At 68.7% G+C, this 49,070-nt stretch carries 57 protein-coding genes; 41 read left to right on the forward strand and 16 right to left on the reverse strand.

The genetic code is table 11. The annotated features are described in order from the left end of the window. The 4 genes from VKN16_16510 to VKN16_16525 all read left to right on the forward strand — a co-directional run. On the forward strand, positions 1–342 hold a 342-nt coding region (locus tag VKN16_16510), incomplete at its 5' end, for an orotidine 5'-phosphate decarboxylase / HUMPS family protein (protein ID HME95810.1). Beyond that, positions 339–950: an orotate phosphoribosyltransferase gene (gene pyrE, locus VKN16_16515; GenBank protein ID HME95811.1), complete on the forward strand. Its 612-nt coding sequence runs from the start codon at positions 339–341 to the stop codon at positions 948–950. The genes VKN16_16510 and pyrE, both read left to right, overlap by 4 nt. After that, a complete protein-coding gene (gene hpt / locus VKN16_16520; protein ID HME95812.1) occupies positions 950–1,483 on the forward strand; it encodes a hypoxanthine phosphoribosyltransferase in 534 nt (177 codons plus the stop codon). The genes pyrE and hpt overlap by 1 nt, the downstream gene beginning before the upstream one ends. A 12-nt stretch (positions 1,484–1,495) precedes the next feature. Next, positions 1,496–2,128, forward strand: a complete 633-nt coding sequence (locus VKN16_16525) for a hypothetical protein (protein ID HME95813.1) — start codon at positions 1,496–1,498, stop codon at positions 2,126–2,128. Between the two features lie 12 nt (positions 2,129–2,140). Here VKN16_16525 and VKN16_16530 read toward each other — a convergent pair whose 3' ends face one another. From VKN16_16530 to VKN16_16540, 3 genes are all read right to left on the reverse strand, one after another. Beyond that, positions 2,141–2,956, reverse strand: a complete 816-nt coding sequence (locus VKN16_16530) for an ABC transporter permease (protein HME95814.1) — start codon at positions 2,954–2,956, stop codon at positions 2,141–2,143. A gap of 95 nt (positions 2,957–3,051) precedes the next feature. Further along, a complete protein-coding gene (locus VKN16_16535) occupies positions 3,052–3,822 on the reverse strand; it encodes an ABC transporter ATP-binding protein (GenBank protein ID HME95815.1) in 771 nt (256 codons plus the stop codon). A 25-nt stretch (positions 3,823–3,847) separates the two neighbouring features. After that, positions 3,848–4,939, reverse strand: a complete 1,092-nt coding sequence (locus VKN16_16540; GenBank protein HME95816.1) for an ABC transporter substrate-binding protein — start codon at positions 4,937–4,939, stop codon at positions 3,848–3,850. A gap of 163 nt (positions 4,940–5,102) precedes the next feature. On the opposite strand from VKN16_16540, the gene VKN16_16545 reads away from it, so the two are divergent. The 25 genes from VKN16_16545 to VKN16_16665 all read left to right on the forward strand — a co-directional run bounded on the left by VKN16_16545 (position 5,103) and on the right by VKN16_16665 (position 26,547). After that, positions 5,103–5,987 (forward strand): YicC/YloC family endoribonuclease, encoded by an 885-nt coding sequence (locus tag VKN16_16545; protein ID HME95817.1) that lies wholly within the window; start codon positions 5,103–5,105, stop codon positions 5,985–5,987. Positions 5,988–6,099: 112 nt separating this feature from the next. Beyond that, positions 6,100–6,711: a guanylate kinase gene (gene gmk / locus VKN16_16550; protein HME95818.1), complete on the forward strand. Its 612-nt coding sequence runs from the start codon at positions 6,100–6,102 to the stop codon at positions 6,709–6,711. Next, positions 6,711–6,923, forward strand: coding sequence for a DNA-directed RNA polymerase subunit omega (rpoZ, locus tag VKN16_16555; protein HME95819.1), 213 nt, complete (start codon positions 6,711–6,713; stop codon positions 6,921–6,923). Before gmk ends, rpoZ begins: the two co-directional genes overlap by 1 nt. A gap of 7 nt (positions 6,924–6,930) precedes the next feature. Further along, positions 6,931–8,172 carry a bifunctional phosphopantothenoylcysteine decarboxylase/phosphopantothenate--cysteine ligase CoaBC gene (coaBC, locus tag VKN16_16560; GenBank protein HME95820.1) on the forward strand — a complete coding sequence of 414 codons (1,242 nt, stop codon included), beginning with the start codon at positions 6,931–6,933 and terminating at the stop codon, positions 8,170–8,172. Continuing rightward, a complete protein-coding gene (locus tag VKN16_16565; protein ID HME95821.1) occupies positions 8,169–8,867 on the forward strand; it encodes a uracil-DNA glycosylase in 699 nt (232 codons plus the stop codon). Before coaBC ends, VKN16_16565 begins: the two co-directional genes overlap by 4 nt. 18 nt (positions 8,868–8,885) lie before the next feature. Then, complete coding sequence (locus VKN16_16570; GenBank protein ID HME95822.1) at positions 8,886–10,652, forward strand: hypothetical protein; 1,767 nt, start codon at positions 8,886–8,888, stop codon at positions 10,650–10,652. A 21-nt stretch (positions 10,653–10,673) separates the two neighbouring features. Further along, on the forward strand, positions 10,674–11,195 hold the full coding sequence (gene def / locus VKN16_16575; protein ID HME95823.1) for a peptide deformylase: 522 nt from the start codon (positions 10,674–10,676) through the stop codon (positions 11,193–11,195). Between the two features lie 19 nt (positions 11,196–11,214). Next, on the forward strand, positions 11,215–12,159 hold the full coding sequence (fmt, locus tag VKN16_16580) for a methionyl-tRNA formyltransferase (GenBank protein ID HME95824.1): 945 nt from the start codon (positions 11,215–11,217) through the stop codon (positions 12,157–12,159). Further along, positions 12,156–13,532, forward strand: a complete 1,377-nt coding sequence (rsmB, locus tag VKN16_16585; protein HME95825.1) for a 16S rRNA (cytosine(967)-C(5))-methyltransferase RsmB — start codon at positions 12,156–12,158, stop codon at positions 13,530–13,532. Before fmt ends, rsmB begins: the two co-directional genes overlap by 4 nt. Before the next feature lie 9 nt (positions 13,533–13,541). After that, positions 13,542–14,201, forward strand: a complete 660-nt coding sequence (gene rpe / locus VKN16_16590; GenBank protein ID HME95826.1) for a ribulose-phosphate 3-epimerase — start codon at positions 13,542–13,544, stop codon at positions 14,199–14,201. 63 nt (positions 14,202–14,264) lie between these two features. Continuing rightward, entirely contained in the window at positions 14,265–15,608 is a 1,344-nt protein-coding gene (gene ffh, locus VKN16_16595; protein HME95827.1) for a signal recognition particle protein, read from the forward strand. 46 nt (positions 15,609–15,654) lie between these two features. Then, the gene (rpsP, locus tag VKN16_16600) at positions 15,655–15,906 is read left to right on the forward strand and encodes a 30S ribosomal protein S16 (protein HME95828.1); all 252 of its coding nucleotides are present in this window, start codon (positions 15,655–15,657) and stop codon (positions 15,904–15,906) included. Between the two features lie 5 nt (positions 15,907–15,911). After that, positions 15,912–16,433 carry a ribosome maturation factor RimM gene (rimM, locus tag VKN16_16605; protein HME95829.1) on the forward strand — a complete coding sequence of 174 codons (522 nt, stop codon included), beginning with the start codon at positions 15,912–15,914 and terminating at the stop codon, positions 16,431–16,433. Beyond that, positions 16,430–17,182, forward strand: coding sequence for a tRNA (guanosine(37)-N1)-methyltransferase TrmD (trmD, locus tag VKN16_16610; protein HME95830.1), 753 nt, complete (start codon positions 16,430–16,432; stop codon positions 17,180–17,182). The genes rimM and trmD overlap by 4 nt, the downstream gene beginning before the upstream one ends. Positions 17,183–17,207: 25 nt before the next feature. After that, positions 17,208–17,591, forward strand: a complete 384-nt coding sequence (rplS, locus tag VKN16_16615; GenBank protein HME95831.1) for a 50S ribosomal protein L19 — start codon at positions 17,208–17,210, stop codon at positions 17,589–17,591. Between the two features lie 14 nt (positions 17,592–17,605). After that, positions 17,606–18,262 (forward strand): ribonuclease HII, encoded by a 657-nt coding sequence (locus VKN16_16620; GenBank protein HME95832.1) that lies wholly within the window; start codon positions 17,606–17,608, stop codon positions 18,260–18,262. A 33-nt stretch (positions 18,263–18,295) separates the two neighbouring features. Beyond that, positions 18,296–18,676, forward strand: coding sequence for a YraN family protein (locus VKN16_16625; GenBank protein HME95833.1), 381 nt, complete (start codon positions 18,296–18,298; stop codon positions 18,674–18,676). A 118-nt stretch (positions 18,677–18,794) separates the two neighbouring features. After that, a complete protein-coding gene (locus VKN16_16630) occupies positions 18,795–19,445 on the forward strand; it encodes an isochorismatase family cysteine hydrolase (protein ID HME95834.1) in 651 nt (216 codons plus the stop codon). A 31-nt stretch (positions 19,446–19,476) separates the two neighbouring features. Then, entirely contained in the window at positions 19,477–20,406 is a 930-nt protein-coding gene (locus tag VKN16_16635) for a dihydrodipicolinate synthase family protein (protein ID HME95835.1), read from the forward strand. 121 nt (positions 20,407–20,527) lie between these two features. After that, on the forward strand, positions 20,528–21,838 hold the full coding sequence (locus VKN16_16640) for an aminotransferase class III-fold pyridoxal phosphate-dependent enzyme (protein HME95836.1): 1,311 nt from the start codon (positions 20,528–20,530) through the stop codon (positions 21,836–21,838). A 38-nt stretch (positions 21,839–21,876) separates the two neighbouring features. Then, entirely contained in the window at positions 21,877–23,166 is a 1,290-nt protein-coding gene (locus tag VKN16_16645) for an ABC transporter substrate-binding protein (protein ID HME95837.1), read from the forward strand. Further along, complete coding sequence (locus VKN16_16650; protein ID HME95838.1) at positions 23,166–23,981, forward strand: ABC transporter ATP-binding protein; 816 nt, start codon at positions 23,166–23,168, stop codon at positions 23,979–23,981. The genes VKN16_16645 and VKN16_16650 overlap by 1 nt, the downstream gene beginning before the upstream one ends. Continuing rightward, positions 23,978–24,718 (forward strand): ABC transporter ATP-binding protein, encoded by a 741-nt coding sequence (locus VKN16_16655; GenBank protein HME95839.1) that lies wholly within the window; start codon positions 23,978–23,980, stop codon positions 24,716–24,718. The genes VKN16_16650 and VKN16_16655 overlap by 4 nt, the downstream gene beginning before the upstream one ends. Positions 24,719–24,721: 3 nt before the next feature. Beyond that, positions 24,722–25,594 carry a branched-chain amino acid ABC transporter permease gene (locus VKN16_16660; GenBank protein HME95840.1) on the forward strand — a complete coding sequence of 291 codons (873 nt, stop codon included), beginning with the start codon at positions 24,722–24,724 and terminating at the stop codon, positions 25,592–25,594. Continuing rightward, positions 25,591–26,547: a branched-chain amino acid ABC transporter permease gene (locus VKN16_16665; GenBank protein HME95841.1), complete on the forward strand. Its 957-nt coding sequence runs from the start codon at positions 25,591–25,593 to the stop codon at positions 26,545–26,547. The genes VKN16_16660 and VKN16_16665 overlap by 4 nt, the downstream gene beginning before the upstream one ends. Positions 26,548–26,550: 3 nt before the next feature. Here VKN16_16665 and dut read toward each other — a convergent pair whose 3' ends face one another. Further along, complete coding sequence (gene dut / locus VKN16_16670; GenBank protein HME95842.1) at positions 26,551–26,985, reverse strand: dUTP diphosphatase; 435 nt, start codon at positions 26,983–26,985, stop codon at positions 26,551–26,553. Positions 26,986–27,188: 203 nt separating this feature from the next. Here dut and VKN16_16675 point away from each other — a divergent pair, with 203 nt between their 5' ends. Then, positions 27,189–27,383 carry a hypothetical protein gene (locus VKN16_16675; GenBank protein HME95843.1) on the forward strand — a complete coding sequence of 65 codons (195 nt, stop codon included), beginning with the start codon at positions 27,189–27,191 and terminating at the stop codon, positions 27,381–27,383. A 9-nt stretch (positions 27,384–27,392) separates the two neighbouring features. Next, positions 27,393–28,310 (forward strand): hypothetical protein, encoded by a 918-nt coding sequence (locus VKN16_16680; protein ID HME95844.1) that lies wholly within the window; start codon positions 27,393–27,395, stop codon positions 28,308–28,310. On the opposite strand, the gene VKN16_16685 is transcribed toward VKN16_16680, so the two are convergent. Beyond that, complete coding sequence (locus VKN16_16685) at positions 28,267–28,638, reverse strand: response regulator (protein ID HME95845.1); 372 nt, start codon at positions 28,636–28,638, stop codon at positions 28,267–28,269. The two genes, VKN16_16680 and VKN16_16685, sit on opposite strands and share 44 nt — an antisense overlap. A gap of 119 nt (positions 28,639–28,757) precedes the next feature. Here VKN16_16685 and VKN16_16690 point away from each other — a divergent pair, with 119 nt between their 5' ends. Next, entirely contained in the window at positions 28,758–30,278 is a 1,521-nt protein-coding gene (locus tag VKN16_16690; GenBank protein ID HME95846.1) for a YifB family Mg chelatase-like AAA ATPase, read from the forward strand. An 8-nt stretch (positions 30,279–30,286) separates the two neighbouring features. Here VKN16_16690 and VKN16_16695 read toward each other — a convergent pair whose 3' ends face one another. The 3 genes from VKN16_16695 to VKN16_16705 are packed head-to-tail and all read right to left on the reverse strand — an operon-like array spanning position 30,287 to position 31,913. Continuing rightward, a complete protein-coding gene (locus VKN16_16695; GenBank protein HME95847.1) occupies positions 30,287–30,901 on the reverse strand; it encodes a hypothetical protein in 615 nt (204 codons plus the stop codon). A gap of 11 nt (positions 30,902–30,912) precedes the next feature. Next, entirely contained in the window at positions 30,913–31,218 is a 306-nt protein-coding gene (locus tag VKN16_16700; protein ID HME95848.1) for an NIPSNAP family protein, read from the reverse strand. After that, positions 31,215–31,913, reverse strand: coding sequence for a metalloregulator ArsR/SmtB family transcription factor (locus tag VKN16_16705; GenBank protein ID HME95849.1), 699 nt, complete (start codon positions 31,911–31,913; stop codon positions 31,215–31,217). The genes VKN16_16700 and VKN16_16705 overlap by 4 nt, the downstream gene beginning before the upstream one ends. A 161-nt stretch (positions 31,914–32,074) precedes the next feature. Here VKN16_16705 and VKN16_16710 point away from each other — a divergent pair, with 161 nt between their 5' ends. Together VKN16_16710 and VKN16_16715 are read left to right on the forward strand one after the other, a co-directional pair. Next, complete coding sequence (locus tag VKN16_16710; protein HME95850.1) at positions 32,075–32,656, forward strand: hydrolase; 582 nt, start codon at positions 32,075–32,077, stop codon at positions 32,654–32,656. Further along, complete coding sequence (locus VKN16_16715) at positions 32,656–33,087, forward strand: hypothetical protein (protein ID HME95851.1); 432 nt, start codon at positions 32,656–32,658, stop codon at positions 33,085–33,087. The genes VKN16_16710 and VKN16_16715 overlap by 1 nt, the downstream gene beginning before the upstream one ends. Before the next feature lies 1 nt (position 33,088). On the opposite strand, the gene VKN16_16720 is transcribed toward VKN16_16715, so the two are convergent. The 8 genes from VKN16_16720 to VKN16_16755 form a co-directional block, all read right to left on the reverse strand. Next, positions 33,089–33,631 (reverse strand): hypothetical protein, encoded by a 543-nt coding sequence (locus VKN16_16720; GenBank protein ID HME95852.1) that lies wholly within the window; start codon positions 33,629–33,631, stop codon positions 33,089–33,091. Positions 33,632–33,691: 60 nt separating this feature from the next. Then, positions 33,692–34,375: a lytic transglycosylase domain-containing protein gene (locus VKN16_16725; protein HME95853.1), complete on the reverse strand. Its 684-nt coding sequence runs from the start codon at positions 34,373–34,375 to the stop codon at positions 33,692–33,694. Positions 34,376–34,482: 107 nt separating this feature from the next. Continuing rightward, on the reverse strand, positions 34,483–36,912 hold the full coding sequence (lon, locus tag VKN16_16730; GenBank protein ID HME95854.1) for an endopeptidase La: 2,430 nt from the start codon (positions 36,910–36,912) through the stop codon (positions 34,483–34,485). A 20-nt stretch (positions 36,913–36,932) separates the two neighbouring features. Beyond that, positions 36,933–37,292 carry a MerR family transcriptional regulator gene (locus VKN16_16735; protein HME95855.1) on the reverse strand — a complete coding sequence of 120 codons (360 nt, stop codon included), beginning with the start codon at positions 37,290–37,292 and terminating at the stop codon, positions 36,933–36,935. 23 nt (positions 37,293–37,315) lie between these two features. Continuing rightward, complete coding sequence (locus VKN16_16740) at positions 37,316–38,314, reverse strand: J domain-containing protein (GenBank protein ID HME95856.1); 999 nt, start codon at positions 38,312–38,314, stop codon at positions 37,316–37,318. A 59-nt stretch (positions 38,315–38,373) separates the two neighbouring features. Further along, the gene (gene dnaK / locus VKN16_16745; GenBank protein ID HME95857.1) at positions 38,374–40,302 is read right to left on the reverse strand and encodes a molecular chaperone DnaK; all 1,929 of its coding nucleotides are present in this window, start codon (positions 40,300–40,302) and stop codon (positions 38,374–38,376) included. A 102-nt stretch (positions 40,303–40,404) separates the two neighbouring features. Then, entirely contained in the window at positions 40,405–40,857 is a 453-nt protein-coding gene (locus tag VKN16_16750) for an Hsp20/alpha crystallin family protein (GenBank protein HME95858.1), read from the reverse strand. 181 nt (positions 40,858–41,038) lie between these two features. Then, a complete protein-coding gene (locus VKN16_16755; protein ID HME95859.1) occupies positions 41,039–41,422 on the reverse strand; it encodes a DUF1844 domain-containing protein in 384 nt (127 codons plus the stop codon). Positions 41,423–41,526: 104 nt separating this feature from the next. On the opposite strand from VKN16_16755, the gene mazG reads away from it, so the two are divergent. The 7 genes from mazG to VKN16_16790 form a co-directional block, all read left to right on the forward strand. Next, positions 41,527–42,330 carry a nucleoside triphosphate pyrophosphohydrolase gene (mazG, locus tag VKN16_16760; protein ID HME95860.1) on the forward strand — a complete coding sequence of 268 codons (804 nt, stop codon included), beginning with the start codon at positions 41,527–41,529 and terminating at the stop codon, positions 42,328–42,330. Then, complete coding sequence (locus VKN16_16765) at positions 42,327–42,863, forward strand: macro domain-containing protein (GenBank protein HME95861.1); 537 nt, start codon at positions 42,327–42,329, stop codon at positions 42,861–42,863. The genes mazG and VKN16_16765 overlap by 4 nt, the downstream gene beginning before the upstream one ends. A 278-nt stretch (positions 42,864–43,141) precedes the next feature. Beyond that, positions 43,142–44,272 (forward strand): type IV pilus twitching motility protein PilT, encoded by a 1,131-nt coding sequence (locus VKN16_16770; protein ID HME95862.1) that lies wholly within the window; start codon positions 43,142–43,144, stop codon positions 44,270–44,272. Positions 44,273–44,293: 21 nt separating this feature from the next. Further along, complete coding sequence (locus VKN16_16775; GenBank protein HME95863.1) at positions 44,294–45,493, forward strand: type II secretion system F family protein; 1,200 nt, start codon at positions 44,294–44,296, stop codon at positions 45,491–45,493. Positions 45,494–45,506: 13 nt separating this feature from the next. Continuing rightward, the gene (locus VKN16_16780) at positions 45,507–47,150 is read left to right on the forward strand and encodes an ATP-binding protein (protein HME95864.1); all 1,644 of its coding nucleotides are present in this window, start codon (positions 45,507–45,509) and stop codon (positions 47,148–47,150) included. Between the two features lie 79 nt (positions 47,151–47,229). Then, positions 47,230–48,627, forward strand: coding sequence for a sigma-54 dependent transcriptional regulator (locus VKN16_16785; protein ID HME95865.1), 1,398 nt, complete (start codon positions 47,230–47,232; stop codon positions 48,625–48,627). Positions 48,628–48,929: 302 nt separating this feature from the next. Continuing rightward, on the forward strand, positions 48,930–49,070 hold a 141-nt coding region (locus VKN16_16790; protein HME95866.1), incomplete at its 3' end, for a prepilin-type N-terminal cleavage/methylation domain-containing protein.

The following is a 49,070-nucleotide window of genomic DNA, read 5'->3' on the forward strand; positions in this document are numbered from 1 at the left end:
AGCCTGGACCGGGGCGCCCTGAGCCGCGAGCTGTCGGTGGCCGCCTCCGTCGAGGGCCACGTGCTGCACCTGGCCCGCATGGCCGCGGAGTCGGGGCTCGACGGCTGCGTGGCCTCGCCCAACGAGATCGCGGCTCTGCGCACCGACCGCGGGGCCAACTGGGTGATCGTGACGCCCGGGGTGAGGCCGGCGGGCAGCGACTCCGGCGATCAATCGCGCATCGCGACGCCGCGCGCGGCGGTCCAGTCGGGAGCCCGCTACCTGGTGGTCGGCCGGCCCATCACCGCGGCGTCCGATCCGGCGCGCGCCGCCGAGGCGGTGCTCGCGGAGATGGGCTCGTGATCGCGGCCGCCCACGCCACCCTCATCCGCAGCCTCTACGACATCGGAGCGATTCGCTTCGGCGAGTTCACGCTGAAGTCCGGTATCGTCTCGCCGTTCTACATCGACCTGCGCGTGGTCATCTCCTTCCCGGAAGTGCTCGAACAGGTCGGCGCGCTCATGGCCATGGAGGTGCGCCGCTGCGGCGGGGAGCGCGTGGGTGGCATCCCCTACGCGGGCCTGCCGCTGGCGGTGGCGGCCAGCCTGGCCGGCCGGGTGCCGCTGGTCTATCCGCGGCGCGAGGAGAAGGGCTACGGCACCCGCAAGCGGATCGAGGGACAGTTCAAGCCGGGCGAGCGAGTGGTGCTCATCGACGACATCATCACCGACGGGGCGAGCAAGCTCGAGGCGATCCAGCCGATGGAGGAGGCCGGGCTGGTCGTGAAGGACCTGGTCATCCTCATCGACCGCGAGCAGGGCGGCCGCGAGCTGCTGGCCGCGCGCGGCTACGCGCTCCACTCGGTGCTCACCATCTCGCAGTGCTTCGACGAGGGAGAAGCCACCGGGCTGGCGCCAGCCCATCTGGTGCGTCAGTCCCGGGAGTTCCTCAAGGCCACCCGGTTCGCGTGATGCCCACGCCGCACGGCGGCCCGGGCGAAGTCCTGATCGAGCGGGAGGCGCTCCAGGCCGAGGTGGCCCGGCTCGCCGCGAAGATCTCCGCCGACTACGAGGACAAGCCCCTGCACCTCATCGGCGTGCTCAAGGGCTCGGCGGTCTTTCTCTCCGATCTCATGCGGGCCCTCACGATACCGGTGACGGTGGACTTCATCTCGGTCGTGCCCTACGGCCCCGGCCCGGTCTCGGCGTCGGGCGTGGTGCGCATCCGCAAGGACCTGGACGAGCCGATCGAGGGGCGCGACATCGTGGTGGTGGAGGGGATCTGCGCGAGCGGGCGGACGCTCGCCTACCTGCTGCGGAACTTCCGTACCCGGAACCCCGCGTCGATCCGGGTGTGCACGCTGCTGGCCAAGCAGTGCGGGCGCGCGCAGGACCTGACCCTCGACTACGTGGGGCTCGAGATCCCGGACGTGTTCGTGGTGGGCTACGGGCTCGATCGCGAGGAGCGGTACCGGAACCTGCCCTACGTGGCCCGCCTCGCGTAGTATGCTGACTTCGTGAGGCCTTCACTCCTCCATCGGATCACCGCGCTCACGATGCTCTCCCTGCTCCTGAGCGCGGGGGGCTGTGCGACCGGAACCGGCGAGTCTCGCACCGTCCAGCTCGCCGAGCGGCCGACGTGGGAGCCCAACGACGCGTGGACCTACGCGGGACGCCGAGCCGGCGGCCCCTACACGATCACCCGGAAGGTGCTGCGCGAGGGCCTCTTCGAGGGGTACCCGGCCTACGAGGTCGAGGCGGGCGCCGCCCACTACTGGTTCACGAAGCGTCTGGGATATCTGGCCCGGCTGAACGGCGACAAGGTGGTGAGGCGCGCGATCCCGCCCGAGGACTTCCAGTGGCCGCTGCAGGTCGGCAAGCAGTGGTCGTCCACCTTCACCTGGACCGACGGCGGCGAGCCGGAGCGGCGGACCATCACCACCGGCATCTGGGCGGTGGAGGGCTACGAGGACGTCAAGACGCCGGCGGGCACCTTCAAGGCCTTCAAGATCTCGCGGCGCGAGGTGCAGAGCGGGGCGTGGCAGGAATTCTGGTACAGCCCGGTGGTGAAGAGCTGGGTCAAGATCCGGGCAGGCGGCGGCCCCGACGGCGACTTCGAGGAGGAGCTGAGCGCCTACTCCACCCACTGACCGCGTCCGCGGTCAGCGCTTCTGGTATTCCGGCCGCCACCGCAGCAGCCGCGCCTCCACCTGGCGGATCCCGAGGGCCATCACGATCCCGATGGCGCCCAGCACGATCAGGGCCACCATCATGTCGGCCGCGTTGAGCGTCCCGAGCGACTGGATGATCAGATAGCCGAGGCCGCCTCCGGACTCGCCTCCGATGAACTCTCCCACCACGACTCCGATCAGCGCGAACGAGATCGAAGGCGTCAGCGAGGCGAAGGTCCAGGCGAGCGCGGACGGCACGATCACGGTGGTCATGATCTGCCGCTCGGAGGCGCCCAGGAAGCGCGCGGAGTGGATCAGGTCCGCGTCCACGCCGCGCGCGCCCTGGAAGGTGTTGAAGAACACGATGAAGAACACGATGCTCCAGGCCAGCACGATCTTGGCGAGCAGGCCGAAGCCGAAGATCATGGTGATGAGCGGCACCAGGGCGATGCGGGGCAGCGAGTTGAAGGCCACGATGTAGGGCTCGAGGATCCGGGCGAGCCGATCGCTGCGCCCGAGCACGAGGCCGGCCACGAAGCCGGTGGAGACGCCGACGAGGAAGCCCCAGATCGTCGACTGCACGGTGGACAGTGCCATCTGCCAGATGCCGAGGCGCACCTTCGGTGACATGAGGTACACGAAGCGCTCCGCGATCGCGGACGGCCGGCTGATGAAGAAGGGGTCGATCCAGTAGAGACCGGGCATCTTCGAGACCGCCTTGATGCCGGTCAGCCACTGCCACGCCGCGAGCACCGCGACCAGGATCAGCACCTGCCAGGCCAGGATGCGCAGGCGGTCCGTGGTCATGCTGGCGGACAGCCGTTCACTTCTTCAGGCCTGCGGGGGCCCAGACATGGCCCCCGCACTCCCCCGGCCGGCGGACAGCCCGTTGCGGGTGGCCGTCATGGCGTGGGCGCCCGGAATTCTTCGCCGAGGGCGTGCCAGATCTCGCTGTACTCGCGGGAGTACTCGTCGGTCTCGCGGAGATGGATGACGTCGCGCGGGCGCGGCAGCTTCACGTCGTAGATCTGCTTGATGCGCCCGGGCCGGCGCGTCATGACCACGACGCGGTCGGCCAGGGTGATGGCCTCCGAGAGGTCGTGGGTGACGAAGATCACGGTCTGCTGCTTGGCCTGCCAGAGGCTCAGCAGCTCGGCGTGCAGATTCAGCTTGGTATGGGTGTCGAGGGCGCCGAACGGCTCGTCCATCAGGAGGATCTCCGGGTCGATGACCAGCGAGCGCATGAGGGCCACCCGCTGCCGCATGCCTCCGGACAGCGTCGCCGGATAGGCGTCCTCGAAGCCCTGGAGCCCGGCGAGCGCGATGGCTTCGCGCACGCGCGCAACCCGCTGAGCGGCCGGCACGTTGCGATACTCCAGCCCGAGCGCGATGTTGCGCTCGACGGTGCGCCACGGGAAGACGGTGTCCTTCTGGAAGACGTAGCCGACCGTCGCCGGCGGCGCTCCGAGCACCGGTTGCCCGTCCACGAGGATCTCTCCGGCGCTGGGCGCGATGAGGCCGCCGATCATGTTGAGCACGGTGGACTTGCCGCAGCCCGAAGGGCCCACGATGGCCACGAACTCGCGCTCGCGCACGTCGAGGGACACCGCGGAGACGGCCGGGACCTCTCGAGCACCCTGGCGGAAGGTCTTCGAGAGGTCCCGGACGGAGATGCGAACGCGCGACGGCACCGCCGACTTACTTGAACTTGGCCTGCGCCTTCTTGACGAAGCTCATGTCGACGGCCTGCTTGTAGGGAATCGGCTTGTCCAGCGCGGTGGGCACCCAGACCTTCATGCCGCGGTCGTAGTCCTTCTCCTCGACGATGAAGTCCCAGTCGAAGATGGTCCGGTAGTAGCGCACCGATTCCAGCACCACCTCGCGCTTGAAGGTCTCCATGTACGGCTTCCACAGGAGATCGGTGACCTCGTCGTCCTTGGCCCGGTGGATCCACTGCTGGGCGCGGTAGCAGGCGTTGACGTAGGCCTGCACGAGGTCGGGCGACTTCTCGACGGTCTCCTTCAGCACGTAGCCCACCGTGACCGGGATCGGCCCGCCGAAGACGCGGTTCCACGCCTTCTCGTCCCGGATGTCGTACAGCGGCTTGCCGAAGCCTTCCTCGACCGCGGCGGACTGCCACTCCGGCACCGCCATGATCGCGTCGAACTTGCCGGCCTTCAGGCCGCCCAGCATGGTCGTGGACGCGCCCCCGCCTACCCACTCGACGTGATCGTTGACCGGCTTGCCGTCGGCGCCCGTGATGTTCTGCAGCACGTAGACCCCGTAGACGTACGTCCCGGAGCCGATCGCGGTCGCGGCCACCACCGCCTTGCGTCCCACGAGCTTGGAGTCGGCGAGCGCCTCCACCGTACGAACCCCGCGTTCCCACAGCTCCTTGCGGACGACGATGTTGGCGTAGGAGCAGCGCGTGTCGGTGGCGAAGATCATCAGGGCGTCCTTGCCCTTCTCGGTGATCTTCAACGGATGGTTCGAGTCGCCGAGCGCGAACTGCACCTGGCCCGCCGCGAGCGCCTGCACGACCTTGGCCCCACCACCCGGCACCACGAAGTCGGGAGTCTTGACGCCCTCCTCCTCGAAGAACTTCTTCTGGGCGGCCACCAGGTGCTGGCCATAGACGAAGGTCGATACGCTATGGGACGCGGTCATGGTCTTGAGGCCCTGCGCGCGAGCCATCCGGGCCCACGGGACGACGGCGAGACCGCCGGAGAGCCCGGCGGTGGTGAGGAACTCCCGCCGGGTCCAGCGTCCGGTTCGTGGCTCCGATGCCATGCGGGCATGCTACATGCCGCCGGCCCGGACTGTCAACGCTTGATTGGCCCAAAGACATTGACAGATAAGGTTTTTTGGTCTATCGTCCGCGGGTGATGGTCGTCGCTGCGCTCCCCTTCACGGTCCGGCGGATGCTCCCGCCGAGGCTCCCCACGAGGCCCTGATGATCCGCAGCATGACCGGGTACGGACGGGCAGAAGCCGGCGGGGGCCGGACGATCCTCACGGTCGAGTGCAAGTCGGTCAACCACCGGCACCTCGACATCTCGATCAAGCTGCCCCGGGTGCTCGGCGTCTTCGAGGCCGACGCCCGCCGGCTGATCCAGGCCGCCCTGCAACGCGGACGCGTCGACGTCAGCGTCACGCTGACCGCAGCCGAAGGCACGGTGCTGAACCCGCTCACCGTGAACCTGGCGCAGGCCAGGGAATACGCCGATGCCGCCCGTCAGCTCGCCGAGACGCTGGATCTGCCGGACGGGCCGACGCTCGGCTGGGTGATGGGGCAATCCGGTGTGCTCACCCGCGAGGAGCAGACCCCGCTCGCGTCCGAGGAGACCTGGCCGCTCCTCGAGAAGGCGCTGAGCGCCGCGCTCGCGGAGCTGCTCGAGCGCCGGCAGACTGAAGGCGCCGCCCTGGCGCAAGAGCTGGCCGGGCTCGGATCGGTGCTCGAATCCCATCTCGAGACGGTGGCGCAGCGGGCGCCGGCCGCGGTGGAGCGCCGGGCCACGCGGCTGCGGGAGCGCATGCAGGCGATGCTGGCCGGCGCCGACGTCGATCCGGCGCGGCTGGCCACCGAGGTCGCGGTGTGGGCCGACAAGACCGACGTCAGCGAGGAGCAGGCGCGACTGCGCGCGCACCTCGCCCAGCTCGGGACGCTGCTGGCCGGCGACGAGGCGGTCGGCCGCACCCTCGAGTTCCTGATCCAGGAGATCCACCGCGAGGTCAACACCATCGGATCCAAGGCCGACGACCTCGAGATCTCCCAGGCGGTCATCGCGGCCAAGTCCGCCCTCGAGAAGATGCGCGAGCAGATCGCGAATGTCGAGTAGGGTGAGCCGCCGACGCTTGGTGAGCCGCAGCCGAAGGCATGTTTGGTGAGCCGCAGCCGAAGGCGAGGCGAACGGATATGAAGTGTAGTAAGGGCAGTCAGCGATGCAGCTGATCAAGCGACGCGGAACGCTCGTCGTGGTGTCCGCTCCCTCCGGGGCGGGCAAGACCACGCTGTGCCACGAGGTGCGCTCGCTCGTGCCCGATCTCTACTACTCGGTCTCCTACACCACCCGCCCGCCGCGCCACGGCGAGACCAACGGGGCCGATTTCTTCTTCGTCACCGAGGGGGTCTTCATCGCGATGCGCGGCCGCGACGAATTCGCGGAGTGGGCCGAGGTGCACGGTCACTACTACGGCACCCCCGCGAAGGCGCTGGAGGCCGCGCTGGGCCGGGGCCTCGACGTGCTGCTCGACATCGACACCCACGGAGCGCGACAGCTCCGGCAGCGTTATCCGGAGGCGGTCTCGGTGTTCATCATGGCGCCGTCGATGGCCGAGCTGGAGGCCCGGCTGCGCGAGCGCAACAGCAACTCTCCCGGCGACATCGCGCGCCGGCTCAGCCGGGCCAAGGAGGAGATCGCGGCCTGGCGCCAGTACGATTACCTCATCATCAACCGTGACGTGAAAGACGCGGTGGACCAGCTCGCCACGATCATCCAGGCCGAGCGCTGCCGCACGAGCCGATTGACCCTACGCTTCCCCGACATGGAGGTGCCGGCGTGATGTCGTTCCCATCGCTCGAGAAGTCCCTCGACAACGTCTCCAACCGTTACATGCTCGTCGTCCTGGCCGCCAAGCGCGCCCGTCAGCTGAACCGGGGCGCCAAGGCCCAGGTCGACACGCGGCACAAGAAGCCCACCAGCACCGCGCTCGAAGAGATCGCCGAAGCCCGCGTCGGCTACCGCGTCAAGGAAGAGGACACCCCCAAGCTCTAGAACGGTCATGCCCCTACGCGACGCCCACCTGATCCTCGGCGTCACCGGCAGCATCGCCGCGTTCAAGGCGGTGTACCTGCTGCGCGAGCTGACTCGCGCCGGCGCCCAGGTGACGGTGGTCACTACCGCCCACGCGGAGCGATTCGTGGGGGCGCTCACCTTCCGCACGCTCTCGGGCCGGCCGGTGCTCTCCGATCTGTTCGATCCGCAGAGCCCCGACGCGGTCGAGCACGTGGCCCTCGCCGAGCGTGCGCACGCCCTGGTGGTCGCGCCCGCGACCGCGAACGTCCTCGCCAAGGCGGCGCACGGCATCGCCGACGATTTCCTCACCACCCTGCTGCTCGCGGCCCGCTGTCCGGTGCTGATCGCGCCCGCGATGGACGGGGGCATGTGGGACCACGCGGCGGTGACCGCGAACGTGGCCACGCTCCGCGCGCGGGGCGTGAGCGTGCTGGAGCCGGATGCGGGCGAGCTCGCCTCGGGGCTCTCCGGGCGAGGCCGGCTCCCCGAGGTCGAGACCATCATCGAGGCGCTCGAGCGCCTCCTGTCCCCTCGCCGCGACCTGGTGGGCGAGCGCGTGCTCGTCACCTCGGGGCCGACGCGGGAGCCGATCGATCCGGTGCGGTACATCTCGAACCGGTCGTCGGGCAAGATGGGCCAGGCGGTGGCGACGGCCGCCCTCCGGCGCGGGGCCGAGGTGATCCTGATCTCGGGTCCCACCACCCTCACCCCTCCGGCCGGCGCGACCTACGTCCCGGTGCAGACCGCCGAGGACATGCGCGAGGCCGCGTTGCAGCATCTGGGACGCTCCACCATCGTGATCAAGGCGGCGGCGGTCGCCGACTACCGGGTCAAGCGACCCAGCGCGACCAAGATCAAGTCGAGGAAGGACGAGGATCTCACCCTCGAGCTGGCGCCCAATCCCGACATCCTGCGCGAGCTGGCCTCGCGCAAGGGGCAGGCCTTCCTGGTCGGCTTCGCGGCCGAGACCAACGACGTGCGCGCCAACGCGGCGGCCAAGCTCGCGGCCAAGGGCGTCGATCTCCTGGTGGCCAACGACGTGAGCGTCAAGGGCATCGGGTTCGACGCCGAGGACAACCAGGTCACGCTGCTCGACCGCTGGGGCGGCGTCACGGATCTGCCCCGCATGAGCAAGCTCGAGGTGGCTGACGCCATCCTCGACCGTGTGCTCGGCCTGCGGGCGGGCCAGCGGAGCGAGACCCGCGCCGCGCCGCGCGCCGGGGGATGAGCGACCCGCGCGAGGTCGTCGCGGACGCCCTGCACGGGCTGGCCGACACCCTCCGGCATCACCGCGATCTCGGCCTGCGCGACCTGCCCCTCTCCTCGATCCCCTTCCCGGATCCCGCCGACGCCCTCCGCGAGCAGGAGCGCGCGCGACAGGGCTGCACGCTCTGCAAGCTTTGCAAGAGCCGCACGAACATCGCGTTCGGCTCGGGCGCCGCGCGCGCTCGCCTGATGGTGGTGGGCGAGGGCCCCGGCGAGGAGGAGGACAAGCAGGGTGTGCCCTTCGTGGGGCGCGCGGGCCAGCTGCTGACCCGGATGCTCGCCTCGGTGGGCTTCGATCGCGAGCGTGACTGCTACATCGCCAACGTGGTCAAGTGCCGGCCCGAGCGCAATCGCAATCCGGAGCCGGACGAGGTGGCGGCGTGCACCCCGTTCCTGATCGCGCAGATCGACACGATCCGTCCCCACGTGATCCTGGCCCTCGGCAACTTCGCGGCCCAGACCCTCATCGGCACGAAGGAGGGCATCACCCGTCTGCGCGGGAAGACCTACTCGTACCGGAGCAGCGTGCTCGTTCCGACCTTCCACCCGGCGTTCCTCCTGCGCAATCCCGGCCAGGAGTTCAAGCGCATGGCCTGGGATGACCTCAAGCTGGCGCGGCGAGAGTACGATCGGCTCGCCGGCTCCGAGGCTCGCTAGATCGAGCGGTCGGCCCGGGTGATCGCCGACATCATCTTCGACATCCCGCTCGACCGTCCCTTCTCGTACCTGGTGCCCGACGGGCTGGCCCTGAGCCGGGGGCAGCGCGTGAGCGCCCCGCTTCACGGACGCAGTCGGATGGGCGTCGTGGTCGCACTGAGGCACGGAGATGCGACCCGACTGAAGCCCGTGCAGCGAGCGGTCGAGCCGGTTCCCATCGCTTCGGACGCCGCGCTCGACCTCGGCCGCTGGGCAGCCGACGAGAGCCTCTCCTCCTGGGGCTCGACCGTGCTCTCGCTGCTGCCGCCGCCCCCCCGCTCCGGAGCGGCCGAGACGGTCTCGCCCCCCGCCGAGTCCTCCCCGGGTGAGGCGCGGCCTCGCGAGCTGTGGATGGACCATCGACGCGAAGGACGCCTGGCGGCAAGCCTGGAGCGCGGGTCCGACGTCGCGCTGGTGATCGCGCCCGATCGCGACGCGGTGGCCCGCTGGGCGCAGCGGCTCGACGCGGCCCGGCTCGACAGCGGCGTCGGCCTCGCGGAGCGGCGCCGGGCGTGGTTCGCCGCGTCCCGTGGCCGCAGCCGGGTGGTGGTCGGCACACGCTCGGCCCTCCTCGCCCCGCTCCCGCCTCCGGCCACCCTGGCCTTGATCGACGAGCACGATCCGGCGCACAAGCCGCCCGGAGCACCGCGACTGCACTCGCGCGACCTGCTGGTCCGCCGGGCCGCCCTGGACGGCAGCCGGCTGCTCCTGCTCTCCGCGACCCCGTCGGTGGAGACATGGTGGCGCGCGCAGAACAAGGAGACCGTCCAGGCCGAGGCGGAGCCGGGCCCCTGGCCGGAGGTCATCACCGCGGACACTCGTGGCATCCTGAGGAATCATCCGCTGACCCTGCCGCTCACGCGCGGCATCGAGGAGAGCGCCCGGCAGGGCCGGCGCGCCGCTCTCATCGTGAGCCGGCGCACCGCCGCGCTGGCCTGCGACGAGTGCGGAGTGATCCTCCGCTGCCCCGACTGCGGGGTGCCGCGGGCGCTCTCGCGGGATCGGCGGGAGCTACGGTGCCCGCTCTGTGCCCGAGTCGACGCGCCGCCCGATCGATGCCCGGGCTGCGGCGGGCGCCGGCTCTCGCCGTTCGGCTGGGACGCCGAGCGCGTGCAGACCTCGGTGGTGCGCCGCTTCCCGCGCCTCACCATCTCGCGCGAGAACCGGGAAGCCCAGGTGGTGATCGGCACCTCCGCGCTGCTGCGGACCCTGCCCGCGCGCTCGGTCGGCTGCGTCGGCTTCATCGCGCTCGACACCCTGTTGCGCGTCCCCGACTTCCGGGCCGGCGAGCGCGCGTGGCAGCTGTTGTGGGAGGCCGCGGAGGCGGTCGCGCCGGGCGGCCGGCTGGTGGTGCAGACGCAGCATCCCGATCACTACGCGGTCCGCAGCGCCCGCGCGCAGGATCGAGCCGCGTTCTACGCCGAGGAGCTGCGGTTCCGGTCCGAGCTGGGCTACCCGCCGTTCCGTCGGATCTGCGAGATCTCGATGAGATCCCGCGAGGAGGGCACGTCGCGCGCGCTGGCCGCCGACTGTGCCGCGGCCCTGCGGGGCATCCCCGGGCTCACGGTGTATCCGCCCGCCTCGGTGAGCCCGCCCGGAGCGCGTCTCCGCCGGGTGCGCTTCGTGATCAAGGGCCCGGCCGAGCTGCCCCGTCTGCTGGCGTCGGCGCTGGCGCCCTTCCTCGGCCGGCGACGGGGCTCGGTCGGTATGGTAGAAGTAGAGATGGATCCGCAGGGAAACGGCTGATTCCGAGAGGAGACGAGCGTCGTGGCATTGCTGACGGTGAGACTGTACGGCGACCCGGTCCTGCGGCAGGTGGCGGCGCCGGTGACCGAGATCACCCCCGCGATCAAGCGGAACATCGCCGACATGACCGAGACCATGTGGCACCAGGTCGGCATCGGCCTGGCCGCCCCTCAGGTCGGCCTGTCCTATCGCATCCTCGTGATGGACGACGGCAAGGGCGGCGCCCAGGCGCTGCTGAATCCGGTCATCGAGAGCCGCACCGGGACGGTGCGGGAGGAGGAGGGCTGCCTTTCGCTGCCCGGCATCTTCGCCGAGGTCGAGCGCGCCAGGACCATCCGGGTCTCGGCGATGGGCGTCGACGGCCAGCCGATCTCGTTCGAGGCGGGCGGGCTCACGTCGCGCGTCGTGCAGCACGAGCTGGATCACCTGGACGGCGTGCTCTTCATCGACCGGCTGCCGCCGGTGACGCGCGACCGCATCAAGAAGAAGATCCAGAAAGAGGGCTTCCCCAAGGAGACCGGGCACCACGCATTCGCCCTCTAGCGGACCGGAACTGCGCGTCCTGTTCTACGGCACCCCCGCGTTCGCCCTTCCGACGCTCGAAGGCCTGCTGGCGCGCCACCATGTCGTCGCGGTCATCACCCAGCCCGACAAGCCGGCCGGGCGCGGCCGCGCCCTCGCCACGTCGGTGGTGAAACGCCGGGCGCTGGAGGCGTCGCTGCCGGTGCTGCAGCCGCCGCGTCTGCGCGATGCGGGATGGCCCGAGCGCCTCGCCGAGTATCGGCCCGACGTGGGGGTGGTCGCCGCCTTCGGCCAGATCCTGCCCAGGGCCGTGCTCGACGTGCCGCCGCACGGCTCGATCAACGTGCACGGGTCGATCCTGCCGCGCTACCGCGGCGCCGCGCCGATCGCGTGGGCCATCATGCGCGGTGAGACCGAGACCGGGATCACCACCTTCCAGATGGACGCCGGGATGGATACCGGGGACATGCTCCTGCGCGAGGCCACGGCCATCGCGCCCGACGAGACCGCGGGCGAGCTGTCGGCGCGGCTGGCCGAGATCGGCGCGCGTCTCCTGCTGGAGACGCTGGAGCGCCTGGGCTCCCTTCCCCGCATCCCGCAGGATCCGGCCCGGGCCACGCTGGCGCCGCGCCTCAAGAAGGAGGACGGCTGGCTGCGCCCCACCGAGCCCGCCCGCGACCTCGTCAACCGCGTGCGCGGGTGCAACCCGTGGCCGGGCGCGGCCCTGACGACACCGGCCGGCCGCCTCCTGATCTGGCGCGCCCAGGCCCTTCCATCCGAGGCCGCTGAAGCCCCCGGCACGCTGATTCCCCTCTCCCCTCCGGGGAGCGGGCAGGGTGAGGGGCCAATGGCCATCACCACCGGCGCCGGCCTCCTCTTCCCCCTCGAAGTCCAGCCGGAGAACCGCAAGGCCATGCCCTGGGCCGACTTCCTTCGCGGCGCCCGACTTCGACCCGGCGCGCGGGTGAGCGAGCCGACACGATGAGCCCGGTGCTCAAGGCGGGTCCGGTCTCGCAGGCGCGCTACGAGGCCCTGCACATCCTGGTACGGGTGGAGCGCGATCGGGCCTTCGCCGACATCGCCCTCGAGCACGCGCTGGAGCGAGCGCGGCTGGACGCCCGCGACGCGGCGCTCTGCACCGAGATCGTCTACGGTACGCTGCGATGGCGCCGGCATCTGGACTGGCGGCTCACGCCGCATCTCAATCGACCGCTCGCCAAGCTCGATCCTTGGGTGCGCGCGCTGCTGCGCCTGACCGCCTACCAGCTCGTGTACCTCGACCGCGTCCCGCGCTGGGCCGCGGTGGACGAGGCGGTCAGCGTGGCGCGGCTGAAGTCGCGTGTGCCGGGACCGGCCGAGTTCGTGAACGCGGTGCTCCGCTCGCTGACCCGCGCGCCCCAGCCGCCACGGCTCCCCGCCGATCCGATCGAGGCCGCCGCGATCCGCTGGTCGTTCCCGGACTGGATGGCCGCGCGGTGGATGAGGCGTTACGGCGCGGCGGAGGCCGAGCGGCTCATGGCCGCGCTCGACGAGCGTCCGCCGGTGACCATCCGGGCGAACACACTCCGCATCTCGCGCGACGAACTGGCGCGCCGGCTGCGCGACGAGGAGCTCGCGGAGACGGATCCCACCACGCTGGCGCCCGAGGGGCTCACGGTGCGGCGTGGCGCGGTCGGCCGGTGGGCCGCGTTCACCGCCGGCTGGTGCTCGATCCAGGACGAGGCGTCGATGCTCATCGCCCGGCTGCTCGACCCGCAGCCCGGCGAGCTGGTCGCCGACGTGTGCGCGGCGCCCGGCACCAAGACGACCCACCTGGCCCAGCTCATGGGCAACCGGGGGAAGATCATCGCGATGGACCCGAACGCGGCGCGGCTCCGGCTGCTGACGCAGGCCGCGACCCGGCTGGGCGTGAGTATCGTGGAGGCGCACGTGGGCGGCGTGGCGTCGGTCTCCGGGCGCTGGAAGGATCGCTGCGATCGGGTGCTGGTGGATGCGCCGTGCTCGAATCTCGGCGTGGTGCGCCGCAATCCGGACGTGAAGTGGAAGCGCGAGGAAACCGAGCTGGGCCGCCTGGCCGAGAAGCAGCACGGGATCCTGGAGACGGCGGCGGGGCTCGTGAAGCCGGGCGGGCGCCTGGTCTACGCCACGTGCTCGCTCGAGCCCGAGGAGAACGACGATCTGGTGCGGGCCTTCCTCGATCGGCATCCGGCCTTCCGCGTGGACGCGCCGGCGGGCTTCCCGGTGACTCCGGGCGCGGACGGCATGATCCGGTGCCTGCCCCACGTCCACGGCACCGACGGCTTCACCGCGGTCCGCCTGATCCGGGCGGGCTTTGCAGCCCCCGCGGCTTTCGGGTAAGGTCACACCATGAAGATCGCCCCCAGCATCCTGTCGGCCGATTTCGCGGCGCTGGGCGAGGCGATCGCCCGGGTCGAGTCCGCCGGCGCCGACCTGCTCCACGTGGACGTGATGGACGGCCACTTCGTGCCCAACCTCACGATCGGCCCCCCGGTCATCGAGTCGATCCGCAAGCGCACGCGGCTGCCGCTGGACGTCCACCTCATGATCGAGGAGCCCGAGCGCTGGGTGGAGACCTACGTGGGCGCCGGCGCGGACTACGTCACCGTCCATGCCGAGGCCAGCACGCACCTGCAGCGCGCCCTCAGCGCCATCCGGGAGGCCGGCGCCAGATCCGGGGTGGCCCTGAACCCTTCGACGCCCCCCGAGGTGCTGCAGTACGTGCTGGAGGACCTGGACCTGGTCCTCGTGATGTCGGTCAATCCCGGCTTCGGCGGGCAGTCATTCATTCCGACGGCCTACGAGAAGATCCGGCGGCTCCGGGAGATGATCGCCAATCGGGACGTCCTGGTCTCGGTGGATGGCGGGGTCAAGATCGATAACGCAGCGCGTCTCGGTCGAGCGGGGGCGCAGGTCCTGGTGGCCGGGTCGTCCGTCTTCGGGACCGCGGACCCGGGGGCGGCGGTGGCCGCCCTCCGGAGTGCCTCGGAAGTAGCGGTATCAGCTTGACTTTTCCGTTCCGCGTCAGTATCCTCTAGCGTTCCCAAGCACATACCACCAGGTGGCAACACGATGCTCGACAGCCTGACCAGTCGTCTGACCGGAATCCTCGACCGGCTCCGTGGGTTTGGCCGGTTGACGGAGGAGAACATCCAGGAGGCCCTGCGCGAGGTGCGCATGGCGTTGCTGGAGGCCGACGTCAACTTCAAGGTCGTGAAGGGGTTCGTCGAGCGCGTGCGGGTGAAGGCGGTGGGGCAAGACGTGCTGCAGTCGTTGACGCCGGGCCAGCAGGTCGTGAAGGTGGTGCGCGACGAGCTGATGGAGCTCCTGGGCGGCTCCGGACATCGACTCGCGATGGCGCCGCATCCGCCCACGGTGGTGATGCTGGTCGGACTGCAGGGCTCGGGCAAGACCACCAGCGCGGCGAAGCTCGCCCGTCACTTCCAGAAGCAGGGACAGCACCCGATCCTGGCCTCGGCCGACGTGTACCGGCCCGCCGCGATCGATCAGCTGAAGACGCTCGGAGCCCAGCTCACCATTCCCGTGCTGGGCGAGGCGAGCCGCAAGCCGGTGGACATCTGCACCGAGGCCCGCGACGACGCGGCCCGGCGCGGTCTCTCTCCGCTCATCCTCGACACCGCGGGGCGGCTGCACATCGACGAGGACATGCTCGAGGAGCTGCGGGCCATCAAGCGCGCGGTGAGCCCTCACCACGTGCTGCTCGTCGTCGACGCGATGACCGGGCAGGACGCGGTCACGGTGGCGGAAAAGTTCAACGCGGCCATCGGTATCGACGCGGTCATCCTGACCAAGATGGACGGCGACGCGCGCGGCGGGGCCGCCCTGTCGGTGCGCGAGGTGACCGGACGGCCCATCGCGTTCGTCGGCGTGGGCGAGAAGACCGACGCGCTGGAGCCGTTCCATCCGGACCGGCTCGCGCAGCGCATCCTGGGCATGGGCGACGTGCTCTCGCTCGTCGAGAAGGCCCAGGCCACCGTCGACGCCCAGCAGGCCGAGGAGCTCGCCCGCAAGATCCGCGACGACGCGTTCACCCTGGAGGACTTCGCGACCCAGCTCAAGCAGCTGCGGTCCATGGGTCCGCTCGGGCAGATCCTCGACATGGTGCCCTTCTTCAAGGGCGCGCGCGGCCTTCCCAAGGACATGGAGGGCGGGGAGGAGGAGCTGCACCGGTACGAGGCGATCATCGCCTCGATGACCCCGCACGAGCGGAGGGAGCCCGCGGTCATCAACGGCAGCCGCCGCTCTCGGATCGCCCGCGGCAGCGGCACCAGCGTGTCGGACGTGAACCGGCTGCTCAAGCAGTACGCGCAGCTCAAGAAGATGATGAAGGGGCTCAAGCAGATGGAGGGGCGCATGGGCAAGCTCAAGGGCGCCCTGCCCTTCCTGCCGCGCTGAGCCCCGTTCCACGGCAGCGCAGCACAACCCAGAGAGAGGTGACCTCGTGGCAGTCCACATCAGGCTGAGACGGACGGGAACGACGCGGAAGCCGGCGTACCGGGTGGTGGTGGCGGACTCGCGCGCCGCGCGCGACGGCAAGTTCATCGAGGTGATCGGGCACTACAACCCGCTCACGAATCCACCCACCGTGAAGATCGAGGTGGAGCGGGCGCAGGAGTGGATCAAGAAGGGCGCCCAGCCGAGCAACACCGTGAAGCACCTCCTCGCCCGGGCGGGAGCCGCCGCGAAGGCGTAGATCGCATGGCGGAGGCGCCTCTCGTCGCGGTGGGTGAGGTCCTGCGGCCCTACGGGCTGCACGGCGAGGTCAAGGTGCGTCCGCTCACCGATCGGCCGTGGGAGCGCTTCGAGGGATTGAAGCGTTGCGTGCTGTGGGAGCCGGATCGCGACCTGCGTGAGGACTGCCGCATCGCCTCGTCTCGCTTCGACGGGACGACCGCGTTCGTGCGCATGCAGGGCGTGGACTCCCCGGAGGCGGCGCGGCGCTTCCAGGGGCGCCTGCTCGCGGTGCGACGGGACGAGGCGCTGCCCCTCGACGAGGGGCAGTTCTATCCCTGGCAGCTCGAAGGGGCGGCGGTCGAGACGCGCGACGGTCGGCCGGTCGGACGATTCGTCCGCGTGGAGAGCGGCGCGCAGGACCTGTGGGTGGTCGAGGACGGGGAGCGCCAGTGGCTCATCCCGGCGGTGCCCTCGATCGTGGTGGAGGTGAGCGTGGCGGATCGCCACATCGTCATCGATCCGCCGGAAGGGCTGCTCGACCTGTGAGGATCGACATCATCACCCTGTTCCCCGGAATGCTCGAGGCGCCGCTCGCCGAATCCATCGTGGGCCGGGCGCGGGTCCGCGGGCTGGTGGACATCCGCGTCCACGACCTGCGCGCGCACGCAACGGGGCGGCACCGGGTCACCGACGAGCCACCCTTCGGGGGCGGCGGCGGCATGATCCTCAAGCCGGAGCCGCTCGCCGCCGCCGTCGAGGCCCTGAAGCCCGAAGGCGCCGACGCGCGGGTCATCCTGCTGGGGCCGGCCGGGCGGCGGTTCAGCCAGGACGTGGCGAGAGAGCTGGCCCGTCGGTCCCACCTCATCCTGCTCTGCGGGCGGTACGAAGGCGTGGACGAGCGGGTGAGCGGGACGGTGGCCCAGGAGGAGCTGTCGATCGGGGACTACGTCCTCACCGGCGGGGAGCCTGCCGCGCTGGTGGTCACGGACGCGGTGACGCGCCTGTTGCCCGGCGCGCTGGGGGACGGGAAGGCGCCCGCGCGCGACTCGTTCGCGCGGGGCCTGCTCGAGCATCCCCAGTACACGCGGCCCGAGACGTTTCGCGGCGTCGGCGTGCCGGCGGTGCTGCGCTCGGGCGATCACGCCCGCATCGCCCGCTGGCGACAGCTGATGTCGCTGTGGCGCACCTGGGAGCGGCGCCCCGATCTCCTGGAGACGGCGGATCTCACGCCGGAAGAACAGAAGTGGACGGACGGCTTCCGGCAAGGTCGGACACCGGCCGATTTCCTGGACTAACTTATCGAGCGAGGAGCGTCAGATCATGGAAGCGATCCGAATCGTCGAGGCGGGAGATCTCAAGAAGGACCGGGGCGGCTTCCGGCCCGGGGACACCGTCAAGGTGATGGTCAAGGTCGTCGAGGGCGAGAAGGAGCGGTTGCAGGCCTACGAGGGCGTGGTCATTCGCAAGCGCGGCGGTGGTACCGGGGCCTCGTTCACGGTGCGGCGCATCTCGTACGGCGTCGGGGTGGAGCGGACGTTCCCGCTGCACTCGCCGCGCATCGACAAGATCCAGGTGATGAAGCGAGCCGCGGTGCGCCGATCCAAGCTCTATTACCTCCGTGATCTGGTCGGCAAGGCGGCCCGTCTCAAGGAAAAGCGGGTCAGCGCGGTGCCGGCGTCGGGCGAGCAGTCGAGCCCGAGGTAGACCCGGGCGCGGGCGTGGCGGCGGGCGCGCCGTACCGCTTCGAGAGCGCCGCGTGGCGGCGGGGGGTGACGCGTCTCGCCGGCGTGGACGAGGCCGGACGGGGGCCGTTGGCGGGCCCGGTGGTCGCGGCGGCGGTGGTGCTGGCGCCGGGGACGCGGATCGCCGGGGTGGACGACTCGAAGCGCGTGCTGGCGGAGGAGCGGGAGCGGTTGTTCGAGATCATTCGAGCGAGCGCGCTGGCGGTGAGTGTGGCGGTCGTGGATCACCTGACGATCGACCGCATCAACATCCTGCAGGCCACGCGGCTGGCGATGGCGCAGGCGCTGGGCTCTCTCGCGATGGAGCCGGAGCTGGTGTTGACCGACTTCGTGGAGGTGCCGGGGCTGAGATGTCCGCAGCGGAACCTGGTGGACGGGGATCGGCGCTCGGCGTCGATCGCCGCGGCCTCGATCATGGCCAAGGTGACGCGAGACCGGATCATGGAAGCGGCGGATCGCGACTTCCCGGTCTACGGCTTCGCCCGGCACAAGGGGTACGCGACCCCGGAGCACCGGGACGCCCTGGAGCGCCACGGGCCGTGCTCGCTGCACCGCCAGACGTTCGCGGGAATCTGGAACCAGCTGTCGCTGTTCTCTCGGAGCGAGCTGCAATGGATCAACGCCGATTCATGATGTGCGATCTCGTGCTGGCCAAGGAGTAGCGCCGTGCCCACCGATACTCGGAAGATCACCGGAGAGAGAGGCGAGGAGGAAGCGGCCCGGTTCCTCACTCGGAGCGGATTCTCCATCCTGGACCGCAACGTCCGGACCCGCGCGGGGGAGATCGACCTCGTGGCGAAGGAGGGCAAGACGCTCGTCTTCGTCGAGGTCAAGACCCGTCGGGACATGGAAGGCGACCCGCCGCAGGCCGCGGTCAACACCCGCAAGCAGAACCGGCTCGGGAAGCTGGCCCACGGCTATCTCAAGCTCAAGCGCCTGCGGCAGGTCTCCTGCCGCTTCGACGTCGTCTCGGTGATCTTCAACGACGAGGGCGCGGTCAAAGCCATCCGCCACATCCCCAACGCGTTTTCCGTCTCCGCGTGGTAGGCAACCGTTAGAGTGCTGGCAGTGCTTGGCGAGGCGCAGCCAAAGGCGAGCCGAGCGGATATATAAAGCTTGAAGAAGTAAAGGATCGCAGCAGCACCGCGACGACAGCGAACACGCCATGACCCGCGACGACGCCTTCCGCACCGCCCTCCCCCTCGCCCCCGGCCGCACCGCGCTGCTCGTCGTCGACATGCAGCGCGCGTTCGTGGACCCGGGCCAGGCCATGGCGGTGCCTCCCGCCCGCGAGACGGTGCCGCGCATCCAGGAGCTGCTGGCCATCTTCCGCGAGAAGAGCTTGCCGGTGGTGTTCACCGAATTCACCTACTCGCCGGCGGCGCCGCTGCTCGTGGGCGAGCTGCATCCTGAGCACCATCCCGCTTCGCCGGGCGCCCCCGTCGGGTTCGGCCGCCCCTCGTCTTCGTGTCTGGCCGGCGAGGACAACGTCCACGTGATCGCCGAGCTGGCACCGCGCGCCGACGAGCTGGTGGTGACCAAGCACTACTACGACGGCTTCAACGGCACCGTGCTCGACGGGGCGCTGCGGGCCCGCGGCGTCACCACGCTGGTGGTGACCGGCACCATGACCGATATCTGCGTGCTCGCCACCGTCGTGGGCGGCTTCAACCGCGAGTACCGGATGGTGGTGGTCGAGGACGCGGTGGCCACGCTGTGGCCCGAGATCCAGCGCGCCACCCTGGACATCGTGCGTCGCGCCTACGCGCGGGTGGTCTCGGCCAAGGAAGTGGCTGACGAGATGGCGCACTGGTGACGGCCGCGTGCCGTGTGATACCGTCGACGCCATGAGCCAGGGCCTTCGCTTCCACGGATGCATGCCGGCCAACCTCCTGCCCTTCACCGCCGATCTGGCCGTCGACGAGCCCGCGTATCGCGCGCACCTGCGCTGGCTCGCGGACGCCCCCGGGGTGACCGGCATCGTGGCCAACGGCCACGCCGCGGAGGTGGCCTCGCTCGACCGCGAGGAGCGCAAGCGCACCCTCGCGATCGCGCTCGACGAGGTGGCCGGCAAGGTACCGGTGGTGACCGGTATCTACAGCGACGGTAGCCGGGAGGCGGCGGACCTCGCGCGCGACGCGCGGGCCGCGGGCGCGGCCGGTCTGCTCGTCTTCCCGCCCACCCTGTTCATGTGGGGCGCGCAGCTGAAGCCCGACATGGTGCTGCGTCACTTCCAGGTGATCGCCGACGCGGTGGACCTGCCGATCGTCGTCTTCGAGTACCCGCCGGCCTCCGGCATCGGCTACAGCCCGGAGACGCTCGCCGAGCTGTGCAAGATCCCGACGGTGGCTGCGGTGAAGGACTGGTCCAACGACATCGTCTCCTACGAGAAGAACCTCCGCGCCGTCCGCGCGACCGGGCGCCCGGTCGCGGTCATGTCGTCGTTCACCATGTCGCTGATGGCGAGCTTCCTGCTCGGCGCCGACGGCTGCATCTCGGGCATGGGCAGCGTGGTGGCCGACCGGCAGGCGAGCCTGCTCGCGGCGGTGCGGGCCGGCCGCTTCGAGGAGGCGCGGCAGATCAACGACCGGCTGGCTCCCCTGGTGAGCGTGTTCTACGCCCCGCCGTTCGTGGACATGCACAACCGCATGAAGGAAGCGCTCGCGCTCCTCGGGCGCATCCCGGCCGCCCACGTGCGGCCCCCGCTGACGCCCGTTTCCGACGACGAGCGACACCGCATCCGTCTGGCCCTGCGCGCCTCCGGCCTCTCCGCGTAACTCGACGTTGCCGCCGTGCTGCCCGCCGCGTCGCGGGCGGACGACCGAGTAAGCGCACCCTTGCGGCGCAGGGGGTCTTTCATGTATAAAACCGGGAATCTCCCCATCCCAGCGAGGTCGAATGGCAGGTCCGGTCGGCCGTAGCCCCGACGAAGAAGCGCTGCTGCAGAAGGCGATGCGGGTCCTGCCCGGCGGTGTCCTGGGCGGCTACTACGCTCCGCAGGAGCTGGCCTTCGTGGTCCGAGAGGCGCGCGGGCCGCGGCTCCACGATTTTTCGGGGCGCGAGTACATCGACTACATCCTGGGCAGCGGGCCGCTCGTGCTGGGCCACGCGCATCCCGCGGTGGTGGCGGCGGTCGAGGCGCAGCTGCGCCGAGGCACGACCTACTTCCAGCTGAGCGAGCCCACGCTGAATCTGGCCGAGGAGATCTGCCGGGCGGTGCCGTGCGCCGAGCAGGTACGCTTCTGCGGCAGCGGGAGCGAGGCGACCTTCTTCGCGCTGCGGGTGGCGCGCGCGTATCGCAAGCGCGACAAGATCCTGAAGTTCGAGGGCGGCTTCCACGGCGTGCACGACTATTCGCTGATGAGCGTGGGCCCGCGCGAGCCGAAGGCCTTCCCCGCGCCCACGCCGGACTCGGCGGGCATCCCGCACGCCATCCAGGGCGAGGTGCTGGTGGCCCCGTTCAACGACCTGGCCGAGACCGAGGCCATGATCGAGGCGCACCACCACGATCTGGCCGCGGTGATCATGGAGCCGTTCCAGCGGTTGATCGTGCCGGACGGAGACTTCCTCCGGGGCGTTCGCGCGGTCACCTCGCGGCACGGCATCCCGCTGATCTTCGACGAGATCGTGACCGGCTTCCGCTTCGCCTACGGCGGAGCCCAGCAGTACTACGGCGTCGTCCCCGACCTGGCCGCGTTCGGCAAGATCGTGGGCGGCGGCTTCCCATTGGCCGCGGTGGCCGGACCCCGCGACATCATGCGCCACTTCTCCCAGGAGCTGGACGGCTCCGGCGAGTTCGTGCAGCAGGCCGGCACGCTCAACGGCAATCCCATCGCGGCCGCCGCCGGGCTCGCCACGCTGGCCGAGCTGCGCAAGCCCGGCACCTACGAGCGGCTGTTCGCGACCGGGGCCCGCCTGAAGCAGGGGCTCGCCGCGGCGGCCCGGCGGGCCGGCCTCGCCGCGCAAGTGGCGGGCGAAGCGCCGGTCTTCGAGATCTACTTCACCGACCGTCCCATCACCGACTACCGGGCCACGCTCACCGCCGACCGGGAGCTCCACGCCGCCTTCACGCGGGAGATGCTCACGCGGGGCGTGGTCAAGGCGGCCCAGAAGTTCTACGTCTCGCTCGTGCACGGAGACGCCGAGGTCACGCGTACCCTCGAGGTGTTCGAGGACGCGCTGGCCGCGGCGGCGGGAACTTCCCGCTGAGCGGATCGATTACGCACATACAGGAGGGTCTCGACAACATGGCCAATCACGAACCCGAGGAGTTCTGGTATCAGGGCAAGATCACCCGGCGGCGCTGGCTCGGTCTGAGTGCCGCCGCGGCCGGCGCGGTCGGCGCGAGCCTGGTCGTCCCGGCCCCCTGGCGGTCCGCCTTCGGCCAGGCCAAGCCGTACAAGATCGGCACGCTGCAGCCGCTCTCCGGCGCCGCGGCGGCAGGCGGCAAGACCGCCCTGGTCGGCAGCCAGATGGCGGTCGACCGCATCAACAAGGCGGGCGGCCTCAACGGCCGACCCATCGAGCTGATCGTGGCCGACTACGAGTCCAAGCCCGACGTGGGACGGCGCAAGGCCGAGAAGCTGGCGGTCGAGGACAAGATCGATCTCCACCAGGGCGGCTTCCTCTCCAACGTGTGTATCGCGTGCATGCCGGTGTGGGAGGAGCACAAGATCCTGAACATGATCGGGGTGTGCCTCGACACCACCATCACCACCTCCAAGTGCAGCCGCTACACCTTCCGCCCGTTCGACTACGCTCCGGCCCAGGCGGTCGCCTTCGCGCCCTACCTGGTGAAGAAGCTGGGCAAGAAGTGGCACATCGCCTACGCCGACTACTCGTGGGGCCAGTCCACGCGCGACGCCTACGCCGACCAGATCAAGAAGGCGGGCGGCGAGGTGGTCGACACCACCGGCATCCCGCTCGGCACCGCCGACATGACCCCGTTCCTGTCCAAGATCACCGGAAACTTCGACGGTTTCTTCGGGATCTTCTTCGGCAAGGACGGCATCACCATCGGCAACCAGGCGTACGACCTCGGCATGACCAAGAAGTACAAGTGGGCGGGCGACGGCGCCATCGCGGAGTCCACCAACTTGCCCGCTCTCGGCAACAAGATCGAGGGCTTCGTCGGCATCAACCGGTACATCCCGGTGCTCGAGGGCCCGCTCAACACGCCGGCCCACAAGAAGTTCTTCGACGAGGCGGTGGTCCGGCTGAAGCAGATCGATCCCTCGGGCCCCCTTCCGGACCGCTACGTGCAGTCGAACTTCGAGGCGATGAACTTCGTCAAGCTCGGCATTCAGAAGTCCGGCTTCAAGGGCCGCGAGGACACGATGAAGCTCATCGAGGCGCTCGAGGGGATGGAAGTCAAGGCCAGCGACGACTTCCCCCAGGGCGACAAGACCCTCCGCAAGGACGACCACCAGGCATTCGTGAGCGAGTTCATCTTCGACATCAAGGGCGGCAAGCACCGGATCGTGGAGGTGGTCCCGAAGGAGAAGACCATGTTCCCGCCGGCCTGCAAGTTCGCCTAGTGACGGCAGAGCCGTCCGTCGGCGGCGCCCGCTCCGCGCTCGTCCCCGAAGGGGTGGGACCGGAGCGGGGCGCCGCCGGCTCGCCCATCCTGCGCGCCGAAGCCCTCACCGTCCGGTTCGGCGGCCTCACCGCGCTGAACGGAGTGAACGTCCAGGTGCAGCGGGGTGAGATCCGCGCCATCATCGGCCCCAACGGAGCGGGCAAGAGCACGTTCTTCAACTGCCTGACCGGCGTGCTTCGCCCGACCTCCGGGCGCGTCCTGCTGAACGGGGAGGACGTGACCGGACTGCCGCCGAACCGCATCTCCCAGAAGGGCATCGCCCGCTCCTATCAGATCACCAACATCCTGCCCAACGCCACCGCGCTCGAGAACGTCCGGATCGCGGCGCAGTCGCGGCGCCACAGCTGGGCCCTGCTCACCCACCACCGGTCGTATCGCGACATCATCGACAAGGCGGACGCGGCCCTGCAGGCGGTCGGCCTGCGGCCCAAGGCCGACGAGCTGGCCGCGAATCTCTCCCACGGCGAGCAGCGCAACCTCGAGATCGGCATCGCGCTGGCCACCGAGCCGCAGCTCCTGTGCCTGGACGAGCCCACCGCGGGCATGAGCGCGGCCGAAACCCACGACACCATGCAGCTGGTGCGCCGCATCGCGAAGGACCTGACCATCATGATCGTGGAGCACGACATGCAGGTCGTGATGGAGCTGGCCCAGCGCATCACCGTGTTGCACTACGGCGAGGTGCTCGCGGAGGGCACGCCGGCCGAGATCCAGCGCAACCCGAAGGTGCTCGAGGTGTACCTCAAGACGTGAGCGGCGCGGCCAGTGCGGCGGCGTCCTCGCTCGTCACCGTCGAAGGGATCCACACCTTCTACGGCAAGAGCCACATCCTCCACGGCGTGTCGCTCGAGGTGGGCCGCGGCGAGGTGGTGGGCCTGCTCGGCCGCAATGGCGTGGGCAAGAGCACGACCCTCAAGACCGTCATGGGCCTGGTGCGCCCGAGCCAGGGCGCGGTCCGCTACGAAGGCCAGGCGATCACCGGCCTGGCCCCCCATCGGCTGGCCCGGATCGGCATCGGCTACGTGCCGGAGGACCGCCGCATCTTCCGCCTGCTCACCGTGATGGAGAACCTGCGCACCGGGCTCGACCGGCACGGTGTCACCGAGGCCCGGAAGCAGGCTCTCCTCGACAAAGTCTACGAATACTTCCCGGTGCTGGCCGACCGCCGCGGCCAGGCCGGCGGCACGCTGTCCGGCGGCGAGCAGCAGATGCTCGCGATCGCCCGGGCGATGATGCTCGAGCCGAAGATCATCCTGCTCGACGAGCCCACCGAGGGGCTCATGCCCCGGATGGTGTCGCAGATCAGGAACATCATCGACGCGCTCCATCGGGAAGGCGTGGCCATCCTGCTGGTCGAGCAGAACGTGCCGCTCACCCTCGAGGCGAGCCAGCGCATCTACATCATGGAGAAGGGCGTGGTCCGTCACCACGCGCCCGCCGCCGAGCTGCGGGCGAACGACGCGGTCATCCACCAGTACATGGGGGTGTAGGAGGTGGGCATCCCGCTCGAGCAGGTGCTCATCCAGACCATCAACGGCGTCGTCACCGGGATGATCCTGGCCCTGGTGGCCTCGGGCCTGACCCTGATCTTCGGCATCATGGACGTGGTCAACTTCGCGCACGGCGAGCTGTTCATGCTGGGGGCCTACGTCGGCGTGGTCACGATGGTGGCCACCGGAAACTTCTGGATCGCCCTGATCACCGCCATCCTGGTCATCGCCGCGCTCGGCGCGGTGATCCAGGTGACCACGCTGCGCCCGCTGCTGGGGCGCGATCCGCTCACCACCATCCTGGCCACCTTCGGGCTCTCACTGGTCCTGCAGAACTACGCGCTGTGGCAGTTCGGCCCGGTGGCCCGCAAGATTCCCGAGCCGATCACCGGCCACTTCACGCTGTTCTACCTGGACTATCCCTGGTACCGCATCGCCATCGCGCTGCTGTCGGCCGCGATCATCGGCGGGCTCTGGCTGTTCCTGAAGTTCGGGACCTACGGGATCTGGATCCGGGCCACGACGCAGGACCGGGTCATGGCCGCGGCGATGGGCATTCCGGTGCCGTGGGTGCACACCGCGGTGTTCGCCATCGGCGCCGGCATGGCTGCGGCCAGCGGGGTGCTCTTCGGTCCCCTGGTCGGCGTCAATCACGCGATGGGCCTCGACTGGGTGTTGAAGGCCTTCATCGTGGTGGTGGTGGGCGGGATGGGCAACCTCGGCGGATCCATCGCCGCGTCGATCTTCATCAGCCTGCTCGAGGCCTACGCCTCGCTCTGGGTGAGCCCGGCCCAGGCGGTCATCGTCTCCTTCGTGGCGCTGATCCTGACCCTGCTCTTCCGTCCCACCGGACTCTTCGTCCCGACGCCGAAATGACGAGCACTCGGTCCCCGGTGGCCTTCTGGACCGGCTTCGCCATCGTCCTGGGACTGCTCATTCTCGCGCCCCTGGTCCTGCCCGAGTTCTGGCGACGCTTCGTGACCGAGATCCTGATCTGGGGCTTGCTCGCGATGTCCTCCGATATCCTGATCGGCTACACCGGCATGGTCTCGTTCGGCCATTCCGCGTTCTTCGGGCTCGGCATGTACGGCGCGGCCGCCGCACTGCTGTCGGTGCGGCCGCCGAACCTCTGGGTGGCCCTGGTCTATGGGCTCGCCGCCGCGGCGGTGGTGGCAGTCTTCGTGGCGTACTTCTCGACCCGGCTGCGCGAGATCTACTTCTCGATCACCACCCTCGTCTTCTCGCAGATCTTCTACGTCATCATCTTCACGTGGACCGAGGTCACCGGCGGCGAGAACGGCCTGACCTTCAGGCGTCCCGCCCTGTCGATCCCCGGGCTCTTCTCGATCCCGTTCGACTCGAACACGCTGCACTGGTTCGTGCTGGCGGTCGTCACCGTGTCCTATCTGGTGCTGCGCCGGATCACCCAGTCGCCGTTCGGCATGGTGCTGCAATCCATTCGCGAGAACGAGCCACGGACCCGGGCCATCGGCTACGCGGTCGAGCGGTACAAGATGGTGGCGGTGATGCTCTCGGGGCTCTTCGCGGGGCTGGCCGGCGTGCTCTACGCGGTGCAGAATCGCTTTGCCGCGCCCGACTTCGTGTTCTTCGTGATCTCGGGCGAGGTGGTCATCTTCAACGTCATGGGCGGCGTCGGCACGCTGGTGGGACCGATCGTGGGCGCCGCCTTCTTCTTGCTGCTGCGCGAGGGTTTCTCGCGCTTCTTCACCGAGTACTATTTGATCTGGGTGGGCCTCATCTTCACCGCGATGGTCATCTTCATGCCGCAGGGGCTGCTCGGCTTCTGGCGCCGGCGCCTCAACCAGTAGGCGTCAGACGCCGGTCGAGCCGAAGCCGCCGGCCCCGCGCGGCGTGGCGTCGAGCTCCCGCACCTCCACTACCGTCGCCCGCTCGACCGGCTGGATGACGAGCTGGGCGATCCGCTCGCCCCGCGTGACCGTCACCGCTTCGGCGCCGTGGTTGACGAGGAGCACGCCCATCTCTCCGCGATAGCCCGCGTCGATCAGTCCGGGCGCGTTGAGCACGGTCACGCCGGAGCGGAGCGCCAATCCGGAGCGGGGCAGCACCAGGCCCGCGTGGCCGATCGGAATCGCCACGCGCAGGCCGGTGGGCACGAGCTGCCGCCCCCCGGGCGGAAGCGTCACCGTCGTGGCCGCCGCGAGATCGAGCCCGGCGTCGCCCTCGCGCGCGTATGCGGGAAGCGGCAGCGTCGGGTCGTCTCGGACGATCTCGATGCGTAGCGCCATGCTCCTCCTCCCCTCTTCGAGACATCGCGGCCCGCGAAGCGATTGCGTGCTGATGGTGCGCTCCGGGAGAGTAGCAGAAACCGGAAGGACCCTTGACGAAATGGCACCGAAGGCCGGCGGCGCTCCGTCCCCAAGAATCCGATTTTCTTGAAGCGGCCGTCTGGCCCTCGTCTTGCTCCGGAGCGGACCCGAGGATGACAGACATGCTCCGCCCCCTCGGTCCCTCGGGCTTGCTGAGACTGGCCACTGCGATCACGCTCGGCCTGTCCCTGCTGGCCGGCTGCGCGGCGACCGTACGTGACCAGGCGCTGGCCACTGCCATGGAGGCAGACGAGGGCTCGACCCGCTGCTACCCCGATCACTCGACCGCGCTCACGGTCGTGTGCCTCCAGCCCTAGCGGCGGGCGATGCGTCGGGCCGCGCGTTCACTTGCCGTGCAGGGCCTCGCCCTCTCTCTCCTGTGGGCGACCGGTCCCGTTCACGCGGAGCCGGCGCCCGACGTCGCGGTCGAGATCGCCCGTCTGCGGGGGCGGTTGGCCGACAGCGGCGCGCAGCAGCATCAGTGCCTCGCCGGCGCCACCCAGCCGGTGTGGACCGCGGCGCTCGCGACGGATATCAAGGCCCTTCAGGACCGGGCGAACCAGGCCGCCGCGGAGGGCACCCCCGCGGAAGCGCGACGCTGGAAGGAGCTGGCGAAGAAGGCGGAGCTGCTCCAGGCGCAGGTGGCGGAGCGCGGACGGACGGGCGCCGACCTGTTCCAGAGCCAGCAGATCGGGCTCGATTGCCTGGATCGCCACGCCGAGGAGCGCGAGGCGCTGCGTGCCTCCCTGGAGATCGCGGTCGCCGATCCGGCCGCCTACGCCGAATCTCTCCGGCTGGCCCGAGAACCGCGCGGGGCGATGCTGCGCGCCGCCCTCACCGCCCTCCTGGCGCAGAGCCGGGTCCTGTCCCTTCGATGGAAGCAGGACCGGTCCCACGCGGCGGCGGAGGCCGCCGGGCTTCGCGCCGACCTGACGGCGCTGAAGCGGCGACACACCGCCGCGCTCGAGAGTGAGGAGGCCCGCACGCTGGCCGACCCGGCGCTCCGCGCCGCCGAGGCCTTGGTCGCGGCGGGCGCCGCCTGGGAGCGGGAGCGCGTGGCGGGGGCGCGCGGCGCCGCCGTGCGCGAGGACGCCGAGCGGCACGCCGCCCTCAGGGAGCGGGACGAGGCGGGGCGACTGGCTCGGGACTACTGGGCCACGGCCGAGCGGCTGCTCGCCCGTGGTACGGCGAGCGAGGCGTCTACGCCGGGAACAGCCTGGCCAGGAGCTGCCGGAACTCCTTGAGCTTGAACGGCTTCGTCACCACCGGCACCTTGCTGTCCGACAGGAAGCGGCCGTAGCCCGGCGCCTCGTCCTCCCCGGTGATGAAGATGAAGTGCGGCACCGCGTCCGGCCGGCGCTTGCGAATCTCCTCGTAGAGCTTGGGCCCGTCCACCTGCGGCATCTGCAGATCGCTCACCACCAGATCGTAGGTCTGCTGGTCGAGGAGCTTCAGCGCGGCCATTCCGTCCTCGGCCGGATCCACGGTGTGACCGTCCGCGGAGAGCGCCTCCGCCATCAGCTCGCGCATGTGCTCCTGATCGTCCGCGACGAGGACCCTCAGCGTCTTCATGCCCCAAGTCTAGCAGATGCGATTTTTATCGAAGTCCGGGCCCGCATCCATTCCGAGACCGCGAACCGTATCGTTTCCAGCACGTTGACCGACGGCCGGCCCGTTACCACACTGGGGCCGTGCTCGCGAGGGTCCGCTCGGCTACCTTGACCGGCGTCGACGCGGCCACCGTCTTCGTCGAGGTGGACGTGGCGTCCGGACTGCCCTCGTTCACCACGGTCGGGTTGCCCGACTCGACGGTCCGCGAGAGCCGCGATCGCGTTCGCGCGGCGATTCGCAATGCCGGATTCGAGTTTCCCATCGACCGCATCACCGTGAATCTCGCCCCGGCCGACCTGCGCAAGGAGGGGGCCGCATTCGACCTGCCGATGGCGGTGGGGATCCTGTGCGCCATCGGACTGGTGAAGCCCGGGCGACTGGAGCGTGCACTCCTAGTGGGCGAGCTGTCGCTCGATGCCAGCGTGCGCGCCGTTCGCGGGGTGCTGCCGATCGCGCTCCACGCCCGTCGGCACGGATTTGGCCCGCTGCTCGTGCCCGCGGCCAACGCCGCCGAGGCCGGGGTGGTGCCGGCGGTCACCGCCATCCCGATCGCGACGCTGCACGACGCGGTCGAGTACCTGAACGGCGAGCGGGAAATCGGGCCGGTGCGATCACATTGCCTCGCGGGCAGGTCGACGTCGGACGGGGACGGCCTCGATTTCTCGGACGTGCGGGGCCACGAGCACGCCAAGCGCGGTCTCGAGATCGCCGCCGCGGGCGGGCACAACGTGCTGATGATCGGGCCTCCCGGAACCGGCAAGACGATGCTGGCCCGGCGCGTGGCCTCGATCCTGCCTCCGCTGTCGCTCGAGGAGGCGATCGAGGCGTCGACGGTGTGGAGCGTCGCGGGACTGCTACCGGCCGAGCGCGGCCTCCTGTCGGTCCGCCCGTTCCGTAGCCCGCATCACACCGCGTCCGAGGCCGGGCTGATCGGCGGCGGCGGACTGCCGCATCCCGGGGAGATCAGCCTGGCCCACCACGGCGTGCTGTTCCTGGACGAGCTGCCGGAGTTCTCCCAGCGGGTGCTGGAGGCGCTGCGTCAACCGTTGGAGGACGCCCGGGTGGTCGTCTCCCGCTCGGCCGGCACCGCGAGCTTTCCCGCCCGCTTCCAGCTGGTCGCCGCCGCCAATCCATGCCGCCGGGGGTGCGCCTCGTTGCCGACCTGCGCTTGCTCGCCGCCCGAGCGGGCACGCTACCTCGGACGCCTTTCGCGTCCTCTCCTGGACCGGATCGATCTCCATCTGGAGATCCCGTCGCTGCCGCACGCCGAGCTGATCGACAGCGCCGCGGGCGAGCCGTCCGCGGCCATCCGGGCGCGCGTCCTCGCCGCGCGAGCCCGTCAAGCGGCGCGGTTTGCCGGAACCTCGACCCACGCCAATGCGCGGATGTCGGGCCGGCAGACCCGGCGCTTCTGTCCGCTTCCGCCGGACGCCTCGCGCCTGCTCGGCATGGCGGTCACGAAGCTCGGATTCTCGGCGCGCGCCCACGATCGACTGCTGCGCGTCGCCCGCACCATCGCGGATCTGGCCGGCGCCGACACCATCTCGGCCGAGCACGTCTCCGAGGCCATTCAGTACCGCACGCTCGACCGCGCCCGGTGACCGGCTCCTTAGGCGTCCGCCAGCGCACGGGCGGACGGGTGCAGACACGGCGCCCATCCGGCCGACAACACCTCGGTGATGGACGGTGGAGTGATCACATCGACGGCTCCGGTGGGGCACGCGCGACGGCCGGTGTATCCGCCGTGCGACCAGGCCAGGATCGCGCCACCCAGCACGAGCCAGGCGGCGCCCTCGAGCGCCACCATGACTCCGTCGGGAAGCGTCCGGCACGGCGCGGACCACGAAGCGCCGGCGGTGCGCTCCTGGTGCAGCCGATGGTCGAGCCGCGAGAGCGAGCCGGCGTCGCCGGGATGGACCTCGAGCCAAGCGGCCCGAAACGCCTCCAGGTCCGCGCGGCGGCACTCCCGACACGGGCGATGGCCGGCGGCGAGTGCGGTGGCCTCGTCGAGAAAGAACAGCTCCGTGTAGCGTCCGGGCGCCATGAGCGGACGCCGGCGCCGGCCGCGGAACTCGAGCCGGCAGACCAGCCACCGCTCGCCTCGCCAGCGTCGCACGAGACGGCCCTGCCCGTCGACCAGACATCCCCGGTTGCCCATGAACATCCCGCGCGCCGGACTGGCCTCCACCACGCCGAACGGGGTCACGCGGTTGGGAAGCGGCACGGTGACGGACGCTAGACCCGCTGCAGGAAGGTGCGATCCTCCACGAGGATGCAGCCGCTCTCCTGGACGCGCCGCACACTCTCGACGTTGTCCCCGTCCTTCGCGAGCCGCTCGCGGTACTGCTCGTACGCCGCCAGATCCGGAAAGTCGATCAGCGCGAGGGCGATATTGGTCGGGCCCGCGAAGAGCGTCGGCATCCAGTAGCCCACCAGCTCGCCGCCGCAGCGTGGAATGACGATGCCGAGCGCGCGCGCGTAGCGCTCGAAGTCCCCTCGCTTGCGCGGGTCGATCGTGTACCGAATGCTGAGCGTGATCATCGCGTGGTCTCCTCCCATCGCACGTTGAACACGGTGCGGAGCTGGGTCCGCCCGCGTGACGTCACCATGACGGCTCGGGTGCCGCGAAGGCGTCGGATCCAGCCGCGGTCGAGCGCCAGATCGGCCAGCGCCGTCCCGACCAGGCCGGCGATGTGAGGTCGGCGCTCCGTCCAGTCGATACAGCGGCGCGCCGGAGCCGGTGACCGCCGGGCCGGCACCACGATCCCGAGCCCTCGCAGCGAGCGGACGCCGGTCGGCGTGAGCCGATAGTCCCGGCCGTCCGCCTCGAGCCAGCCGCCCGCGGTCACCGCGTCGGCGAGCGCCACCCCCAGACGACCGGCCAGGTGGCTATAGCAGGTGCGTGCCTGCCTCAGTCGCCACGAGGCGATGTCCGTCACCGCGGGCGACGTCGTCCGGGCCGATCCCGGGGCGACCACGGCCAGGGCCTCGACCGCGTGCCCGACGTCCGCGCTGGCCAGACGGTAGTAGCGCCAGCGTCCCTGCTGCTCGACACGGAGGATGCGGCCGGCGATCAGCTTGGCCAGATGGTTGCTCGCGGTCTGGGCGGAGACGCCGGCCCGGGCGGCGAGCTCGCCGGCCGGCCGCGCCTCCCCGCCGGCCAGAGCCATGCACATCGCCGCGCGTGATGAGTCGGCCAGTAGACCGGCGACGAAGGCGATGTCCGGTTCGCTCATGATCTGGAGCTTAGCGCAGTCGCACGCGGCATGTTTCACGCCGCATCGAACCCAAATGTCGAGCGCGCGCGCCTTGGAGGCGGAGGCCCGCGGACTTGCCAACGCCGGCGGATGTTGAGACGATGACGGCGGTTTTCGAATCTCACCCTCCGGAGGTCCCGATGAGCCAGCCCGGCAGCCCCACCCATCCCATGGCGATCGCCCGCGAGCACGCCGCGATCGTCATGATCGACGTGCAGGAGCGGCTGTTCCCGGCCATGGACGCCGATCATCGCGAGGAGGTGATGCGGAACCTGAAGGTCCTGGCCGCGGCGGCCCGGCGGCTGAGCGTTCCGATGCTGGTCACCGAGCAGTACCCGAAAGGGCTCGGGCATACGTTGCAGGAATTGAAGGAAACGTTGCCCACGGGCCTGGAGCCCATCGAGAAGGTGGCTTTCTCCTGCTGGGGAGTGGACACCTTCCGCAACCGGCTCTCGGCGACCGGTGCCCGGCAGGTGATCCTCGGCGGCATCGAGGCGCACGTGTGCGTGCTGATGTCGGCCCTCGATCTCCTCGCTGCCGGCTACGGGGTGCAGGTCGTCGCGGACGCGGTGACCTCGCGGACCCAGGCCAACTGGCGCCTGGCCATGGCCTATCTTCGGCAGGCGGGAGCGGTGGTCACCACCGCCGAGACCGCGCTCTTCCAGCTGCTGCGCCAGGCCGATTCCGACGACTTCCGGGAGCTGGCGCGGCTCATTCGGTGATGCACCGGTACTTCGACGTCCGTTCCACCGTCCTGCTCGTGGTCGGCTACGGCATCCTTCCGGAAGAGGAGGATCGGCCCGTCGCCTACGAGCTGAAGGATTCGATCAATTCACGCAGCGCGGGAGTCGAGAACCGGAGCGCGGTGGTGGTGACGGACATGTGGATGCTGAACCAGGAGATGGCGGACATGTTCCCGGCCATCGCCATCGGCGGTCCCGCGGTCAATGCCTTCGCCGCCCAGATCTACGAGGATCTGCCGCTGGCCTTCACCCGAGATCAACAGGTCTTCATCCAGATGGACCAGGACTCGGGCAAGCGAGCCGCACTGTGGGGAATGGACCAGCGGGGCACGCGCGAGGCCGCCCTGGTATTCGTCAAGGACGGCCTGCTCGACCGCTTCCTCGAGCTGGTCTGGCGCGTTCCCGGCTAGCCTAGCGGCTGGCGTCACCGCCTCCCCAGCGACGCTCGTGATAGACGAGCCGCTGCGGCTCGGTGAGCAGATCTCGCGTCTTCAGGTGGTAGCGCAGGTGCACCAGCCGTACCGCGCTACGAAGCCGCTCCACCTCCGCGACGAGCGGGGCGAGATCGGCCTCGGCGGCCCGACCCCCGTCGAACAGCATGTCCAGCCGTCGCTCGGCGGCCAGGAGAGCCGCGGACCGGGGACGCGATTCCGCGAACATCGCGCCCTCCAGCGCCCGCAGCTGCGCGGTCTGCGTGGCGGTGAGACCGAGGGCGTCCCCGAGCTCGAGCACGTGCAGTGGGCCGGGGTAGCCACGACGATCGGCGGTGAAGGCCATCCCGAAGCCCCGACCATCGGCGACCACTCGATCGAAGCTCTCGATGCAGCGCTGGGCTTCCTCGTGCCCCGAGACGCCCGGCGGGCCCTGGTGACCCGCGTGCGGCGCGTGCTGGGCCGGCGCGGGGGCGGCGATGACGAGCGAGACGAACAGGATCGGTGCGGTGAGCGTGCGCATGGACTCCTCCCTGGGGCGGAGCATACGATACGCGACGGCTCGGCGGCAGGTGGTCTGGAGCTAGCGAGCGACGGTCAGCCGGCTGCCGGGGGGAAGGTTGCTGTAGGTCACCGAGCCGTTCGGCCCGCTGTAGCGATACACCGAGCGAGGGAGGGCGCCTCGGCTCGTCCAGGCTGCGCCGCCGCTGCCGTGGAGCACACGCTGAACGTACTGCTGCGTCTCCGCATACGGCGGAATCCCGCGGTGCAAGTCCACGGCCCCCTCGCCCGCGTTGTAGGCGGCGACGGCCAGGGCCACGTTGCCGGGGTACCGGTCCAGCAGATAGCGGAGGTGGCGCACGCCGCCCTCGATGTTCTCGCGCGGGTTGAAGGAATCGCGCACGCCGAGGGCCAGCGCGGTCTTCGGCATCAGCTGCATCAGCCCTCGGGCGCCGCTGCGGGATACCGCGGTCGGATTGAAGGCCGACTCCGCCCGAATCACGGATTCCACCAGCGTCGCGTCGACCCCGTGGCGTGACGAGATCTCGCGGATCTCACTGGCATATTGCCCACGGGCCGTCTCGGACATGCGCAGCCATCCGGTAGCGGTGCCGGAGCTGCCGGGGAGGCCTCGATAACGAGGGTCGGTTGGCGCGTTCGTAAGATGGACGACGCCGTCGGTCTCGACCATCCGATAGGAGTCCGCCTGTGCGCAGGAAGTGCCTACCACTGTTGCGAGAAATCCCGCCAGCGCCACCACGCCCATGGTCTGCACGGGGGCAGACGGTCCAAGAGCCGTGCCAGAGAGGACGAAAATACCGAGAGGCCGCTGGAGCTCGGCGGCCTCTCGGCTTGTGCTTTTAACGTTTCCGGCTAGTTGCGGGCCTGAAGCAGAGCTTCCCGAATCCGGTTGTCCTTCGGAATCGGCTCTTCGAGAGCCAGATTCAGCACCTGATCCAGCGTATCCACGAGGTGGAAGGTCATCCCCTCGCGAACCTGCGCCGGCACGTCCTCGATGAGGTTTTTCTCGTTCCTTTTCGGCAAGATGATCACCTTGACCCCCGCCCGTCGGGCACCGAGCACCTTCTCCTTGATGCCGCCGACCGGCAGCACACGGCCGGAGAGCGTCACCTCGCCCGTCATCGCGAGGTCCGATCTCACGGGACGCTGAGTCATCAGGGAAACCAGTGCCGTCACCATGGTGACACCGGCCGAAGGCCCGTCCTTCGGGATGGCACCCGCCGGGACGTGCACGTGGATGTCGGAGGTTTCCCAGTAGTCCGAGCGCACGCCCAGCTCGGAGGCGTGGGAGCGCGCCCAGGACAGCGCCGTCTGGGCGGATTCCTTCATGACGTCGCCCAGCTGCCCGGTAAGCGTCAGTGTCTTGCTGCCCTTCATCCGGGTCGCCTCGATGAAGAGGATCTCGCCGCCGGTCGGCGTCCACGACATGCCGACCGCAACGCCCGGGATACGAGTCCGCTCCTCCAGCTCCTCGTGCATGTACCGCGGCGAGCCGAGCAGCTCACCGACGAGGGCTTCGGTCACCTCGACCGGCTCGTGCTGCCCTTCGACGCGACGCTTGGCCACTTTCCGAGTCACCGCCGCGATCTCCCGCTCGAGGTTCCGCAGGCCCGCTTCGCGGGTGTAGCCGCGGACGAGCAGGCGCAGGGCGCCGTCCGTCCAGCGGATGTGATCACTCTCGATCAGGCCATGGTCCGCGACCTGCTTCGGAACCAGATGGCTGCGGGCAATCCGCACCTTCTCCTCTTCCGTGTAGCCGGCGAGCTCGATGATCTCCATACGATCGCGCAGCGGAGGCGGCACGGTGTCGAGCAGGTTGGCCGTCGTGATGAACAGGATCTTCGACAGGTCGAACGCCACGTCGACGTAGTGGTCCCGGAAGGCGACGTTCTGCTCGGGATCGAGCACTTCCAGCAGCGCGGAGGCCGGGTCGCCGCGGAAGTCCATGCCGAGCTTGTCGATCTCGTCCAGCATGAACACCGCGTTCTTGGACTCGGCCCGCCGCAGCCCCTGGATGATCTGGCCCGGTAGCGCCCCGATGTAGGTGCGACGATGCCCGCGGATCTCCGCCTCGTCCCGCATGCCGCCGAGCGAGATCCGGTGGAACTTGCGGCCGAGCGCCCGCGCGATCGAACGGCCGAGCGACGTCTTGCCGACACCCGGAGGGCCGACGAAACACAGGATCGGATCCTTCCCGGCCGGCCGCATGCTCTTGACGGCCAGGTACTCGAGGATCCGGTCCTTCACCTTCTCCAGGCCGGAGTGGTCTTCGTCCAGCACCCGACGCGCCTCCGCGAGGTCCAGATTGTCGGTGGTCTGCTTGTTCCACGGCAACGCCAGCAGCCAGTCCAGATACGTTCGGGCGACCGTGTACTCCGCGGCCGCCGGGGGCATCTTGCTGAGACGGTCGAGCTCCCGGAAGGCCTCCTTCTGGGCCTCCTCGGTCATTCCGGCCGCCTCGATCTTGGCCCGCAGGTCGTCCAACTCCTGCGCGCGCTCGTCCGTCTGGCCGAGCTCCTTCTGGATGGCCTTCATCTGCTCGCGCAGGTAGTACTCGCGCTGGCTCTTGCCCACCTCGGACTCGACCTGTGACTGGATCTTGGAACCGAGCGCCAGGACCTCGGCCTCCTTCGTGAGCACCGCCACGAGCCGCGCCAGGCGCGCCTTGACGTCCGTCGTCTCCAGCAGCGCCTGCTTCCCCTCGGTGTTCAAGGTAGGCAGCGTGGCCGCGATGAGATCGGCGAGCCGGTCTGGCTGGGTCACGTTCTGCACCACGGAGGCGAGCTCGTCCGGCAGCATCGGCGATAGCTCGACCACCTGACGGAACAGATTGCCCGCGTTTCGGGCCAACGCCTCGACTTCCAGATCTCCCGCCGACGTTGGTACGTCGGGCACCGCGGCGATGCGCGCCACCAGATAGGGGCGCACCTGGGCGATCTCGGTGATGCGGATCCGGTGCAAGCCCTGGACGACCAGGCGCACCGTACCGTCAGGCTGCTTCAGCACCTTGTGCACGGTGGCCAGGGTTCCGGTGCGATGGAGGTCCGCCTCCTGCGGCTCCTCGGTGCTCGCATCGCGCTGGGTGAATACGCCGATCAAGCGGTCGCCGCGGACCACGTCGTCGAGAAGGCGGACGGAGGACTCGCGTCCCGCCCCGAGCGGCAACGCGGACTGCGGGAAGAGCACGGTGTCACGCAACGGCAGGATGGGTACCTGCTCTGGAGCCGGAGCGCCAGCGCCGAGCGGGCTCGCGCTTCCCGTGGACACCTTGTCGTCTGCCATGGTCTGGTCGTCCTTTCCTTTCAGAACAGATCAACGGGCGACAGCTGACTGGCCGCGGCTCGGACGAGCGCCTCGCTTCTCCCCCGCTGAGCGTCGTCACGTGACTGCGTCATGTCGCTCCGCACGTGGTTGGTCAACTCCTCGATCTGCGCCTGCATGTCGAGCATCCGACGTCTCATCTTTAGGATGATCTCGATGCCGGCCAGATTCACCCCCAGGTCGCGGGCCAGCCGGGTGACGCGCGCGATCTCCTCGACGTCCTCGGCCGAATACATCCGGGTCTTTCCCTCGGTGCGGCTCGGCCGGATCAGCCCCTTCTTCTCGTACATGCGGAGGGTCTGCGGGTGGATCTTCACCATCTCGGCGACCACACCGATCATGTACAGAGGACGGCTCCGGTCCGTCATTCGCGCGCGCTCCCCACGTTGTCGGTCTCGGTGCGGGCGGGCAGGAGCCGAGCGAGCTCCCGGAACATCTCCTGCGTCCGCGGATCGAGACCGCGCGGGATCTGGACCCGCGTGGTGACGTACAGATCCCCAAAGCCATCTGCAGCCAGCCGGCGTACCCCCCGGCCGCGGATCCGAAAGGTCTGCCCTCCCTGCGTGCCGGGCGGGATCACGAGGTCGATGAGACCGTCCACCCCCCGGACGCGGATTCGACAGCCGAGGACTGCTTCGGCCATCGAAAGCGGGACCTCGCAATAGAGGTTGTCGCCCTTCCGCGTGTAACGCGGATCGGCGTGCACCCGGGCGATCACAACCAGGTCGCCCCGGGGACCCCCGAAGGGGCCCGAGTGCCCTTCATCGGGAATCCGGAGCTGGCTGCCCGTGTCCATACCGGGCGGCAGCACGACGTGCAAAGAAGTGCGTCCGGGCGCCACACCCCGTCCACGGCAGGCCGAGCACGGCTCGGCCACGCGGGTGCCCGCTCCGTCACACGCCGGGCACGCTTCCCTCGATGTCTCGCGCCAAATCGTACCGAGTCCGCCGCAGTGAGCACAGGGCGCCGGCTCGGCGCCGGGCTCGGCGCCACTGGCGTCGCAGGCCTCGCACGGCGACAGCCGGTCGACGGGCACGGACACCTCGACGCCGGTGACGGCCTGCTGAAACGAGAGCTCCACGGGAACATGCAGATCGTCGCCTCGCCGTCCGCCCCGAGTGGCCCCCGCGGAGGTCGCGCGGTCCCGCACAACCGGGGCGCCCTGTCGATCGTAGACGGTACGGGCGGTGGGATCGCTCAGAATGCGGTACGCGTGGACGATCTCCTCGAACACGGCGCGAGCGCCGTGATCCCAGAAGTTGACGTCCGGGGAATACCGCCGGGCGAGACGCTGATAGGCTCGACGGATCTGGATCGCCGTCGCGCCCGCCTCCACCCCGAGCACTGCATAGTAGTCACGCATGGTCACGCGCGGGGCCGCGTCGCATCACGCGACCCCGCGCTCTCCCGCCGCGGTCGCGGCTACTTCTTCTCCCCGAGATCCTCGAACTCGGCATCCACGACGTCTCCCTTCGGGGCCGCGTTGCCGTCTCCACTGCCGGACGGAGCTCCGGACTGCGAAGCTCCCGCCGCTCCCGGCTGCGCCTGGGCCTGGGCGTCGCGATACATCGCCTCGGCCAGTTTGTGCGATGCCTGAGTCACCGCCTCTTGTGCCTTCTTGATCCGATCCAGATCGTCGGTCTTGAGCGCCTCGCGAAGCTCGCCCAGGGCGGTCTCGGTCGCCTGCTTGTCCGCCGCCGGCACCTTGTCACCATGGTCGCGGAGCATCTTCTCGGTGTTGTAGACGGTCGAGTCGCCGAGATTCTTGACTTCGATGCTCTCGCGCTGCCGCGCGTCGTCGGCCGCGTGGGCCTCCGCCTCCTTCTTCATGCGCTCGATCTCGTCCTTGCTGAGGCCGGACGAGGCTGTGATCGTGATGTTCTGCTGCTTCCCGGTCGCCTTGTCTCGCGCCGACACGTTGAGGATACCGTTCGCGTCGATGTCGAACGTGACCTCGATCTGCGGCACGCCTCGCGGCGCCGATGGAATGCCGTCCAGGTGGAATCGACCGAGCGTCCGGTTGTCGCGCGCCATCGGCCGCTCGCCCTGGAGCACGTGCACCTCCACGGAAGGCTGGCTGTCCGCGGCGGTCGTGAACGTCTCGGCCTTCTTGGTCGGGATCGTCGTGTTGGCGTCGATCAGCCGGGTCATCACGCCGCCCAGCGTCTCGATACCGAGAGAGAGCGGCGTCACGTCGAGGAGCAGGAGATCCTTGACCTCGCCGGTGAGCACCGCCGCTTGCACCGCCGCGCCGACCGCCACGACCTCGTCGGGGTTGACGGTCCGGTTCGGCTCCTTGCCGAAGAGCTTCTTGACCTCCTCCTGGACCTTCGGCATCCGGGTCTGGCCGCCCACCAGGATGACCTCGTCGATGTCCCCGGGGTTCACCCCGGCCTGACGCATGGCCTCGCGGCACGGGGTCAGGCTCCGCTCGATGAGATCCGCCACCAGCGACTCGAGCTTGGCGCGGGTCAGGGTGAGGACCAGGTGCTTCGGGCCGGTCGCGTCCGCGGTGATGAACGGCAGGTTGATCTCGGTCTGAACCGTGGTGGACAACTCGCACTTCGCCTTCTCGGCGGCCTCCTTCAGCCGCTGGAGGGCCATGCGATCCTTGCGCAGATCGATGCCGTTCTCCTTCTTGAACTCCTCGGCGATCCAGTCCATGACCCGCTGGTCGAAGTCGTCACCGCCGAGGTGGGTGTCGCCGTTGGTCGCCTTCACCTCGACCACTCCCTCGCCGATCTCCAGCACCGAGATGTCGAAGGTGCCGCCGCCAAGGTCGTACACCGCGACCGTCTCGTCCTTCTTCTTGTCGAGGCCGTACGCGAGGGCGGCGGCGGTGGGCTCGTTGACGATGCGAAGCACGTCGAGGCCCGCGATCGCGCCGGCGTCCTTGGTGGCCTGGCGCTGGCTGTCGTTGAAGTAGGCGGGAACCGTGATCACCGCCTGGGTGACCTTCTCCCCCAGATAGGCCTCCGCGGCCTCCTTCAGCTTGCGGAGTACGAGCGCCGAGATCTCGGGCGGGGAATACACCTTGCCCCGGCTCTCCACGCGCGCGTCACCGTTGTCGGCCTTCAAGACCTTGTACGGCACGAGCTTGATCTCGCTCATCACCTCGTCGTACCGCCGACCCATGAAGCGCTTGATCGAGAAGATCGTGTTCTCGGGGTTGGTGATGGCCTGACGCTTCGCCACCTGCCCGACCAGCGTGTCACCCTCCTTCGTGAATGCCACCACCGAAGGAGTCAGGCGGCTTCCTTCCTGGTTGGCAACGACGGTCGGATCTCCACCCTCCACCACCGCCACCACCGAGTTCGTCGTACCGAGGTCAATGCCAATCACCTTCGCCATGTCGTGTTCTCTCCTGTCTGAATGTCTGGAACACCGTCAGGGTGCCGGCGGCTCCGACCGATTACGGCCGAACCCGCCGGCACCATCTCGTGCTGGACGTCGCTAGACGGCCTCGACCTTGATCTCCTTTGCCTTGATCTCTTCGGACTTGGGAAGCGTCACGGTCAGCACGCCGTCGCGGTACGTGGCCTTGATCTGGCTGCTCTCGACGGGCATCGGAAGCGAGAACGTTCGCACGAACTTTCCGAACCAGCGCTCCCGACGATAGTGGCTCGCGTCCTGAACGTCGTTCTCTCCCCGACGCTCACCCTGGATCGTGAGCAGATCGCCGGTCACTGAGACGTGAATGTCCTTGTCGGTGATGCCCGGCAGCTCCGCACGGACCACGACCTCGTTCTTCGTCTCATACATGTCCGCGGCCGGAGCCCACACGCGCTCGCCGACCTCGGGGGAAGCCGGCTGTCCCAGGAAATTGTCGAACAAGCGATTCATCTGGGACTGGATGTCGCTGAGCGGCAGATCGTTCGAGAACGGGCGAAATCTGATTAGAGCCATTGAAGCTCCTCCTCCTGTTCTACGGGCTTGTTATATACGGGGCACCGCCCCTAACCTGAGTCTGAATGACTTATATATGCTGAGTGTACTGGTGTCAAGCAGTTGCCGAAATACTCACCTTATTAAATAAAATCAGATAGTTATATTATGAGCCGGGAGTGAGCCTGTTTGCGGCGCTTGTTCAGGGGGAGGCCGGAGCCTCACGGAACGTGCTCACAAACCGCATCTGCAAGTCATACAGGATGCCGTCGAGAAGCTGGCTCTCCTCCGTCGTCCGGTTCCCGTTGGTCTTCTCCCGGAGCATCAGCAACATGTCGATGGCAGCCTGCGCCCGCGCCAAGTCCCGACGAGACTCATTGGTCTGGGGATCGGGCGCGAGTCCAAGGCTCACCAACGCTGAGCTCGCGAACATCATGAAGAGACCGCCGAGATCGCTGGGCCCTGGACCAGAGCCGGCAGTCTCGGCGCGGCGGCCGGTGGGCGTTCCGACGCCCACCGGCGACCCCGCCGAGGACTCCACTCGGTGACGTCGGTCCGTCACCTTGAAGGGTTCTTCCTCACTCACCAGTGCCAACCGCCTGAATGGACGGCAGGTTAGCACGCAGGGTCAGACCCTTCAAGCGAGTATGGGGGTTGTGTATAATGCCCGTGCGACTCACGAATCGTCCCATGGGTGACGCCGCCGGCACGCGTTTCGTTTCCCTCCTCGCACTGATGGCTCGTCTCCGGGGCGAAGGTGGCTGTCCGTGGGACCGCGAGCAAACCCGTGCCTCGCTCAAGCCCTACCTCATAGAGGAAGCCTACGAGGTGGTCCAGGCCATCGAGGAGGAGTCGCGCGACCATCTGGTCGAAGAGCTCGGCGACCTCCTCTTCCAGGTCGTGTTTCACAGCCAGCTGGGCGCAGAGGCGGGTGAATTCACGATGGACGACGTGATCGCGGAGCTGTGCGCCAAGATGATCCGGCGCCACCCCCACGTCTTCGGGGACTCGGTGGTCGCAGACGCGGAGGCTGCTCTGGTGCAATGGGAGCGCATCAAACGCGATGAAGCCGGCGACAGTCCGCGCCCGGGGTCAAGCCTCGATGGCGTACCGCCTTCGCTTCCCGCGCTGCTCCGAGCGCAGCGGCTGCAAGGCAAGGCATCGAGCGTCGGCTTCGACTGGTCGCGCTGGCAAGATGCATGGGCCAAGGTCGAGGAAGAGATGGGCGAGCTGCGCGAAGCGATGGGCCGGGACGACGCCGTGCGCGTCGAGGACGAATTCGGCGACGTGTTGTTCTCGATGGTCAACGTGGCACGCCTGCGAGGCATGAATGCAGAGGATTGCCTGCGGCGGGCGACCGAGAAGTTCACCCGACGATTCGGGAAAGTGGAGGCGGAGATGAAGGCCGGGGGCCGGACGGTCACGGAGGCATCCGCGGAGGATTTGGATCGGGCGTGGGAAGCCGTCAAGGCGCGGGAAGGCTCACGGCCATGAAGTGCAAGATCGGTAAGACGACGGTCGTGGTGGAGCGCGGAGACATCACCGACGCCGAGGTCGACGCCGTGGTGAACGCCGCCAATGCCGAGCTGTGGATGGGCACCGGGGTCGCCGGGGCCCTGAAGCGCAAAGGGGGCTTCGTCATCGAGGAAGACGCCCTGCGGCAGGGGCCTATCGAGATCGGCGAAGCGGTGCTGACCGTGGCGGGAAACTTGCCGGCGACCCACATCATCCATGCCGTCACCATGGGAAAAGACCTCAAGACCGATCCGGACAAGATCACTGCCGCCACGCGCGCCAGCCTGGCGATCGCCGAGAAGCACAAGCTTTCGTCACTCGCATTTCCCGCCTTGGGCAGTGGCGCGGGGGGGGTACCCGCCGCCCAGTGTGCCGATGCCATGATGGCCACCGTGGTCGATCACGTGAAGAAGGGCAATTCGAGCCTCGAGAAGGTGCTGTTCGTCCTCTATGAGGACCAGGCCCAGAAGGCTTTCAGCGAAGTCCTGAAGCGCCTGGGGGGCATCCGCTAGCTCCAAACCTCGGCTGGCTCCTTCGGAAACGAGGACTTCCGGCCGCCTCAGGCTGACGCCAGCCGGCGACATCGTCCTGCCCAATACACGGTTCCAGAATCGCCCGTGGGCTACAATGTGCTGTCTCTCCTAGCGGAGCCGTCCCGTCGAGGCATGGTCGGGCCGGTCCCGACGAGTATCATCGGGATCCGGCAAGCTGGAACGCGGGTTGCATGCGGGTTTGAGGGGCACTAGGGGCAACCCTTCTCTCAAGCCTTAAAGGAGGCTCAAGGCTACCAATGGCCGCGACGATGCACGACCTGCTGACCTTGATGATCGAACGTGGGGCCTCCGACCTGCACATCACCACCGGGACGCATCCGCAGATCCGGCTGCACGGCAAGCTCACGGCGCTCTCTCAGTTCGAGATGCTGACGCCGACGGACACGCAGCGCCTGGCGTACAGCGTGCTGAATGAAGGTCAGAAGCAAAAGTTCGAGGAAGAGAACGAGCTGGACCTCTCGTTCGGCATTCAGGGATTGGCCCGCTTCCGGTGCAACGTGTATCGGCAACGAGGGGCAGTCGCGTGCGCGATTCGCGTCATCCCCGTCAAGATTCGCGGCTTCGACGAGCTGGGGCTGCCCGCCATCGTGGAGCAAATGGCCGATCGCCCGAAGGGGTTGATCCTCGTGACCGGCCCGACCGGCTCCGGCAAGTCGACCACTCTGGCCGCGATGGTCGACAAGGTCAACTCCGAGCGGGCGGAGCACATCATCACGATCGAGGATCCCATCGAGTTCGTCCATCAGCACAAGAAGTGCATGGTGAACCAGCGCGAGGTATTCTCGGACACCCACTCGTTCAAGAACGCGCTGAAGTCCATCCTTCGAGAGGATCCGGACGTGGTGCTGGTCGGTGAGATGCGCGATCTCGAGACGATCTCGGCGGCGCTGACCATCGCGGAGACCGGTCACCTGACCCTGGGCACGCTGCATACGAACTCCTGCGCCCAGACCATCAACCGGATCATCGACGTGTTCCCCACGAGCCAGCAGGCTCAGGTACGGGCGCAGCTCTCGCTGGTCCTGGAAGGGGTGCTCTCTCAGCAGCTGATTCCAACCGCGGACGGGCGCGGTCGAGCCATGTCGCTCGAGATCATGGTCGCGACGCCGGCCATCCGGAACCTCATCCGCGAGGAGAAGATCCATCAGATCTATTCCGCGATGCAGGCTGGGCAGAAGTTCGGCATGCAGACCATGAATCAGTCGCTCGCCGAGCTCGTACAGAAGCGCCGCATCTCCCGAGAAGAGGCGCTGAACCGCAGCACGCTGCCCGAGGAGCTGGCGGGTCTGCTCGGTTCCGCGGGGGTGGCGTCCGGGGCGCCGGCCGCCGCGGCGGGCGCCGGCAGCTCTCCATTCGGCAGACGGTAGACCACCGAGGAGGCTCACGCGATGGCTGTCTTCGTCTATCAAGGTCGCACCGCGAGTGGCGTGCAGAACGGTGAGATCGAGGCGTCCGACCGCTCCGCCGCAGTCGGGGAGCTGCGCCGACGCGCCATTCTCGTCACCAAGATCTCGGAGAAGTCCGCCCCGAAGATCGCCTTCAAGTTCGGGGGCAAGGTCAAGGACAAGGAGATGGCGATCTTCACCCGCCAGTTCTCCACCATGATCGACGCGGGTCTTCCGCTCGTGCAGTGCCTGAACATTCTCGCCGAGCAGAGTGAATCCAAGACCCTGAGGGGGGTGACCGGACAGGTCGCCCGCCAGGTGGAGGCGGGATCCACGCTGGCGGACGCTCTCCGACGCCATCCGCGAACGTTCGATGATCTGTTCACCAACCTCGTCGAGGTCGGCGAGGCGGGCGGTATCCTCGACGTGGTCCTGCAGCGTCTCGCCGCCTACATCGAGAAGGCGGCGGCTCTGAAGCGCAAGGTCAAGGCGGCGATGGTGTATCCGGCCGCCATCATCGGGGTCGCGGTCATGGTGGTCATCTTCATGCTGACCTTCGTGATCCCGACGTTTGCCCAGATGTTCCAGGACCTCGGCGCCGATCTCCCACTTCCCACCAAGGTCGTCCTCTGGCTCTCGACGTTCGTTCGCACCTATATCCTCCTCATCATCGCGGGCATGATCGGCTGCATCCTGGCCTTCCGCTCCTACTATCGAACGGAGAACGGGCGGGCGACCATCGATGCTCTCATGCTGAAGCTTCCGGTCTTCGGCACGCTGGTTCGCAAGGTCGCGGTCGCTCGGTTCACCCGCACCCTGGGCACCCTGGTGCAGTCGGGCGTGCCGATCCTCGATGGTCTTCGCATCACCGCTCGAACGGCGGGGAACAAGGTCGTCGAGAAGGCGGTCCTGCAGTGCCGCGCCGCGGTCACCGAAGGTAAGACCCTCGCGGAGCCGCTACGGAGCTCCGGGGTATTTCCCCCGATGGTCACCCAGATGATCTCGGTCGGTGAGCAGACCGGTGCGCTCGATGCCATGTTGAGCAAGATCGCCGACTTTTACGACGATGAGGTCGACACCGCGGTGAGCACGCTCACCTCCTTGCTGGAGCCGATCATGATCGTGTTCCTCGGCGTGGTCGTCGGCGGCCTCGTCGTGGCCATGTATCTGCCGATCTTCAAACTGGTCACGCTGGTCAAGTAGCCCGAGAGCGAGGTTGCCCAAGTCGCAGACGCTCCGGTCGTCCCTCTGGGGGCTGAACCGGGCGCGGCTGCTCACGGCCGTCATCGTCCTGGCGGTCGGAGCGCTGCTCCGGATCACTGACGCGTTTCCCTACGCCTTTGGCCCCTTCGCGATCATGGTGCTGGGTGTCGCAGCGGCCGGCCTCGTGCTTCCCCTGGCCGACCGCCGCGGCATCCGTCCGGACCGGATCGCCTGGTTCCAGTTCAGCCTGGACGCGCTGCTCATCACCGGCATCGTGACCGCAAGCGGTGGACCGCGGTCCGTGTTCATTCCCTTGTACGTCGTGCTGGTGGTGGGGTCCTGCCTGGTACTGTCACGCGCCGGCGGCCTGGTGGTCGCAGTGATCTGCAGTCTCCTGTACGTCTTGCCGGTGCTCGGGCGCACGATCCTGCCGGTCCTGGACATCGGGATTCCGGGGGAGAACACCACCGTCGAGATTCTGACCGTTTTCATGAACGCCGGCGTGCTCCTGGTCGTCGCGGTGCTGGCCGGGGCCCTCGCCGGGCAGTATCACGAGCTGCACCAGGACATGGAGAACCAGCGAAAGCATCTGTCGGATCTCCAGGCCTTCCGTGACTTGATCTTCGAATCGGTCGGATCCGGCCTGGTCGCGGTGGATCCGGCGGGACGAGTCACCGCGTTCAACCGCGCGGCCGAATCCATCACCGGAATACGGGCCGCCGAGGCGGTGGACCAGCCGTGGGAGGCCATCTTCGGCCGCGGCGTCAATCTGGAGGAGGCTCGTCGCGCGGTGTCCGAGGGTACCGAGCCGGCACCTCGGTACGAGTTCCCTCTGCGCCGGCGAGACGGACACGAGGTGCCCGTGGGCATCTCGTTCCGTTCGCTTCGATCGGGCACCGGCGACGTGGCCGGACTCATCGGCGTCTGCCAGGATCTCTCCAGCATCAAGCTGATGGAGCAGCGGGTGCGGCAGTCGGATCGGCTGGCCGCGGTCGGCCGGCTCTCCGCCAACATGGCTCACGAGATCCGGAATCCGCTCGCTTCCATCTCCGGAGCGGTGGAAGCCCTGGCCCGCGACCTGCCGCCGGATCATACTCGTGGCCAGCTGGTGGAGATCGTCCTGCGGGAGTCGGCCCGGCTCAATCAGATCGTCGGCGATTTCCTCGAGTACGCTCGGCCGGCACCGATGGTGCCGCTCGAGATCAACATGGCCGAGATTCTCGACGAGGTCCTGCTCCTGATCGAGCACCGCACCCTCCCCGCGAGTCTGAAGGTGGTCCGCGAATACGGCGACACCCTGCCCACCCGAGCCGATCCTCAGCGCCTTCGCCAGGCCGTGTGGAACCTCTGCCTGAACGCGGTGCAGGCGATGCCGGAAGGCGGTGAACTGCGGGTCAGTGCCCGTTCCCTTCGCGAGCGCGGAGGCCGTCTCCAGATCTGTATCGCGGACACCGGCCAGGGCATCTCGGACAGCGACCTGCCGCACATCTTCGAGCCATTCTTCTCGACCAAACCTGAAGGAAGTGGAATCGGTCTCGCGCTAGTCTATCGGGTGGTGGAGGAGCACGGCGGCTCCATCGAGGTTCGCAGCCGGGTGGGCGACGGCACCACGTTCATTCTGATCTTGCCGTCGCCCGACGGGGCGACCCAGGGATGAGCGGCCGCATCACGAGACGCAAACGTCAGCACACGCAGACGCAGAGGGCCGAACGCCGGTCCCGCGAGACGAGGCAGACATGAGCGAGGCACGGGTTCTGGTGGTGGACGACGAGAAGAGCATGCGGGACTTGCTGGCCATCACCCTGCAGAAGGCGGGCTACGACGTGACCCTAGCCGAAGGGGGCGCGGCCGCCGTCGAGGCGATACGCCGCGAGTCCTTCGATGCGATCATCACCGACTTGCGCATGCCGAAGGTGGATGGGCTTCAGGTCCTCCGATCCGCCAAGGACCTTTCCCCGGATACCGCAGTCGTCATGGTTACCGCGATGGCCTCGACCGAGACCGCGGTAGAGGCCATGAAGCTGGGAGCCTACGACTACATCACGAAGCCGTTCAAGCTCGACGAAGTCAACCTCATCATCAAGAACGCGCTCGAGCGGAAGCAGCTGCGCGCCGAGAACCAGTACCTGCGAAAGCAGCTCGAGACGCAGCATCGCTTCGAGAACATCATCGGCAAGAGCGCGCGAATGGTGGAGATGTTCGACACCATCCGCAAGATCGCGGACAGTCCCTCGACCGTCATGATCACGGGAGAGAGCGGCACCGGCAAGGAGCTGGTGGCGCGGGCGATTCACTTCAACAGTCACCGGCGCGATAAGCCATTCGTCTCGGTGAACTGTGGCGCGATCCCGGAAGGATTGATGGAATCCGAGCTGTTCGGCCACGTAAAGGGGGCCTTCACCGGCGCGGTGGCCAACAAGGTCGGCCTCTTCTCGGCCGCCGAGGGGGGCACGCTCTTCCTCGACGAGATCACCGAGATCCCCGCCTTGCTGCAGGTGAAGCTGCTGCGCGCCATCCAGGTGCGCGAGATCCGGCGCGTCGGTGATACCCGTGACGTCAAGACGGACGTCCGGCTCATCGCCGCGTCCAATCGCGATCTGGAGACCGCGGTTCGAGACGGGATCATGCGCGAGGATCTGTTCTATCGCCTTAATGTGCTCCCGATCCACCTACCGCCCCTCCGGGAGCGCCGCGAGGACATCCCGCTGCTCATCGCGCACTTCCTACAGAAGTTCAGCAAAGATCTCAGCAAGGACGTCAAGGGCGTCACTCCGGAGGCGCTGGCGGTCCTGGAGCGCTATCACTGGCCCGGCAATATCCGCGAGCTCGAGAACGTGCTGGAGCGGGCGATCGTCCTGGGCGGTGGTGACATGCTGGGCGCGGAGGCCCTGCCCGAATCGGTTCGGCGCGAACGGCCCACACGAGGGCCCGAGATGATGGACATCCCGGAAGACGGCCTCGACCTCGAGGCGACCCTCGATGACCTTGAGCGCCGATATCTGCAGCGGGCGCTCGACCGCACCGGCGGGGTTCAGACCAAGGCCGCCGATCTGCTGCGGATGACCTTTCGCCAGTTCCGCTACAAGCTTCAAAAGCACAGCCTCGCAAAGCGTGGTGCGCCCGGTGACGACTGACATTCCGCGGCGCGATGATAACGACGCCTGTCATAACGGCCGAGGCATGACAGGTGAGCGAACATCGGTTCCGAGTAAGGCGAAACTGATGGAATTGGTCATTTTTCCAGGTAGTTAGGGTTCTCAGAGTCACCGGGTGACCTTGGAATGGATGTCACCCTTCTGACACCAATCCAGTAGGCCTCACTGGCATCGAACCTGCACTTGGACCCTCCCAGACGCAATTAAACTTCTCTACTCGGCCGAAAGGCCAAACGCATCAGGGAGGAAGCGCAATGAACAGGTTCTGGAATCGGAAGGTGCTGGGCAGCCAGCGCGGCTTCACGCTCATCGAGTTGATGATCGTCGTGGCCATCATCGGTATCCTCGCTGCTATCGCTATCCCGCTGTACGCCAACGTCCAGGCGCGCGCCCGGCTGGCCAAGGCCCAGGCCGACGCCCGG

Source organism: Candidatus Methylomirabilota bacterium (assembly GCA_035315345.1).
GTDB lineage: Bacteria > Methylomirabilota > Methylomirabilia > Rokubacteriales > CSP1-6 > CAMLFJ01.

What these genes read in the sequence shown, in the direction of transcription:
- hpt (HME95812.1), top strand. Translation starts at nt 950, where the DNA reads ATGCCCACGCCGCACGGCGGCCCGGGCGAAGTCCTGATCGAGCGGGAG.
- VKN16_16530 (HME95814.1), bottom strand. Translation starts at nt 2,956, where the DNA reads ATGACCACGGACCGCCTGCGCATCCTGGCCTGGCAGGTGCTGATCCTG.
- VKN16_16540 (HME95816.1), bottom strand. Translation starts at nt 4,939, where the DNA reads ATGGCATCGGAGCCACGAACCGGACGCTGGACCCGGCGGGAGTTCCTC.
- VKN16_16545 (HME95817.1), top strand. Translation starts at nt 5,103, where the DNA reads ATGATCCGCAGCATGACCGGGTACGGACGGGCAGAAGCCGGCGGGGGC.
- rpoZ (HME95819.1), top strand. Translation starts at nt 6,711, where the DNA reads ATGTCGTTCCCATCGCTCGAGAAGTCCCTCGACAACGTCTCCAACCGT.
- coaBC (HME95820.1), top strand. Translation starts at nt 6,931, where the DNA reads ATGCCCCTACGCGACGCCCACCTGATCCTCGGCGTCACCGGCAGCATC.
- VKN16_16565 (HME95821.1), top strand. Translation starts at nt 8,169, where the DNA reads ATGAGCGACCCGCGCGAGGTCGTCGCGGACGCCCTGCACGGGCTGGCC.
- rsmB (HME95825.1), top strand. Translation starts at nt 12,156, where the DNA reads ATGAGCCCGGTGCTCAAGGCGGGTCCGGTCTCGCAGGCGCGCTACGAG.
- rpe (HME95826.1), top strand. Translation starts at nt 13,542, where the DNA reads ATGAAGATCGCCCCCAGCATCCTGTCGGCCGATTTCGCGGCGCTGGGC.
- ffh (HME95827.1), top strand. Translation starts at nt 14,265, where the DNA reads ATGCTCGACAGCCTGACCAGTCGTCTGACCGGAATCCTCGACCGGCTC.
- rimM (HME95829.1), top strand. Translation starts at nt 15,912, where the DNA reads ATGGCGGAGGCGCCTCTCGTCGCGGTGGGTGAGGTCCTGCGGCCCTAC.
- rplS (HME95831.1), top strand. Translation starts at nt 17,208, where the DNA reads ATGGAAGCGATCCGAATCGTCGAGGCGGGAGATCTCAAGAAGGACCGG.
- VKN16_16630 (HME95834.1), top strand. Translation starts at nt 18,795, where the DNA reads ATGACCCGCGACGACGCCTTCCGCACCGCCCTCCCCCTCGCCCCCGGC.
- VKN16_16635 (HME95835.1), top strand. Translation starts at nt 19,477, where the DNA reads ATGAGCCAGGGCCTTCGCTTCCACGGATGCATGCCGGCCAACCTCCTG.
- VKN16_16640 (HME95836.1), top strand. Translation starts at nt 20,528, where the DNA reads ATGGCAGGTCCGGTCGGCCGTAGCCCCGACGAAGAAGCGCTGCTGCAG.
- VKN16_16645 (HME95837.1), top strand. Translation starts at nt 21,877, where the DNA reads ATGGCCAATCACGAACCCGAGGAGTTCTGGTATCAGGGCAAGATCACC.
- VKN16_16665 (HME95841.1), top strand. Translation starts at nt 25,591, where the DNA reads ATGACGAGCACTCGGTCCCCGGTGGCCTTCTGGACCGGCTTCGCCATC.
- dut (HME95842.1), bottom strand. Translation starts at nt 26,985, where the DNA reads ATGGCGCTACGCATCGAGATCGTCCGAGACGACCCGACGCTGCCGCTT.
- VKN16_16675 (HME95843.1), top strand. Translation starts at nt 27,189, where the DNA reads ATGCTCCGCCCCCTCGGTCCCTCGGGCTTGCTGAGACTGGCCACTGCG.
- VKN16_16680 (HME95844.1), top strand. Translation starts at nt 27,393, where the DNA reads ATGCGTCGGGCCGCGCGTTCACTTGCCGTGCAGGGCCTCGCCCTCTCT.
- VKN16_16685 (HME95845.1), bottom strand. Translation starts at nt 28,638, where the DNA reads ATGAAGACGCTGAGGGTCCTCGTCGCGGACGATCAGGAGCACATGCGC.
- VKN16_16700 (HME95848.1), bottom strand. Translation starts at nt 31,218, where the DNA reads ATGATCACGCTCAGCATTCGGTACACGATCGACCCGCGCAAGCGAGGG.
- VKN16_16705 (HME95849.1), bottom strand. Translation starts at nt 31,913, where the DNA reads ATGAGCGAACCGGACATCGCCTTCGTCGCCGGTCTACTGGCCGACTCA.
- VKN16_16710 (HME95850.1), top strand. Translation starts at nt 32,075, where the DNA reads ATGAGCCAGCCCGGCAGCCCCACCCATCCCATGGCGATCGCCCGCGAG.
- VKN16_16715 (HME95851.1), top strand. Translation starts at nt 32,656, where the DNA reads ATGCACCGGTACTTCGACGTCCGTTCCACCGTCCTGCTCGTGGTCGGC.
- VKN16_16720 (HME95852.1), bottom strand. Translation starts at nt 33,631, where the DNA reads ATGCGCACGCTCACCGCACCGATCCTGTTCGTCTCGCTCGTCATCGCC.
- VKN16_16725 (HME95853.1), bottom strand. Translation starts at nt 34,375, where the DNA reads ATGGGCGTGGTGGCGCTGGCGGGATTTCTCGCAACAGTGGTAGGCACT.
- lon (HME95854.1), bottom strand. Translation starts at nt 36,912, where the DNA reads ATGGCAGACGACAAGGTGTCCACGGGAAGCGCGAGCCCGCTCGGCGCT.
- VKN16_16735 (HME95855.1), bottom strand. Translation starts at nt 37,292, where the DNA reads ATGATCGGTGTGGTCGCCGAGATGGTGAAGATCCACCCGCAGACCCTC.
- VKN16_16740 (HME95856.1), bottom strand. Translation starts at nt 38,314, where the DNA reads ATGCGTGACTACTATGCAGTGCTCGGGGTGGAGGCGGGCGCGACGGCG.
- dnaK (HME95857.1), bottom strand. Translation starts at nt 40,302, where the DNA reads ATGGCGAAGGTGATTGGCATTGACCTCGGTACGACGAACTCGGTGGTG.
- VKN16_16750 (HME95858.1), bottom strand. Translation starts at nt 40,857, where the DNA reads ATGGCTCTAATCAGATTTCGCCCGTTCTCGAACGATCTGCCGCTCAGC.
- mazG (HME95860.1), top strand. Translation starts at nt 41,527, where the DNA reads ATGGGTGACGCCGCCGGCACGCGTTTCGTTTCCCTCCTCGCACTGATG.
- VKN16_16765 (HME95861.1), top strand. Translation starts at nt 42,327, where the DNA reads ATGAAGTGCAAGATCGGTAAGACGACGGTCGTGGTGGAGCGCGGAGAC.
- VKN16_16770 (HME95862.1), top strand. Translation starts at nt 43,142, where the DNA reads ATGGCCGCGACGATGCACGACCTGCTGACCTTGATGATCGAACGTGGG.
- VKN16_16775 (HME95863.1), top strand. Translation starts at nt 44,294, where the DNA reads ATGGCTGTCTTCGTCTATCAAGGTCGCACCGCGAGTGGCGTGCAGAAC.
- VKN16_16785 (HME95865.1), top strand. Translation starts at nt 47,230, where the DNA reads ATGAGCGAGGCACGGGTTCTGGTGGTGGACGACGAGAAGAGCATGCGG.